Source organism: Erysipelatoclostridium sp. An173 (assembly GCF_002160495.1).
GTDB lineage: Bacteria > Bacillota_I > Bacilli_A > Erysipelotrichales > Coprobacillaceae > Thomasclavelia > Thomasclavelia merdavium.
In genome coordinates this window covers 115343-173013 of record NZ_NFKR01000001.1, presented here as the reverse complement: position 1 = coordinate 173013, position 57671 = coordinate 115343, and the positions used below count along the sequence as shown (strand labels likewise).

57 protein-coding genes and 4 other annotated features (2 of these 61 running past the window's edge) are annotated in these 57671 nt (G+C 29.3%); of the genes, 49 read left to right on the top strand and 8 right to left on the bottom strand.

Going from position 1 to position 57671, the window contains the following annotated elements:
• Both B5F09_RS00885 and B5F09_RS00880 read right to left on the bottom strand, forming a co-directional pair.
• A protein-coding gene (locus tag B5F09_RS00885) for an ABC transporter substrate-binding protein (protein ID WP_087298559.1) crosses the window boundary here: on the bottom strand, positions 1–81 show its 5' portion. 918 nt of this gene lie to the left of the window's left edge; only the first 81 of its 999 coding nucleotides appear in the window; its start codon is at positions 79–81; its stop codon lies beyond the left edge, outside the window.
• A gap of 51 nt (positions 82–132) precedes the next feature.
• Positions 133–360: a binding site (T-box leader), on the bottom strand.
• A 156-nt stretch (positions 361–516) separates the two neighbouring features.
• On the bottom strand, positions 517–1311 hold the full coding sequence (locus B5F09_RS00880; RefSeq protein WP_087370624.1) for a ZIP family metal transporter: 795 nt from the start codon (positions 1309–1311) through the stop codon (positions 517–519).
• A gap of 106 nt (positions 1312–1417) precedes the next feature.
• Here B5F09_RS00880 and B5F09_RS00875 point away from each other — a divergent pair, with 106 nt between their 5' ends.
• The gene (locus B5F09_RS00875; RefSeq protein WP_087298383.1) at positions 1418–1795 is read left to right on the top strand and encodes a metal-dependent transcriptional regulator; all 378 of its coding nucleotides are present in this window, start codon (positions 1418–1420) and stop codon (positions 1793–1795) included.
• Positions 1796–1875: 80 nt separating this feature from the next.
• On the opposite strand, the gene B5F09_RS00870 is transcribed toward B5F09_RS00875, so the two are convergent.
• A complete protein-coding gene (locus B5F09_RS00870) occupies positions 1876–3132 on the bottom strand; it encodes a hypothetical protein (protein WP_087298384.1) in 1257 nt (418 codons plus the stop codon).
• 124 nt (positions 3133–3256) lie between these two features.
• Here B5F09_RS00870 and pnp point away from each other — a divergent pair, with 124 nt between their 5' ends.
• From pnp to B5F09_RS00840, 6 genes are all read left to right on the top strand, one after another.
• Entirely contained in the window at positions 3257–5401 is a 2145-nt protein-coding gene (gene pnp / locus B5F09_RS00865; RefSeq protein ID WP_087370621.1) for a polyribonucleotide nucleotidyltransferase, read from the top strand.
• Positions 5401–5964, top strand: a complete 564-nt coding sequence (locus tag B5F09_RS00860; RefSeq protein WP_087370618.1) for a nucleoside triphosphate pyrophosphatase — start codon at positions 5401–5403, stop codon at positions 5962–5964. Before pnp ends, B5F09_RS00860 begins: the two co-directional genes overlap by 1 nt.
• A 65-nt stretch (positions 5965–6029) precedes the next feature.
• On the top strand, positions 6030–7145 hold the full coding sequence (locus B5F09_RS00855) for a 6-phosphofructokinase (RefSeq protein ID WP_087298387.1): 1116 nt from the start codon (positions 6030–6032) through the stop codon (positions 7143–7145).
• 68 nt (positions 7146–7213) lie between these two features.
• On the top strand, positions 7214–7645 hold the full coding sequence (locus B5F09_RS00850; protein ID WP_087370615.1) for an N-acetyltransferase: 432 nt from the start codon (positions 7214–7216) through the stop codon (positions 7643–7645).
• 330 nt (positions 7646–7975) lie between these two features.
• Positions 7976–9325 (top strand): ABC transporter permease, encoded by a 1350-nt coding sequence (locus B5F09_RS00845; RefSeq protein ID WP_158095792.1) that lies wholly within the window; start codon positions 7976–7978, stop codon positions 9323–9325.
• A gap of 1 nt (position 9326) precedes the next feature.
• The gene (locus B5F09_RS00840; protein ID WP_087370609.1) at positions 9327–9995 is read left to right on the top strand and encodes an ATP-binding cassette domain-containing protein; all 669 of its coding nucleotides are present in this window, start codon (positions 9327–9329) and stop codon (positions 9993–9995) included.
• Positions 9996–10019: 24 nt separating this feature from the next.
• Here B5F09_RS00840 and B5F09_RS00835 read toward each other — a convergent pair whose 3' ends face one another.
• Entirely contained in the window at positions 10020–10895 is an 876-nt protein-coding gene (locus B5F09_RS00835) for a MurR/RpiR family transcriptional regulator (RefSeq protein ID WP_087298391.1), read from the bottom strand.
• A 259-nt stretch (positions 10896–11154) separates the two neighbouring features.
• Here B5F09_RS00835 and B5F09_RS00830 point away from each other — a divergent pair, with 259 nt between their 5' ends.
• From B5F09_RS00830 to B5F09_RS00770, 14 genes are all read left to right on the top strand, one after another.
• The gene (locus B5F09_RS00830; protein ID WP_087298392.1) at positions 11155–12555 is read left to right on the top strand and encodes a glycoside hydrolase family 1 protein; all 1401 of its coding nucleotides are present in this window, start codon (positions 11155–11157) and stop codon (positions 12553–12555) included.
• Between the two features lie 168 nt (positions 12556–12723).
• Positions 12724–14136 carry a glycoside hydrolase family 1 protein gene (locus B5F09_RS00825; RefSeq protein ID WP_087370606.1) on the top strand — a complete coding sequence of 471 codons (1413 nt, stop codon included), beginning with the start codon at positions 12724–12726 and terminating at the stop codon, positions 14134–14136.
• 141 nt (positions 14137–14277) lie between these two features.
• Positions 14278–14490, top strand: a complete 213-nt coding sequence (locus tag B5F09_RS00820) for a FeoA family protein (protein ID WP_204215157.1) — start codon at positions 14278–14280, stop codon at positions 14488–14490.
• Positions 14491–14528: 38 nt separating this feature from the next.
• Positions 14529–14747, top strand: a complete 219-nt coding sequence (locus tag B5F09_RS00815; RefSeq protein WP_087298394.1) for a ferrous iron transport protein A — start codon at positions 14529–14531, stop codon at positions 14745–14747.
• Positions 14748–14762: 15 nt separating this feature from the next.
• On the top strand, positions 14763–16946 hold the full coding sequence (feoB, locus tag B5F09_RS00810) for a ferrous iron transport protein B (RefSeq protein WP_087370602.1): 2184 nt from the start codon (positions 14763–14765) through the stop codon (positions 16944–16946).
• A gap of 56 nt (positions 16947–17002) precedes the next feature.
• Entirely contained in the window at positions 17003–17191 is a 189-nt protein-coding gene (locus B5F09_RS00805; RefSeq protein WP_204215149.1) for a FeoB-associated Cys-rich membrane protein, read from the top strand.
• A 2-nt stretch (positions 17192–17193) separates the two neighbouring features.
• A complete protein-coding gene (locus B5F09_RS14805) occupies positions 17194–17352 on the top strand; it encodes a hypothetical protein (RefSeq protein WP_158095173.1) in 159 nt (52 codons plus the stop codon).
• Positions 17345–17698, top strand: a complete 354-nt coding sequence (locus B5F09_RS00800) for a heavy-metal-associated domain-containing protein (protein WP_087298397.1) — start codon at positions 17345–17347, stop codon at positions 17696–17698. Before B5F09_RS14805 ends, B5F09_RS00800 begins: the two co-directional genes overlap by 8 nt.
• Positions 17699–17774: 76 nt before the next feature.
• The gene (locus B5F09_RS00795; RefSeq protein ID WP_087298398.1) at positions 17775–17975 is read left to right on the top strand and encodes a FeoB-associated Cys-rich membrane protein; all 201 of its coding nucleotides are present in this window, start codon (positions 17775–17777) and stop codon (positions 17973–17975) included.
• Between the two features lie 80 nt (positions 17976–18055).
• Positions 18056–18886 carry a Cof-type HAD-IIB family hydrolase gene (locus tag B5F09_RS00790; RefSeq protein ID WP_087370596.1) on the top strand — a complete coding sequence of 277 codons (831 nt, stop codon included), beginning with the start codon at positions 18056–18058 and terminating at the stop codon, positions 18884–18886.
• Positions 18887–19023: 137 nt separating this feature from the next.
• Positions 19024–20919 (top strand): molecular chaperone HtpG, encoded by a 1896-nt coding sequence (htpG, locus tag B5F09_RS00785; protein ID WP_087298400.1) that lies wholly within the window; start codon positions 19024–19026, stop codon positions 20917–20919.
• Between the two features lie 185 nt (positions 20920–21104).
• Positions 21105–21641 carry a nitroreductase gene (locus B5F09_RS00780; protein ID WP_087370594.1) on the top strand — a complete coding sequence of 179 codons (537 nt, stop codon included), beginning with the start codon at positions 21105–21107 and terminating at the stop codon, positions 21639–21641.
• Positions 21642–21741: 100 nt separating this feature from the next.
• Positions 21742–24180, top strand: a complete 2439-nt coding sequence (locus B5F09_RS00775; protein WP_087370591.1) for a heavy metal translocating P-type ATPase — start codon at positions 21742–21744, stop codon at positions 24178–24180.
• Positions 24173–24424 carry a metal-sensing transcriptional repressor gene (locus B5F09_RS00770; protein ID WP_087370588.1) on the top strand — a complete coding sequence of 84 codons (252 nt, stop codon included), beginning with the start codon at positions 24173–24175 and terminating at the stop codon, positions 24422–24424. The genes B5F09_RS00775 and B5F09_RS00770 overlap by 8 nt, the downstream gene beginning before the upstream one ends.
• Positions 24425–24477: 53 nt before the next feature.
• Here the strand turns inward: B5F09_RS00770 and B5F09_RS00765 are convergent, their stop codons facing one another.
• On the bottom strand, positions 24478–25524 hold the full coding sequence (locus B5F09_RS00765) for a DUF2812 domain-containing protein (protein WP_087370585.1): 1047 nt from the start codon (positions 25522–25524) through the stop codon (positions 24478–24480).
• A gap of 90 nt (positions 25525–25614) precedes the next feature.
• Positions 25615–27249, bottom strand: coding sequence for a Na/Pi cotransporter family protein (locus B5F09_RS00760; RefSeq protein WP_087298405.1), 1635 nt, complete (start codon positions 27247–27249; stop codon positions 25615–25617).
• 156 nt (positions 27250–27405) lie between these two features.
• On the opposite strand from B5F09_RS00760, the gene B5F09_RS00755 reads away from it, so the two are divergent.
• From B5F09_RS00755 to B5F09_RS00720, 9 genes are all read left to right on the top strand, one after another.
• Entirely contained in the window at positions 27406–29139 is a 1734-nt protein-coding gene (locus B5F09_RS00755) for an ABC transporter ATP-binding protein (protein WP_087298406.1), read from the top strand.
• 17 nt (positions 29140–29156) lie between these two features.
• Positions 29157–29285 carry a hypothetical protein gene (locus tag B5F09_RS15260; protein ID WP_255375459.1) on the top strand — a complete coding sequence of 43 codons (129 nt, stop codon included), beginning with the start codon at positions 29157–29159 and terminating at the stop codon, positions 29283–29285.
• A gap of 30 nt (positions 29286–29315) precedes the next feature.
• On the top strand, positions 29316–29927 hold the full coding sequence (locus tag B5F09_RS00750; protein ID WP_204215147.1) for a nucleoside phosphorylase: 612 nt from the start codon (positions 29316–29318) through the stop codon (positions 29925–29927).
• 59 nt (positions 29928–29986) lie between these two features.
• Positions 29987–30751: an HAD hydrolase family protein gene (locus B5F09_RS00745; protein ID WP_087298408.1), complete on the top strand. Its 765-nt coding sequence runs from the start codon at positions 29987–29989 to the stop codon at positions 30749–30751.
• 28 nt (positions 30752–30779) lie between these two features.
• Complete coding sequence (locus B5F09_RS00740) at positions 30780–31034, top strand: hypothetical protein (protein ID WP_087370583.1); 255 nt, start codon at positions 30780–30782, stop codon at positions 31032–31034.
• 46 nt (positions 31035–31080) lie between these two features.
• Positions 31081–31287: a binding site (T-box leader), on the top strand.
• Positions 31288–31333: 46 nt separating this feature from the next.
• Entirely contained in the window at positions 31334–32119 is a 786-nt protein-coding gene (locus B5F09_RS00735) for a transporter substrate-binding domain-containing protein (RefSeq protein ID WP_239404199.1), read from the top strand.
• A gap of 17 nt (positions 32120–32136) precedes the next feature.
• Positions 32137–32820 (top strand): amino acid ABC transporter permease, encoded by a 684-nt coding sequence (locus B5F09_RS00730; RefSeq protein WP_087298410.1) that lies wholly within the window; start codon positions 32137–32139, stop codon positions 32818–32820.
• Positions 32813–33538 (top strand): amino acid ABC transporter ATP-binding protein, encoded by a 726-nt coding sequence (locus B5F09_RS00725; RefSeq protein ID WP_087370580.1) that lies wholly within the window; start codon positions 32813–32815, stop codon positions 33536–33538. The genes B5F09_RS00730 and B5F09_RS00725 overlap by 8 nt, the downstream gene beginning before the upstream one ends.
• The gene (locus B5F09_RS00720) at positions 33538–34650 is read left to right on the top strand and encodes an aminotransferase class I/II-fold pyridoxal phosphate-dependent enzyme (protein ID WP_087298412.1); all 1113 of its coding nucleotides are present in this window, start codon (positions 33538–33540) and stop codon (positions 34648–34650) included. Before B5F09_RS00725 ends, B5F09_RS00720 begins: the two co-directional genes overlap by 1 nt.
• A gap of 22 nt (positions 34651–34672) precedes the next feature.
• Here the strand turns inward: B5F09_RS00720 and B5F09_RS00715 are convergent, their stop codons facing one another.
• Complete coding sequence (locus tag B5F09_RS00715) at positions 34673–35974, bottom strand: oligosaccharide flippase family protein (RefSeq protein ID WP_087370577.1); 1302 nt, start codon at positions 35972–35974, stop codon at positions 34673–34675.
• Positions 35975–36042: 68 nt separating this feature from the next.
• On the opposite strand from B5F09_RS00715, the gene B5F09_RS00710 reads away from it, so the two are divergent.
• The 16 genes from B5F09_RS00710 (at position 36043) to B5F09_RS00635 (ending at position 54116) form a co-directional block, all read left to right on the top strand.
• Positions 36043–36333: a post-transcriptional regulator gene (locus B5F09_RS00710; RefSeq protein ID WP_087298414.1), complete on the top strand. Its 291-nt coding sequence runs from the start codon at positions 36043–36045 to the stop codon at positions 36331–36333.
• 36 nt (positions 36334–36369) lie between these two features.
• Positions 36370–38016, top strand: coding sequence for a single-stranded-DNA-specific exonuclease RecJ (recJ, locus tag B5F09_RS00705; protein WP_087370574.1), 1647 nt, complete (start codon positions 36370–36372; stop codon positions 38014–38016).
• 54 nt (positions 38017–38070) lie between these two features.
• A complete protein-coding gene (locus B5F09_RS00700; RefSeq protein ID WP_087298416.1) occupies positions 38071–38589 on the top strand; it encodes an adenine phosphoribosyltransferase in 519 nt (172 codons plus the stop codon).
• 42 nt (positions 38590–38631) lie between these two features.
• Positions 38632–40857: a bifunctional (p)ppGpp synthetase/guanosine-3',5'-bis(diphosphate) 3'-pyrophosphohydrolase gene (locus tag B5F09_RS00695; RefSeq protein ID WP_087370571.1), complete on the top strand. Its 2226-nt coding sequence runs from the start codon at positions 38632–38634 to the stop codon at positions 40855–40857.
• A 103-nt stretch (positions 40858–40960) separates the two neighbouring features.
• Positions 40961–41163: a binding site (T-box leader), on the top strand.
• A 37-nt stretch (positions 41164–41200) separates the two neighbouring features.
• Positions 41201–42478 (top strand): histidine--tRNA ligase, encoded by a 1278-nt coding sequence (gene hisS / locus B5F09_RS00690; protein ID WP_087298418.1) that lies wholly within the window; start codon positions 41201–41203, stop codon positions 42476–42478.
• Complete coding sequence (aspS, locus tag B5F09_RS00685) at positions 42471–44222, top strand: aspartate--tRNA ligase (RefSeq protein ID WP_087298419.1); 1752 nt, start codon at positions 42471–42473, stop codon at positions 44220–44222. Before hisS ends, aspS begins: the two co-directional genes overlap by 8 nt.
• Positions 44215–45294: a Xaa-Pro peptidase family protein gene (locus B5F09_RS00680; RefSeq protein ID WP_087298420.1), complete on the top strand. Its 1080-nt coding sequence runs from the start codon at positions 44215–44217 to the stop codon at positions 45292–45294. The genes aspS and B5F09_RS00680 overlap by 8 nt, the downstream gene beginning before the upstream one ends.
• A 109-nt stretch (positions 45295–45403) precedes the next feature.
• The gene (gene murC / locus B5F09_RS00675; protein WP_087370567.1) at positions 45404–46714 is read left to right on the top strand and encodes a UDP-N-acetylmuramate--L-alanine ligase; all 1311 of its coding nucleotides are present in this window, start codon (positions 45404–45406) and stop codon (positions 46712–46714) included.
• A gap of 48 nt (positions 46715–46762) precedes the next feature.
• Positions 46763–47053: a DUF948 domain-containing protein gene (locus B5F09_RS00670; protein WP_087298422.1), complete on the top strand. Its 291-nt coding sequence runs from the start codon at positions 46763–46765 to the stop codon at positions 47051–47053.
• Positions 47054–47068: 15 nt separating this feature from the next.
• Positions 47069–47545: a YtxH domain-containing protein gene (locus tag B5F09_RS00665; protein ID WP_087298423.1), complete on the top strand. Its 477-nt coding sequence runs from the start codon at positions 47069–47071 to the stop codon at positions 47543–47545.
• On the top strand, positions 47545–48552 hold the full coding sequence (locus B5F09_RS00660) for a LacI family DNA-binding transcriptional regulator (RefSeq protein WP_087298424.1): 1008 nt from the start codon (positions 47545–47547) through the stop codon (positions 48550–48552). Before B5F09_RS00665 ends, B5F09_RS00660 begins: the two co-directional genes overlap by 1 nt.
• Before the next feature lie 80 nt (positions 48553–48632).
• Entirely contained in the window at positions 48633–49094 is a 462-nt protein-coding gene (locus B5F09_RS00655) for an RNA polymerase sigma factor (protein ID WP_087370561.1), read from the top strand.
• Positions 49091–50086 (top strand): hypothetical protein, encoded by a 996-nt coding sequence (locus B5F09_RS00650; RefSeq protein ID WP_087370558.1) that lies wholly within the window; start codon positions 49091–49093, stop codon positions 50084–50086. Before B5F09_RS00655 ends, B5F09_RS00650 begins: the two co-directional genes overlap by 4 nt.
• A gap of 120 nt (positions 50087–50206) precedes the next feature.
• Positions 50207–50402: a binding site (T-box leader), on the top strand.
• Between the two features lie 40 nt (positions 50403–50442).
• Positions 50443–51669, top strand: coding sequence for a tyrosine--tRNA ligase (gene tyrS / locus B5F09_RS00645; RefSeq protein ID WP_087298427.1), 1227 nt, complete (start codon positions 50443–50445; stop codon positions 51667–51669).
• Between the two features lie 114 nt (positions 51670–51783).
• Positions 51784–53268, top strand: a complete 1485-nt coding sequence (locus B5F09_RS00640) for a glycoside hydrolase family 1 protein (RefSeq protein WP_087370555.1) — start codon at positions 51784–51786, stop codon at positions 53266–53268.
• A 62-nt stretch (positions 53269–53330) separates the two neighbouring features.
• The gene (locus tag B5F09_RS00635) at positions 53331–54116 is read left to right on the top strand and encodes a MurR/RpiR family transcriptional regulator (protein ID WP_087370551.1); all 786 of its coding nucleotides are present in this window, start codon (positions 53331–53333) and stop codon (positions 54114–54116) included.
• A 33-nt stretch (positions 54117–54149) separates the two neighbouring features.
• Here the strand turns inward: B5F09_RS00635 and B5F09_RS00630 are convergent, their stop codons facing one another.
• Positions 54150–54890: an ATP-binding protein gene (locus B5F09_RS00630; RefSeq protein ID WP_204215145.1), complete on the bottom strand. Its 741-nt coding sequence runs from the start codon at positions 54888–54890 to the stop codon at positions 54150–54152.
• A 135-nt stretch (positions 54891–55025) separates the two neighbouring features.
• Here B5F09_RS00630 and truB point away from each other — a divergent pair, with 135 nt between their 5' ends.
• The 3 genes from truB to B5F09_RS00615 form a co-directional block, all read left to right on the top strand.
• Positions 55026–55868 carry a tRNA pseudouridine(55) synthase TruB gene (gene truB / locus B5F09_RS00625; RefSeq protein WP_087370548.1) on the top strand — a complete coding sequence of 281 codons (843 nt, stop codon included), beginning with the start codon at positions 55026–55028 and terminating at the stop codon, positions 55866–55868.
• On the top strand, positions 55868–56782 hold the full coding sequence (locus B5F09_RS00620) for a bifunctional riboflavin kinase/FAD synthetase (protein ID WP_087298431.1): 915 nt from the start codon (positions 55868–55870) through the stop codon (positions 56780–56782). The genes truB and B5F09_RS00620 overlap by 1 nt, the downstream gene beginning before the upstream one ends.
• Before the next feature lie 84 nt (positions 56783–56866).
• A protein-coding gene (locus tag B5F09_RS00615; protein WP_087370545.1) for a DMT family transporter crosses the window boundary here: on the top strand, positions 56867–57671 show its 5' portion. The gene runs 50 nt beyond the window's last position; the window shows 805 of its 855 coding nt (coding positions 1–805); the start codon lies at positions 56867–56869; its stop codon lies beyond the right edge, outside the window.

Sequence of the window (57671 nt, the reverse complement as noted above, 5' to 3'; positions counted from 1 at the left end):
GCCACCACTATCTCCAGTACCGCAGCCAGTAATACTAGCGCACATTGCTATAGCTAACAAACCACTAAATAATTTTTTCATAAAAAACTCTCCCTTCGTTTCTTTCAATTCTTTAAACAAAAAAAGTCCTCCTAAGAGGACGACAAAGTCGTGGTACCACCCCAAATTTGCTATTAATTCGCATTAATAACCTTAGTAAGTATGAAACTTGTTTGTGATAACGGTCAACAACCGGTAACTGCCTACATATCAGCAATCCAACTCCATGATGAATTCAATATGTCTTAACGTATTGTTTTCACCAACCACAATATCTCTGATGTCTAAGCCATATTTACTAGTTCACTTCAATGTCTTTGTCTAAATAATTGTTTAAAAAAATAATACGGTATTGAAACGTTTTTGTCAATATGTAAAAATTTTTTAATCCTTACAGCATTTATTAACTATAAGTAATTATTTAAAAAGAGAAAGAATCGAAATGATAAGACATAACAATTATTTCTCTTTTAAATATTATGATAATAAAATATCTAAAGACATCATAATTACAAAGCCAATCATGAAGCTTATTGTCCCTAAATCAATACCCTCAGTTGCATTTGCTTCAGGAATAAGTTCTTCGATACAAACAAAAAACATAGCTCCAGCAGCAAAAGATAATATAAAAGGTAGTGTAACATTAGTAATGCTAGCAAAAATAAAGCCTATTAAAGCAGCTGGGACTTCAACTAGAGCAGAAAATTGGCCATACATCATGGCTTGAAAACGACTTTTTCCACATTGTAACATCGGCAAAGCAATTGCAGTACCTTCAGGGAAGTTTTGAATACCAATTCCAATTGCTAAAATTATAGCGCTTAAATAATTACCATTAGCAGCTCCAGCAAAAGCTACGCCAACCGCTAACCCTTCAGGTATATTATGCAAAGTCATAGCTAACATCAATAATTTATTTTTAGAAAAACGACTAGGATTGATACCTTCCTGGACATGAGTCATCATATGTTCATGAGGTAATAGTTTATCAAAGGTCATTAAAAGTAAGACCCCACAGATAAAGCCAGCAGGAATCATTAATAACGCGATTTTGCCACTATTTTCTAATTGCTCTTTAGCAGGAAGAAGCAAAGAAAAAAAGGAGGCAGCAATCATTATTCCGGCCGAACTGCCTAAAGCCACACAAATTAATTTTTTATTAGCGTTTTTAACAAAGTAAACCAATGAAGCTCCAAAAAAAGTCATCAACCAATTAAATGTAGCTACTAAAAAAACAATAGTAATTGGATTTAATGATAATAAAAATTTCATTATTTCACCTCAATTATTTTTATGCTTTTCTAATTGCTCTTTATGGGCACAGTATTGAGAAAATAACCGTTTTATGCTATTATAATTCCATTAGGGGTGGTATTGAATGGAAGAAATGACAATTGCGATGCAAAATTATTTAGAGTTAATTTATGAGCTTTCATTAGACGGGAAAAAGGCTCGGGTTAGTGATATCGCTAAAAGATTAGGGGTATCTAAACCAAGTGTTAATAATGCGGTTGTTGTTTTATCTAAAAATGGCTATGTTAACTATGAGAAATATTCTGATATAAAATTGACGCCTAAAGGGATTGAAATGGCTGAATTTTTTTCTAATAAACATCAGACTATTAAAAAGTTATTTATAGAGGTTTTAAATATTGATGAGGAAATTGCTGATAAGGATGCTTGTTTGATTGAACATGTAATTTCAGATGAAAGTATTAAAGCAATGCAGGCATATTTAAAAAATAGGGATGAATAATATTTAAAAGAATCTTTTGTAGCAAAAAAATCGGATAAAACAAAAGGCAGAGAATTGATCTTTGCCTTTTAACTGTTATCTTAATAACCAAAATTAATGTACTCTTCAGTAGTAATAATTAAAATAGCTTTGCTAGTTACAACATTTTTCTTACGATCAAATGTTTCTAATGGAGTGTATTCAACTTTATCACGGCGTTGTACATCTTCATCGTAAACATAATCAGCTTGTCTAAAGAAAATACCATCTTGATCATGACGAGAAATAGTTCCAATACCACGTTCTTTATTGTAATGAACAACAGTACCTTCAACTCTTTCAACATATTTATCAAGATTATTCATAACTTTTTCATATAATTCATCGTATAAATATTCAGAATTTTGATCTTTATATTTATCACCATAATCACCAACAGGTGTATAGTCACGATTATTTTCTTGACAAAGTTTAGTTAAGAAAATATCAACGATTTCTATTAACATAGGATCATTTGTTCTTTGAGTAGCTTCCATTAATCTTTGATAAATTCCTAAATGATTAATAGAATATCCATTTTCAAAGAATTCATAAAGTAAATAAGCATTTGCTTCTTTGATATTACCAGTTTTAGAATATGTTTTATATAAAACTTCATAGAAATTGACACTGCGAATATGATTATGTAAAGATAAGAAAATCTTTTTAGCTTCATCATATTGTTCTAAATCAACTAAAGAACAAGCTCTTTGATAATTGATCCATTGTAAAGTGTTAAAATGCCATTTAATAGGTAATGCTAAAGCATTATTTGCTGTTTCAACACATTCTCTTGCACGTTTTGCTTCATATAAAGCTTTAACTTTTAAACGATAGTAACGTTCTTTTTTAGATTCAAATTCTTTACCTTCATCATTAGTAAAAGGTTTGTCATCTAATAGGTTTGGATCAAGTAAATTAAGAACTTCGATTAATTTATCAGGATCATTTGGTTTTACTCTTTGTAAGTATTTAATTGCTCTGTTAACAGCAGGTTCCATTGGCGAATAACGTTCTTGTTTACATACTGCTAAAATGTCATCTAAAATACTAAAGAATAGATTTTCATTTTCCTGGATTTTTTCATCATCAATATTAATATACTTATTGTAAAGAGCATATCCATATTGATTTAAGTATCCTCTTAAATTTGGACATTGTGACATGAAAGTTTTACCGACTTCAATAGCTTCTTCATTATTATCACTTTTCTTTAACAGCTTAATATAATCATTGGCTTGGAAATCATTAAAAGAAGTAGGATCCTCCTTAAACTTTTCATTGTATACTTCTAAACTTTTTAATTCATTTTCATTCATAAACTCACCTCTGATTACTATTATAACATCTTTTTATTCTCTTTTGCAGTAGTTAAGGTAAGAAATTGTTTTGAAAAGAAATTTTTTATGTTATAATGGCTAAGATAATAGATGAGGTGAAAGAATGAATAAACAAGTGTTTAGTATGGATTTTTATGGTAAAAATCTAAGTGTTGAAGTGGGAGAGTTAGCTAAACAGGCTAATGGTGCTGTATTAGTTAGATATAATGATACAGTTATTTTATCAACTGTTGTTGCTGGAAAAGAACCAAAAGATGTTGATTTTTTTCCATTAACAGTTACATATGAAGAAAAATTATATTCCGTTGGTAAAATTCCAGGCGGATTTTTAAAACGTGAAGGGCGACCAAGTGAACATGGAACATTAACTGCTCGAATGATCGATCGTCCTATCAGACCATTATTTGCTGATGGTTTTAGAAATGAAGTACAAAGTATTAATACTGTTTTATCAGTAGATCAAGATGCTACTCCTGAAATGACAGCAATGTTAGGTGCTTCTTTAGCATTATGTATTTCTGATATTCCTTTTAATGGACCAATTGCTGGGGTTAATGTTGGTTTAGTAGATGGTGAATTTATTGTTAATGGTTCACCAGAACAATTAGAAAGATCATTAATTAATTTGGAAGTAGCTGGAACTAAAGATGCTATTAACATGGTAGAAGCTGATGCTAAAGAAGTCAGTGAAGAAGTAATGCTAGAAGCATTATTATTTGGACATGAAAAAATTAAAGAATTAATCGCTTTCCAAGAAAAAGTTATTGAAGCATGCGGTAAAGAAAAAATCGATGTACCACTATTTGAATTAGATGAAAATTTAGTGGCTGAAGTAAGTGAGCGTGCTAAAGAAGAAATGGTCGCTGCTGTTTCAATTCCAGGTAAATTAGAACGATATGACGCTATTGATAAATTAATAGCACAAGTCAATGAGGAATATGATAATAAAGAATATGAAAGTGATGAAGTAAAAGCTAATGTAATGAAACAAGTAGATATCATCTTACATGATTTAGAAAAAGATGAAGTACGTCGTTTGATTACTGAAGATAAAGTTAGACCAGATGGTCGTAAATTAAATGAAATTAGACCATTAGATTCACAAATTGATTTATTGCCACGTGTTCATGGATCAGCTTTATTTACTCGTGGTGAAACTCAAGTATTGTCAGTTACTACATTAGGGGCAATCGGTGAACATCAAAAAATTGATGGTTTAGGGTTAGAAGATCAAAAACGTTTTATGCATCACTATAATTTCCCACCATATTCAGTTGGGGAAACAGGTAGAATGGGTGCGCCTGGACGTCGTGAAATTGGACATGGAGCTTTAGGTGAAAGAGCTTTAGCTCAAGTAATTCCAAGCGAAGATGAATTCCCATATACTATTCGTGTTGTATCAGAAGTGTTAGAATCTAACGGTTCATCATCACAAGCTTCAATTTGTGCTTCTTCAATGTCATTAATGGCAGCAGGGGTACCAATTAAAGCACCTGTTGCTGGTGTAGCAATGGGACTTGTAAAAAAAGGCGATGATTATACAATTTTAACTGATATTCAAGGAATGGAAGATCACCTTGGAGATATGGATTTTAAAGTTGCTGGAACTGATAAAGGAATCTGTGCGTTACAGATGGATATAAAAATTGATGGTATTACTAAAGAAATTCTTCAAGAAGCTTTAGCACAAGCTAAAGAAGCTAGAAAAGAAATTATGGCTAATATGATGGCAACTATTAGTGAGCCACGCGACGAATTATCACCATATGCACCTAAAGTTAAAATGATTAAAATTGATCCTGATCAAATTAAATCAGTTATTGGTCAAGGTGGAAAAACTATTAATGAAATTATTGATCAATCAGATGGTGTTAAAATTGATATTGAACAAGATGGAACAGTTGTTATTTATCATCATAACCAGGAAGCAATTGATAAAGCAGTATCATTAATTGAAAAGATTGTTAAAAAGGCTCAAGTTGGCGAAGTGTATGATGGAAAAGCAGTTAGAGTTGAAGATAATTATGCGTTTATTAATTTATTCGAAGGAACCGATGCTTTCTTACATATTTCTGATTACGCTTATGAAAGAACCAAAAAAATGGGTGATGTTATCAAAGTTGGGGATATTGTCAAAGTTAAAGTTACTAAAGTTGATGATAAAGGTAAAGTTAATGTTTCTAGAAAGGCGCTTTTACCAAAGCCTTTGAAAAAAGAAACAAAAGCTGATGCACCAAAATCTGAATAATGAGACAGATTGTTTTAGCTAGCAGTTCACCAAGAAGAAAAGAGCTGCTAGAATTACATCATATCGACTTTATAGTTGATTATCAGGAAATAGAGGAAGTGTTAGATATGTCTTTAACACTTCCTTTACGTTTAGAAAAATTAGCTTATCAAAAGGCTTTACCAATCTCATTAAAATATCCTCAAGACGTTATTATTGGCAGTGATACAATGGTTTGTTTAGATGAAAAGATGCTAGGAAAGGCTAAAAATTATCAAGAAGCTTTTGACATGCTCCGTTTTTTATCTGGAAAAATTCAAACTGTTTATTCAGCTGTTGCAATAATCGATCAAAACCAAGTGACAACTTTTCATGACGCTACTAAAGTAAAATTTAAAGACTTAACTGATGAAGAAATTAAACAATATTTATCGTTAAATGAATGGCAGGGAAAAGCAGGGGCTTATGCAATTCAAGGTGAAGGGAAAAGATTAGTTGAAACAATAGACGGTGATTTAGAAACAGTAATCGGTTTGCCGGTCAATAAATTAATTAAATATTTAAAAGATAATGAAATTTTGTAAACGTTAACATTTTTGTTGAGTTTTAATTCGAAAAATCTTATAATAGAACTCATGGAGGGATATATATGGCAGATATAAAAAGAATCGCATTATTATCTGGAGGTGGAGACTGTCCAGGTTTAAATGCTGTTATTAGAGCAGTAACAAAAGCAGCAATTAACGAATATGGTTATGAAGTAATTGGATATGTTTATGGTTACCGTGGTCTTTATAACAATGATTACATAGAATTAACAGTAGACAAGGTTGAAAATATTTACAAAGAAGGAGGAACTATTTTATATAGTTCAAACAAAGATAACTTATTCGACTATTTAGTAGATGATGGTAAAGGTGGAAAAGTTAGAAAAGACGTTTCAGATGTAGGTGTTGAAAACTTAAAAAAAGCTGGAGTAGATGTATTAGTTGTTTTAGGTGGTGACGGTACTTTAACAAGTGCTCGTGATTTTTCAAGAAAAGGTGTTAACGTAATTGGAATTCCAAAAACAATGGACAATGATTTACCAGCAACTGATTTAACTTATGGTTTTATTAGTGCATTATCTGTAGGTACTGAATTTATTGATCGTTTAAATACGACTGCAAAATCTCATCATCGTATAATTTGTTGCGAATTGATGGGACGTGATGCAGGATGGATTGCATTATATGCTGGTATGGCTGGAAATGCTTCTTGTATTTTGATTCCTGAAATACCATTTACAATTGAAAACATTGTAAAACACGTAGAAAAACGTGATAAAGAAGGTTATCCTTATACAGTAATTGCTGTTGCAGAAGGGGCAAAATACGCTGATGGAACAAAAGTAATTGGTAAAATTGTAGAAGATAGTCCTGATCCAGTACGTTATTCAGGATTAGCTGCAAAAGTGGCAGATGACTTAGAAAAAGCAATTAAAAACCATGAAGTACGTTCTGTAAATCCAGGACATATTATTCGTGGTGGTGATATCCAAGCATACGATCGAATTTTATCAATTCGTTTTGGGGTAAAAGCTCTTGAATTAATTAAAGATGGTAAATTTGGTAACGTTGTTACTTTAAAAGGTGAAGAAATGACTTATACTTCATTAGAAGAAGTAATTGGTGATGCTAAATTTGGTAAACAAAAACATGTTGACCCTAATGGTGAATTAGTAAAAGCAGCAAAAGCAATTGGTATTTGTTTTGGAGACGAATAATGAAGATAAATGCGTGATAGGATCTTAGATTCTATCACCTTTTTAATTTACGTATAGGAGAATATATTTTGATTAGAAAGCTACAAGGAAAAGATATTGATATAGTTATGGAAATCTGGTTAACTGCTAATATTGAAGCTCATCAATTTATTTCACCACATTATTGGTATGATAGTTTTAAACTGGTAAAAGAAATGATCGTCCAGGCAGAAGTATATGTTTATGAAATAAATAACAATATTTATGGATTTATTGGGTTAATCAATGATTATATAGCAGGAATTTTTGTTTGTAATCAAAAACAATCTATGGGTATTGGTAAACAGCTATTAGATTATGTAAAAGAAATAAAACAACAATTAAAATTGAATGTGTATCAAAAAAATACTAAAGCTGTAAATTTTTATCAAAGAGAAAATTTTAAAATTCAAAATTCAAGTACAGATACTGATACAGGTGAAAAAGAGTACACGATGATTTGGAAAAATATAATTTTTTAAATAATTAGTATTTTAAAATTAAAATTGACCATAATATAAATGAGGTGATTTTAATGAAACCTAAAAAACAAACTAATAACGATAATGCAAAAGATCAATTAGGTGATGATCAAATAGTTGTATCAGGTAAAAAACAATATTATTAATGTTGATAAATCAGAATGATATTTAATCAAAATGATATCAATAAAGCTAGGATAAAACTATAAATATCCTGGCTTTTATTTTTTTCGATAATATTTATAAAATGGGATGTTTCCTATTTTTTTACATAATTGTATGATTTTATTTTCGATATTAGTCCTTATAGTTATGATAGGAGGATGTAATATGGTTAAAAATGCTTTGTTAAGTTTTAAAAAGAATATTGGCAAAACTGTATTATTACTTTTGGTAATAATTATATTAGTGAATTTATTGATTTGTGCTTTAGCAATCCGACAAACTAGTAATAGTTTGGTTGAACAAATATATGCAAATTCCAATAATGAAGTTACATTGATGCCAAATAATGATAGTCAAACTGCTAGCCAGATTACAATTGATATGGCCAATCAATTAAGTAATTTTCAATATGTAAAGAATTATAATTATAATATTGCAACTGAATCTAATAGTAGTCAAATAAATCCGATTAGAATTGATATAAATGATGACAATCAAAATAATAATCGATTTATCATTAGTGCTAATTCTTCAATGACTAATTTGAATGATTTTACTAATAATATTAATGAATTAATTGAAGGACGTCTGTTAACTAATGATGATGCTGGAACTAATAATTGTGTAATTGAAACGACTTTAGCCAATAATAATAACCTAAATCTTAACGATACATTTACGATATACTCATCTAATAATCAATCAACATCAGTAGAATTAAAAGTAGTAGGTATTTATGAAATAAAAAATTATCGAACTTTAAATCAGGCAAAACAAAGTGATTTGCTTAATACAATTTATACTGATTTATCAATAGGACAAACACTAACAAATAATGATGATTTAACTTTAGCTGTTTATTATTTAGATGATTTAAAAAATGTTGATAAATTTATGAATTTAGCTAATAAACAAAGTAATATTGATTTTAATAACTTTTCGCTAGAAACCAATTTACTTACATATCAACGAGATATCACAAATTTTCAAAAAATGGAGACTACAGCAACTGTATTTATAATAATTATAATAATTATTGGAGCAATTATTTTAGGAGTTATATTGTTATCATTATTAAAAAAGCATTACAATGAAATCGAAATATTTTTATCTTTAGGCCAAAGTAAAATAAAAATTATTTTACAACAATTTTTAAATATTGCCATGATAGCAGTCGTGGCGTTGATTATATGTTTATCAACAGGAAGAATACTAAATAATACAATAATAAATTCTTTAAATACAACTACCAATAATGAGCAAATTATAATTGTAGTACCAAATATTGTTAATGAAAACGATGAAAATAATATTGATACATATGACAAAAATACTATTATTACCAGTTCATTTCAAAGTATAGATGGTCTTGATTTTAATGTTTCACTAGATATAAATTCAATAACTATTTTAATAATAACAACAGGAATAATTTGTTTATTATCAATGATTATATCAGCAATTTATGTTGGTAAGATTTCACCAGGTGATATCTTGATAAAAAGGGAGTATTAATATGGAAAATGTTTTAGAATTTAAAAATGTTACTTATACATATCAAAATTATAAAAATCAATATGTATTTTTAAAAAATACAAGTTATTCATTTGATAAAGGCAAAATATATGGTGTTGTAGGTTCTGATGATAGTGGCAAGATTGCTACGGTAATATTAGCTGCTGGTTTAGATAAACCTGCTAATGGAAAAGTTATTTATAAAGGTAATGATGTAACTAAAATTGGTTTAAGTAAATATCGAAGAAATGACTCAGCAATTATATTTAAATCTAGTAATTTAATATATTATTTAAATGCTTATGAAAATATATTAGCCACTTTAAAGATTGCAAAGATAAAAGTAAGTAATAAAAAGAAATATTGTTTAAATATCTTAGAAAAATTAGGTTTGTCGAAAAAACAATGTTTTGAAAATGTTGATAATTTACCTGTTAATTTACAACAACGAGTGGCCCTTGCAAGAGCAATAGTAAAAAATACCGATTTAATCTTAGCAGATGAACCAACTGGTAATCTCGATGAAAAAGATTCACAGGAATTTTTAGATGATCTAATTACTTTAGCTCATCAAGGTCGTTGTGTAATAGTTTCAACATGTTCACCATCTTTAGCTGCAAAGTGTGATGTTCAACTAAGAATACAAAATGGTCAAATTATCGAAATATAAAAAGAATGAATTTAAAATAACAATTCATTCTTTTTCATTAATAGGACTTTTATAAGGATGACGATGATCACTGTTTTTATCATTATTTAGTTTTTCATTTATATACTGGTCATAATGCAGCTTAAATAAACATGAAAAAATTACATCTAATATATATGAAATTGATGTTTTAGAAGCGTAGGGAGCTATTTTTGAAAAAATTTTTTCTCGAGAACCGGTATTAATTATAAAATCACTATATTTAGATAGACGATTATCACCAACAGAAGTGATTGCAATAACTGGAATATGCTGTCTTTTTAAATTTTTAGCAATACTTACTAACTCGTTAGTTTCACCAGAATACGAAATAATAATGGCTACGTCTTGTTTAGTACATGTATATGATAAAAATCCCTGTTCACCAGCGTTACTACGAATCTCAACCATTTTATTGATGCGCATCATTTTGTGTTGGAAATCTAAACCGGCTAGTAACGAGTTTCCAAAGCCGAAAAGATAAATCCGTTTAGCTTGTTCTATTTTAGCGATTATTTTATCTAAGTTATCAAATTCAATCAGACTTAAAGTATCTTGTAAAGCTTCTTGATGTAAGCGAGCTATATTATTAGCAATCAAGCGACTGTTATCATCTTTTGTAAATGGAAAATTGACATCGATACGACTTTTATTATCATATTGCAACTCAGCTGAATATTTGATTTTGAAATCCTGGAAGCCATCTAAGCCTAATTTTTGACATAAACGAACAATTGTAGCTGGTGAAGTATATGTTTCTTTAGCCAATTCTTTAATAGAAAGATTTAAAACATTTTCACCATTATCGAGAATATATTTTGCAATATTTTTTTCTGAGTTAGAGAAATTAAGTTCAAATTCTAATTGTGTCATTATACTCATTTTAATCACCGATAAAATTATATCATGAAAGAAAGTTTCATAAAAGAATTGTTTTATATTTTAAAAATGAAACTATTGAAAGTTATTTTTTATAATATTTTCATGAAGTTTGTAAGAAGAAAATTTTAAAATGGAAATAAGTTTCTTAAAATATTGCTAATTGGATAAAAAAATGAAAATTAATTAGAAAAGTGTTCCATAATATTGGCAAAATAAAAAAAATTCTTTATAATGGTGGTGAATTTCAAGGAGGAACTATATGACAATAAAATTACCAAAAGATTTTTTCTTTGGTGCAGCAATGTCTGGACCACAAACTGAAGGAAGTTATAACGTTGGCGGAAGACTTCGCTCATATTGGGATATGTATTCTGATCAAGAAATCAATGCCTTTTTTAACAATGTTGGTTCTTATGTAGGAAATGATATGTATCACAAATATGAAGAAGATATCAAATTGTTAAAAAGTATGAATTTCAAATCTTTCCGTACTTCAATGCAATGGACAAGATTATTAGATCAAGATGGAAATATTAATCCAGAAGGTGCTGCCTGGTATCATAAATTAATTGATTGTGCTCATGAAAATGGTATCGAAATCTTCATGAACATGTATCATTTTGATATGCCTGAATATTTAGTTAAACGTGGTGGTTGGCAAAATCGTGAAGTTGTTGAAGCTTATGCAAATTTTGTAAAGAAAGCAATGGAAGAATTTGGTCATAAAATTAAATACTGGTTTACTTTTAATGAACCAATCGTTGAACCAGAACAACAATTTTTACATGGGGTTTGGTATCCATATGTAAAAGATTTTAAACAATCAATCAATGTTCAATATAATATAACTTTAGCTCACTGTTTAGCGGTTATGAATTTTAGACAATTAAAAGAAGAAGGAAAATTAATGGCGGATGCTAAGATTGGTATGATCAACTGTTTTGCTCCACCATATACAAAAGAAAATCCAACTCCAGAAGATTTAGAAGCAGTTAGAATGACTGATGGATTACACAATCGCTGGTGGTTAGATGTTGTTGCTCATGGACATTTACCAGAAGATGTATTAGATACAGTTGAAAATGATTGGAAAATAAAAATTAATCGTCGTGTTGGTGATGAAGCAATTTTAGCACAAGGTAAAGTTGATTGGTTAGGATTTAACTATTATCAACCTACTAGAGTACAAGCTCCTGATTCTAAATTTGATGAAAATGGATTACCTTGTATTGCAAAACCATATATCTGGCCAGAAAGAAAAATGAATGTACACCGTGGATGGGAAATTTATCCAAAAGGAATTTATGATTTTGGTATGAAAATCAAAAAAGAATGTCCTGATTTACCTTTCTTTATTTCTGAAAATGGAATGGGTGTTGAAGGTGAAGAAAAATTCATGGATGAAAATGGTGTTATCCAAGATGATTATCGTATTGAATTTGTAAGAGATCATTTAGAATGGATTGCAAAATCTATTGAAGATGGTGCAAATTGTTTAGGATATCATTATTGGGGAGCTATTGATAACTGGTCTTGGTGTAATGCATTTAAAAACCGTTATGGATTTGTTCGTGTATGCTTAGATGATGGTTATAAACGTAAAGAAAAGAAATCAGCTTCTTGGATTAGAGAAGTAGCAAGAACTAATGAATTTGAATAAGATTTCCATTTTGGAAATCTTTTTATTTTTGTAAAAATGAAAATAAGTTTCATAATATTAAATAAATATAGACTAATTGTGAAACGTTATTATAATTTGTTTTAATCATGTTTACTCTTTTTTTTATTTTTTATAAAATAAATAATAGGTAGTAAGGAGGAAGTAAACGTGGAAAGAAAATTACCAGATAATTTTTATTGGGGTGGTTCAGTTTCAAGTTTTCAAACTGAAGGTGCTCGTAATGAAGGTGGCAAGGGAGTTTGTGTATACGACGTTAGACCAATGAATCCAGAATTTTCAGATTGGTCAGTTGCTATTGACGAATATCATCGTTATGATGAAGATATTGCTTTAATGAAAGATATGGGATTTAATTTTTATCGTTTTTCAATTTGCTGGTCAAGAATAATCCCTAATGGAACATTAGATGAACCAGTTAATGAAGAAGGGGTAAAATTCTATAATGAGTTAATTGACAAATTATTGGCTGCAGGAATTGAACCAATGATTACTTTAGTTCATTTTGATATGCCTTATCATTTAGTTAAAGAATATAATGGTTTTGCTTCAAGATATGTTGTTGATTGTTTTGAAAGATATGCTAAAGTTTGTATTGAAAGATTTGGTGATCGTGTAAAACACTGGATGTCATTTAATGAACAAAATTTACATGCAATGATGTTACGTGTTTCAAATGCTGAAGAAATTCCTGAAAGTGTTGATCCAGCTAAACATTTATATCAAGTAAACCATAATGTATTTATTGCTCATTGTAAAGCAGTTAGAGCATTAAGAAATATGCAACCTGATGCTAAATTCTGTGGTATGAGTGCAGTAACTAATATCTATCCATATTCAAATACACCAAAAAATAATTTATTTGCTTGGCAAGCATATCAATATATGAATGGTTTCCATACTGATGTATTCTCAAAAGGAAAATATCCTGATTATATGGTAGCTTACTTAACAAATCGTGGTTGGATGCCTAAATTTGAAGAAGAAGATGAAGAATTATTAAAATATACTGTTGATTATATCGCATTTAGTTATTATCGTTCAAATACAATTACTGAAGGTGAATTTGATTACAAACGTCCATACCATGAAGTAGTTGGTGAACATGTTGTTAAAAACCCTCATTGTGAAGCAAATGAATGGGGTTGGGAAATTGATCCTCAAGGATTAAGATGGACAATGAACGATTTATATAATCGTAGTGGTTTACCAGTATTCATTCTTGAAAACGGTATTGGTTGGCGTGAAGATATGACTCAAGAAGAAGTAGATGCTATGCTTGCAGCTGGTAAAACAATTGAAGATGATTATCGTATTAATTATCATAGAGATCATATTAAAGAAATGAAAAATGCAATCTTTGAAGAAGGAGTAGAATGCTTAGGTTATATTACATGGGGACCAATTGATATTTTAGCAAGTATGTGTAATATGGATAAACGATATGGTTTTGTTTATGTAAATAGAACTAATAAAGATTTAAGAGATTTAAAACGTATTCCTAAAAAATCATATCAATGGGTTAAAAAAGCATTTGAATCTAATGGTGAAGATTTAGACTAAGAGGATAATCCTCTTAGTTTTTTTTACCTTTATAGTTAGATTTATTTAACTTTTTCGTGGTAAAGTATTGACATTTAAGTTAGGTGAGTATAACATATAGTTTAGTTAGATGGAGCTAACATGAAAAGTGAGGAAGTGAGAATGATGCCTTTAACAATGGTAAATGTCGGTGAAGTTAATAAAATTCGTAAAATTGGTGGAAACGAAGAAACAAGACGATTTTTAGAAAATTTAGGCTTTGTCGCTGGCAGTGAAGTGACGGTTTTATCGACAATTGGTGGCAATGTAATTGTTAATATTAAAGATTCAAGGATTGCAATTAACCAGGATATGGCCCGCCATATTATGGTATAGGTATTATTTGAATTTTTTGATAGGAAGGAGAGGTTGCGATGAATTTAAGTGAAGCAAAAGTTGGAAGTACTGTTACTGTTACTAAAATAGATGGGGATAGTGCATATAAGCGTAGAATCATGGATATGGGAATTACCAAAGGAACTGCACTATACATTAGAAAAGTTGCTCCTTTAGGTGATCCAGTTGAGATTACTGTTAGAGGATATGAATTATCAGTAAGAAAACATGATGCTCAATGTGTGCAAGTAAAATAGGGGAGGTATGTAAATATGAGTATTAAAATTGCTCTTGCTGGTAACCCTAATTGTGGTAAAACAACGATGTTTAATGCTCTTACTGGAGCAAATCAATACGTTGGAAACTGGCCTGGGGTTACTGTAGAGAAAAAAGAAGGAAGATTAAAAGGAAAGAGAAAAAACGAAGACATTATTATTACAGACTTACCAGGGATTTATTCTCTTTCGCCATATACACTAGAAGAAGTTGTTAGTCGTGATTATATTTTAAAGGAAAATCCTGATGTGATCATTGATTTAGTTGATGCAACGAATATTGAAAGAAATCTATATTTAACAACTCAATTAATTGAAACCGGTGTTCCGGTAGTAATTGCGTTAAATATGGCTGATTTATTAGAAAAAAGAAATATCAAAATCGATACTAAAAGACTTTCAATGCTATTGAATTGTCCTATTATTGAAACATCAGCCTTAAAACAAACTGGTTTAGATGCACTAGTTGATGAAGCTGTTAAAGTTGCAAATAAAAAAGAAGTTTCGTTACCAAAAGATATTTTTTCTAATGAATTAGAAAAAGCAATTGGTGAAGTTGAAACAAGATTACCATCTTCTATTAGTGATGATAAAAAAAGATGGTATGCAATTAAGTTATTAGAAAATGATAGCAAAGTTGTTGAAAGTTTATCAATTACTCATAGTGATACAACAGCAATTGATCAGTTACGTGAAAATATTGAAAATAAACAAGATGATGATATGGAAAGTATTGTTACAGATGAACGTTATCAATTTATTCAAAAAATAATTTCTACTACTGTTAAAAAAAGTGGCAATAAATTAACTATTTCTGATAAAATTGATAAAATCGTAACTAACCGTATTTTAGGTATTCCAATCTTTATTGCGGTAATGTTTGTTGTATATTATATTTCAGTTACTACAATTGGAACTTATGTCACAGATTGGACCAATGACGTCTTTGTTGTTGCTATTCAAGATGCAGTTGGGGGATTTTTATCTAGCATTGGAACTGGCGATGTAGTTCAAGGACTGGTTGTAGATGGAATTATTGGTGGTTTAGGAGCAGTTCTTGGTTTTGTACCACAGATGGCAATTTTATTTTTATTCCTATCAATCTTAGAAGATTGTGGTTATATGGTTCGTATCGCATTTGTTATGGACCGTGTGTTTAGACATTTTGGTTTATCGGGAAAAAGTTTTATTCCTCTGTTGATTTCTTCAGGATGCGGAATCCCAGGTATTATGGCTTCTAAAACAATTGAACAAGATAATGATCGTCGTTTAACGATTATGACAGCAACATTTATTCCTTGCGGTGCTAAACTTCCTGTTATTGCTCTAATGGGTGGTGTTATCGCTGGTGAAGTTGCGGGATATACTGAAAGCTCAATTATTGCACCATTGATGTATTTTATGGGAATTGTTGCGGTTTTAGTAGCGGCAATTATTTTAAAGAAAACTAAACCATTCTCTGGTAAGCCAGCTCCATTTGTTATGGAATTACCACAATACCATATTCCTTCTGCCAAAACTGTTTTATTACATGTTTGGGAAAGATTAAAAGGATTCATTATTAAAGCCGGAACAATTTTATTCTTAGCTTGCGTTGTAATGTGGTTTTTAGGTGGATTTGGTTTTGTTGATGGTTCATTTGGCATGGTTGAAGAAAGCAGTGATAGTTTATTAGCTCTTATCGGTGGATTTGTAGCTCCAATTTTTGCTCCACTTGGATTTGGAAATTGGCAAGCAGTAGCTGCAGCACTTTCTGGATTTACGGCAAAAGAAGCAATCGTTTCAACAATGGGAGTTTTAGCTAATGTTGCAGGTGATGTTGAAGATGCCGTTAACGTTGCTCAAGGTGTAGCTGCCTGGTTCCCAACTAGTTTAGCAGCATTTTCATTCTTAGTTTTTAACTTATTAGATTCACCATGTTTGGCAGCTATTGCAACAATGGCTCAACAAATGCAATCAAGAAAATGGTTCTGGTTTGCGATTATTTTCCAAAATGTCTTTGCATATGTCGTATGCTTATGTATTTATCAAATTGGCACATTTATCATTTATGGAACATTTGGATTATGGACAGCAATTGCCTTTGTTTTATTAGCGATTATATTATTCTTGTTATTTAGACCTGATCCATATAAAGATACTAAAGTTTATTCAAGACGTTCAGTACATGTAAATTCATAATTAAAAAACTGGATACTATGTGTCCAGTTTTCCTATATAAAAAGGAGATTTTAAAAATGATAGATCTATTTATTTTATTAATCATAATTGGCTATTGTATATTTGTTATTGTTCAACAACATAAAAAGAAGAAAGCTAATACTAATGGATGTAACGGTATTTGTGCTGGCTGCAGTGGTTGTAACGATCTTAGTAATTTAAAAGATATTTATTTTGCCAATAAGGCTCAAGAAAAGGAGAATTGATAATGGGACATTTGACAGATTCAATGTTTATCATGTTTGCATTAGTCATAGTCGTTTATATTGTTGGTATGAGTATTTATTTGATCTTGCAACAAATTAAAAAGTTATTGAATAAACGGCGTGATTTGAAATTTCAAGAAAGAAGGGATCGTAATGGTTGATATCATTATTATTATAATAGTAGTTATTTTATTAGGTGCAGCTTTAAAAGGATCAATCAAACATTTTAAAGGTGAAGGCTCATGTTGTGGTGGTAGTCATGAAAGTTTAGCACCTGATAAAAAGGTTTTAAGTTCTCCAATCATTGGTAAAATAACTTTAAAAATCACGGGGATGCACTGTCAAAATTGTGTAAATAAAGTTACAAATGCGATTAATTCAATTGAAGGCGCAAGTGCAAAAGTTGATTTAGACTTGCAAGAAGCAGTCATTTCATACGATCGTCCTATAGATAAAAAAGAATTATATCAGGTTATTGAAAAAAGTGGATATCATGTTGAATATTAGTAGTGAAAAATATAAAGATATTGACTGATAAAGAAATGTCATGGTATAGTACAAAATATTAATAGAGGTGATTATCATGACATGGGTTGTTGAAAATTTAGCTACAATAATTGTTGCTTTAATAGTTTTACTAGCTGTTTTGTTAGCGATTCGATCTATTTACCGTAATAAGCGTAATGGTAAATTTAGTTGTGGTGGTAATTGTAATTCTTGCAATATCACCTGTCATGAAGATCCTAATTTAATTGAACAATATTATCAAGATCGTGGAAAGTAGCAGCTTTCCACTTTTTTATTATCTAATGATAGAAAAATAATTAAAAAACAGTTATTATATTAGCTATGGGGGTTAAAGAAATGAATAAAAAAGCAGTATTTTTAGATGTTGATGGAACAATTGTTGCTAATCATCAAACAATTAGTCCTAAAGTTAAAGAAGCTATTAATCAAGCAAGAAAAAATGGTCATAAAATTTTCATTTGTACTGGTAGAAATAAAGCAGGGATCAACCAGGAGTTAAAAGAAGTAAATTTTGATGGGATTATTACTAGTGCTGGTAGTTATGTTGAAATTGATGGTCATGTCGTTCATTGTTGTTTCTTTTCAAATGATTTAGTTAAAAAAGTTACGAAAGTTTTTGATGAAAATAATATTGTTTATAATTATGAATGTACTAATATAACCTATATGTCAAAAAAAATGATTGAATTATTCGCTAAACTTGATCAAGAAGATATCACTAATTCAGAGATGGAACGAATTATTGCTGAACACAATGAAAAATTTAATGCTCACGATATGGATAGCTATGATGGTTTAGGTGTTCATAAGATATCTTTTGTGGCAAGAAATAAAGATGATTTTTTAGCGGCGAAAAAAGAATTAGATGACGATGTTATTTTTATTCTACATGATTTAGGAAATACAAATTTAAATGGTGAAATAATTTCTAAAACTGACAATAAAGGTACAGGAATTAAACATGCTATTGAATACTTACAAATGGATATTAAAGATACGATTGGTTTTGGAGATAGTATGAATGATTATGATATGATCAAAACGGTAGACTGTGGTGTAGTTATGGAAAATGGCAGTTTGGAGTTAAAGAAAATAGCTGATCGGATTTGTTTAAGTGTTGAAAATGATGGTGTTTATGATGAATTTATTAAATTAGGTTTAATCTAGTAATTTTAAATAGGCTTTAAAATATTTGGCCTATTTTTATTTTTGGCACTTTTTACTTGACAGTGCTAAAGCCTTGTATTAGAATATCTTTAGCACAGAAGTTTAGAGAGTGCTAAAGAATGGAGATGTAGATAAATATGGCAGAAAAAAAACAATTTAAAGCAGAATCAAAAAGATTATTAGATTTAATGATTAATTCTATTTATACACATAAAGAAATATTTTTAAGAGAGTTGATTTCTAATGCTAGTGATGCAAGTGATAAACTTTACTATAAAGCTTTAACAGAAAATATTTCTTCAATTAATCGTGAAGATTTAAAAATTGAATTGTCTGTAGATAAAGATAATCGTATTTTAACGATCAAAGATCATGGTATTGGGATGGATAAAGATGAGTTAGAAACTCATTTAGGTACAATTGCTAATAGTGGTTCTTTTGATTTTAAAAACGAAGTTGAACATGATGATATTGATATTATTGGTCAATTCGGGGTTGGATTTTATGCAGCTTTTATGGTAGCTAAAAAAGTGGAAGTAATTTCTAAAAAATACGGAACTGATCAAGGATATACTTGGGTTTCAGAAGTAACAGACGGATATGAAATTTTTGAAACTAATGTTGGTGATCATGGAACAACAATTAAACTATATTTAAAAGATAATACTGATGATGAAAATTATGATGAATATTTAGATCAATATCATTTACAAAGCTTAGTTAAAAAATATTCTGACTATGTACATTATCCTATTGTTATGGATATGACTGTTTCTAAGAAAAAAGAAGATAGTGATGAATATGAAGATGTAGTAGAAAATAAAACATTGAACTCAATGGTTCCTTTATGGAAAAGAAATAAACGAGAAATCACTGATGAAGAATATAATGATTTCTATAAAGATAAATTTAATGATTTTAATGATCCATTAAAAGTAATTCATAGCCGTGTTGAAGGAACGGTATCATATGATGCATTACTATTTATCCCTTCTAAAGCACCAATGAACTATTATTCAAATGATTATGAAAAAGGATTACAACTATATTCTAAAGGTGTCTTTATCATGGATAAAGCCAGTGAATTAGTACCTGAACATTTTAGATTTGTTAAAGGGTTAGTTGATTCTGAAGATTTATCATTAAACATTTCAAGAGAAATGTTACAACATGATCGTCAATTAAAAGTTATTGCTGATAAGATTGAAAAGAAAATTCAATCTGAATTAGAAAATATGTTGAAAAACGATCGTGATAAATATTTAGAATTCTTTGATAACTTTGGTTTACAATTAAAATTTGGTATTTACAACAGTTATGGAATGTTAAAAGAAAAATTACAAGATTTATTACTATATTATTCTAGTAAAGAAGAAAAATATATTACTTTAGCTGAATATGTTGAAAAGATGCCAGAAAATCAAAAAGAAATTTATTTTGCCAGCGGTGAAACATTAGACAAGATTGCTACATTACCACAAGTTGAAGTAGTAAAAGATAAAGGATTCGACGTTTTATACTTAATAGATAATGTTGATGAATTCTGTTTCCAAATGATGCGTGATTATAAAGAAAAACCATTCAAGAGTGTTGCCCAAGGTGATTTAGACATTGAAAGTGAAGAAGAAAAGAAAGAATTAGAAAAAACTAATGAAGAAAACAAAGATTTATTAACAGCTATTAAAGATTCTTTAGGTGATAAAGTTGTTGATGTTAAAGTTTCAGCACGTTTAAAAACTCACCCAGTATGCTTAGTATCTAGTGAAGGTGTTTCTTTTGAAATGGAAAAAGTATTAAGTCAAATGCCTGATGGACAAGCACAAGGAATTAAAGCGGGAAGAATCTTAGAAATTAATCCAAATCATGATATCTTTAATGCTATGAAAAAGGTTTATGAAAATAATCCGGAAAAAATTAATGATTATGCAAGCATTTTATATGATCAAGCTTTATTAATCGAAGGTTTCTCAATTGATAATCCGGTTGAGTTTTCAAATAAGATTTGTGATTTAATGATTCAATTAAATAAATAATAAATAAGTAAATTATAATTAATGATAAACAGCACAGAGATTGATATAAATTTTTAAATAGACAAAGTCTATTAATTTGAAAAATATCAGTATTTGTGCTGTTTTTAGGTTGTAGATTAGTTTTTAGATAAATTTATCTGTTATAATATAATTAAAGGAATTATAAAGATAGGAGGCAAATTACAATGACATTAGATCAAGTGATTAATAAGCGTCGTAGTATTCGTAAATACAAAAATACTAGTATCGATAAAAAAACTATTGAAACAATTATTCAAGCCGGAATAGAAGCACCCTCATGGAAAAATAGTCAGACTGCTAGATATCATGTTATCACATCACCTGAATTATTAGCTAAAATCAAAAAAGAATGTTTACCACCATTTAATCAAGAAAATTGCCAAGATGCACCAGTAGTGATTGTAACAACTTTTATAAAAAATCGGGCTGGATTTGGACGTGATGGCAGCAGCACTAATGAATTAGAAAATGGCTGGGGTATTTATGATTTAGGTTTACATAATCAAAATCTAATATTAAAAGCAACAGATTTAGGATTAGGAACTTTGATCATGGGAATTCGTGATGCTAAAAAAATAAGAGATATATTGGAGATATCTGATAATGAAATAATCGTATCAGTAATTGCTTTAGGACTGCCAGATATTGAACCGGCTCGGCCTAAACGAAAGACAGTAGCTGAAATCTGTAAATTTTATTAACTATTACTTTGGTAATAGTTTTTTCATATTGCTTGAAAAAAGCAAATTAATGTTATATACTATAACCGTACCCCCTATGGAGGGGGGGTTAGGAGGAAGTATGAAACAGAAATATAGTGTTAAAGGTATGACATGTTCTGCATGTGAAAATCATGTTCATAATAGTGTTGCTAAAATTCCAGGTGTTGATAATGTAGAAGTTAATCTGCTTACAAATTCTATGACCGTGGAATTTGATGAAACTAAAGTTAATGATGCAATGATTTTTAAAGCGGTAAGTGATGGTGGGTATCAGGCAAGTAATTTTGATGATACATTAATTGATAATGATGATCTTAAGGACTTAAAAAAGCAATTGATTTATTGTTTTATTGCTCTTGGATTATTGATGTATGTATCGATGTCTTCGATGTTCAATTATCCAATTCCTAGTATTGTTAGAGAAAATCCCTATGTAAATATTGCTTTGCAAATAATTTTTTTAATACCAATTGTTATTATTAAGCGAAATTATTATATTAATGGATTTAAAAATTTATTTCATTTAGATCCAACTATGGATTCTTTAATTGCTTTAGGAGCTGGGGCTTCGATTGTTTATAGTTTTTATTCATTGTTTTTAGCTTTAACTGGTGCAATGGATACAGCTCATCTAGTTCATAATGTTTATTTTGAATCAGCAGGGATGATTGTTACTTTAATTAGTTTTGGAAAATATCTAGAAGCTAAGTCAAAGAAAAAGACAACTGATGCAATTAGTAAATTATTAGAATTAGCACCGGAAGTAGCACGACGAATAGTTGATGGTAAAGAAGAAATTGTTAAGATTTCTGAGTTAAAAATTAATGATCAGGTTTTAGTAAAAGCAAATGAAACAATACCTGTTGATGGTAAGATAGTTCAAGGCTTTAGTTCTGTTGATGAATCGATGATTACAGGTGAAAGTTTACCAGTAGAAAAAGAAGTAGATAGTTTAGTTATTGGCGGAACTAATAACTTACAAGGTTCCTTTATTTATCAAGTTACTAAGACCGTTGAAGATAGTACATTAGCAAAAATTATTGAACTTGTTGAAGAAGCATCAAGTTCTAAAGCACCGATGACTAGAACAATTGATAAGGTGGTAAAATATTTTGTACCAGGAGTTATTTTAATTTCTTTAATAACTTTTGTTGGCTGGTTAATAGCAGGGATGGGATTAAACTTTGCCATTACTAGTGCGATTGCCGTTCTGGTAATTTCTTGTCCATGTGCATTAGGTTTAGCCACTCCAGTTGCTATTATGGTAGCTACCGGAGTTGGGGCAAGTAATGGTATTTTAATAAAAAGTGCAGAAGTACTTGAAAATGAAAATACTGTTGATGTCGTTGTCTTTGATAAAACTGGAACATTGACAAAAGGAATGGCTCAAGTAAGCGATATTTATAGTGATTGTTTAAGCAATAGTGAAGTAATTAAAATAATTGCTTCTTTAGAAAAAGGATCAAGCCATGTTTTAGCTAATGCGTTTATTGAAAAAGCTAACTTGATGCAATTGGAATTAAAAGAAACAACTGAATTTAAATCATTAAGCGGTTTAGGTATTCAAGGAAAAATTGATGATCAGGAATATTTGGTTGGTAATTTAAGAATGATCAAAGAAGCTAACTTGGATTTATCTAATTATCAAGAAAAAGTAGATGATTATTTAAATCAAGGAAAAACACTAGTATTCTTAGCTCAAAAAGATAGGGTTATTGGTTTAGTAAGTATTTTTGATGATATCAAAGAAACTAGTCGTCAGGCAATTGAAAGATTAAAAGAAATGAATATTAAAACAGTTATGTTAACTGGTGATTTAAAAGGTACTGCTCAAGCAATAAATAAAAAATTAGGATTAGATGAAGTTATTGCTGAAGTGTTACCACAAGATAAAGAAAATGTAATTAAAAAATTGCAAGAAGATGGAAATCATGTTTTAATGGTAGGAGATGGAATCAATGATGCTCCCGCTTTAGTTCGTAGTGATGTTGGAGTTGCTATTGGAAAAGGAAATGATATTGCTATTGATGCAGCTGATGTAATTTTAATGAAAGATGATATTCGTGATATTGTATCTTCATTAGAGCTTTCTAAACGAACTATTAAAAATATTAAAGAAAATTTATTCTGGGCATTTATCTATAACGTAATTGGAATTCCGATTGCAGCAGGGGTTTTCTATTTATCATTTGGAATTCGTTTAGATGCTATGATTGGATCTCTATGTATGTCACTTTCATCAGTTTGTGTTGTAAGTAATGCATTAAGATTAAAAAGATTTAAACCATATTATTTAAAGGAGAATAAGAAAATGAAAAAAGAAATTAAAATTGAAGGAATGATGTGTCAACATTGTCAAAAACATGTATCAGATGCTTTAAATGGTTTACCAGAAACAAGTGCTATTGTTGATTTAGAAAACAATATGGCTACTGTTGAAACTATTCAAGATGATCAAACTTTGACAAGTGCTGTTGAAAAAGCAGGGTATAAGGTAGTAGGAATTAAAAATGTCTAATGAAAAAGTGCTATTAAGGTTAAAAACAGCTCGTGGGCAAATTGATGCAGTAATCAAAATGATTGAAGAGGATCGTTATTGCATTGATATCGCTAATCAATTACTAGCAATTCAATCACTAATTAAAAATGCTAATAATGAAGTGTTGACTAATCATTTAAATCATTGTGTAAAAAACGCAATTAATGAACACGACGCTGATCAAAAAATCGATGAGATTGTAAAATTGTTGACAAAACTATAAAAACAAGGCTGATTCGGCCTTGTTTTTTTATAAGTATAGAATTAACAAAACTATTATGCTTTTTCGATAACAGTTTCATAAAGATTATTAGAAAGTAAATCCAAATTACTTTGTAAAACAATTAACTGGTTATCTTTTACAAATGCAATAACATTATAGATTTCTTCTTCGCCTTCACCTAAAAGATATCCGTTAGATATTTCTTTTTTAAAACTATAATTGATGCTTGATTGATAGTTTTCTAATCCTTGGGTAGCTTTAGACTTATCGCTATATTGATAATAATTAACTTTAATAACTTCTTTACCATTAGTTTCACTATAACTTACTGAATTATCGATTAAAAAACTGCTGCTAGTGATGCAAGTATCATAAGTTTTTTGATCACCAGGATAACCTAAATCAGCTAAAGAGATAATTTCGTCGTTAACAGGTTCATTTTTTCTTTCAAAATAATCTAAACCTAGACCAACAACAATTAAAACAATAGAAATAATAAAAAGCCAGTTATTAAAAACAAAAGTTTTATTATTGATAATATTTATTTTTCGTTTAAACTTACCTTTTAATACCTCTGTTGCTAAATAGTGAAACATAAAACGACATAATAAACTAATACATAGTAATAATGGTACATAATGTAAAATTATTGATCCATTACTTACAAATTCACTAGGATTAAGATTAGTAAAAACATTAGGAATAAATAAATATGAAAATAAAACAGCTAAAAATATGAATACAAAGTTCATAAAAGTTCTGTTTCTTTTAAAGTAATTAGTCAACAATTCTTTTTCAGTACCAGTATAATCATTTTTCTTTTTAGATCTAAAAACATATATTTTTCTTGTTCGACCAACATATTCATAACCATTATCAATATAATCATTTAACCATTGTTCTTTTAAACGGCGTAGACTAATGTTTTTATTACTTGGTACAAAAAGATCAGTTTTGTAATAGTATTGTTGATTATCTTTTTTAAAAAATGTGAAAATATCAACATTTTTACAATTGTAACCTTTTTTTGAAAGATTGTTTAAGAAATCCTGGAAAATCAAATATTCACTAGGATCATAATTTGTTAAATGTAGTTTCATTGTATACTCCTTTAAAAATAATCTAATAATAGGATAACATTTCTTGACAAAATAATAAAGATAAACCGTGTCAGGTTTATCTTTATAGAACTAAAAACCTTCATCTAATAAGTATGATTGTGCAATATTTTGACAATGATCACCAATTCTTTCAATATTTGCAAGAATATCAACGTAAGTAGAATTTACTAATGCTGATTTTTCGATTTTATTAGTAACACGCATAATATGGCGCTGTTTAGCTTTTTTATTGAAATAGTCTAAGTCAGATTCTTTATCGTTGATATATTTGATATCATCAAATTCATGATTTTCAAAAGATTTAATACTATGTTCAAGCATATCAATAACTAGATTCATCATTGTTTCTAAATCAATTCGTGCTTCAAGAGAAAAATCTTCTTTTTCATCATAAATGGCTTCATAATAATTAGTCATATTAATACATAAATCGCCAATTCGTTCTAAATCCTTGATTGTTTTCATATTGGCAATATATTCGATCGTTTGATGATCGTTTAGTGTTTCTTGATTAATTAGTATAAGATAATCAGTTATTTTCTTGTCTAAAGTATTAATAGTATCTTCGATTTCAAAGATCTTGTTTTTAATATCCGGATTTTTGGTTTGAAAATAATTTTTGGTTTCCTTAACGCCAAGAGCTGTAATTTTAGCCATTTCAATAGTTTTATTTTTAGATATTGCTAAAGCATGACTTGGAAAAATTCCTATTACATTAGGGTCTAATTCACTTAAATCTGGTTCAATCTCTTTATTTCGTGATTTTATAATTTTTTTAATGTATTTATAAATTATTGGAATAAATGGATAAAAAATCAAAGTTGTTATGATATTAAAAATTGCATGAGCTAACGATAATTGTAATTTAGCTGATATATTAAATGCTGCTGTAATAGTTTCAATTAAACTTGTAAATGGATTTAAAAAGAGCATAAAAATTATTGCACCAACGATGTTGAAAAAAACGTGGAAAAAGGCTGCTCTTTTAGCGGAAATATTACCACCAATTGAAGCGATTACTGCAGTAATTGTTGTACCAATATTACTTCCAAATAAAAATGGTAAAGCAATAGTTAGATTAATAGCTTTAATAGCATACATTTGCTGGATAATGGCAATAATAGCAGCGGATGATTGTACAATTGCTGTAAGAATAATACCACCAAGTAATCCTAGTAAAGGATTTTTAACTAAATAGCTAGTAATCTGGGAAAATTCTGATATTTCTGAGATATTCGCTAGATTATTACCCATTAGTTCTAATCCATAAAATAAACATCCAAATCCAAAAATAACTTGTCCTAAATAAGCTGGTTTTTTACTTTTAGAAAATAATAAAAAGATAGCGCCAAAAATAATAAAATAAACTGAGTATTGTGATAACCTAGAACCAACAAAAACAGAAGTAATAATTGTACCAATGTTAGCTCCCATAATAATACCGATTGATTGTTTGAAACTCATCAACCCCGAGCGAATTAATCCAATTGTAAGAGCAGTAGTTCCCGAACTTGACTGAATTAAACAAGTGACAAAAGCACCAATAATAATACTTTTAAATTGATTAGAAGTGTATTTATCAATTATATTTTTTAATTTATCACCAGAATATTTTTTTAATCCTTCTCCCATATACTGGATTCCAAAAAGGAATAAGCCTAAACCAGCTATAATATAAGGCCAGTTAATATTTGCTAAAGTCATATGATCACACCCCTATATAATGTCATAATATATAAACATTAAGAAGATGTAAATTAGCTTAACGTAATCTTAACAATTAGTTATTGGAGAATTACTTATTGTTAAAAAATAATTTTATTTATGGTATTATAGATAAAGTATTAGGGGGGATAGGTAATGTCTGCAAGGACAAAGAAGTTTTTATCGTATTATCGACCATATTGGAAACTGTTTTTGGCTGATATGTTTTGTGCAATCGTTGGTGCTGGAGTAACCTTAGTTTTTCCAATGATTACTAGATATATTACAGGGACGGTTTTAATAGATGCTAATTTTGATATTATGATTATCTATAAATTAGGATTAATAATGGTTGTTCTAGTTGTTATTGAGTATTTATGTAATTATTTTATTGCTTATCAAGGCCATGTAATGGGTGTATTGATGGAACGTGACTTACGAAATGAGCTTTTTTTACATTATCAAAAATTGTCTTTTAGTTTTTATGATGAACAAAAAACCGGACAATTGATGTCTCGACTTACAAATGATTTATTTTCATTAACTGAATTATATCATCATGGTCCTGAAGATATTGTAATATCGCTAATTAAGTTTTTTGGGGCTTTTATCATTTTAGCAACAATTAATTTAAAATTAACACTGATTATTTTTGCTTTTATACCAGTCATGGGAGCTTTTATTATTTATTATAATAAAAAGATGAAAAAAGCTTATAAAAAAAATAAGCAACGTGTTGGTGATATTAATGCGCGTTTAGAAGATAATTTATCGGGAATCAGGGTTGTAAAAAGTTTTAGTAATGAAGATTATGAAATTGATCGATTTCATCACGAAAACAATCGTTATGTAAAAAGCAAACGTAATAGTTACTATTATATGGGAAGATTCCATTCAGGTCTTGGTGCTTTTACTAGTATGATTACAGTTGTAGCAGTATTCTTTGGAGCTATTTTTATTTCTAAAGAAACTTTAACGACACCTGATTTAATTGCTTTTTTACTTTATGTAAATAATCTTATCGATCCAGTAAAGAAATTTATTAACTTTACTGAACAGTTCCAAGATGGAATTACTGGTTTTGAACGTTTTATGGAAATTTTAGAAATCGAACCAGATATAACAGATTCTAAAGATGCTAAAGATTTAACAAATGTCAAAGGGAAGATTGAATATCAGCATGTTGATTTTCGATATAATGAAAATAGTGATTATATTTTAAAGGATATAAATCTAAAAATCGAGCCTGGTGAATATGTGGCTTTAGTAGGAATGTCGGGAGCTGGTAAAACGACTATTTGTTCTTTATTACCGCGTTTTTATGAAGTTAGTGCTGGAAATATTTTAATCGATGATCAAAATATAAAAGATATCAAACTAAATTCATTGCGACAAAATATTGGTATTGTCCAACAAGATGTTTATTTATTTGCTGGTACAATTTTAGATAATATTCGTTATGGACGTAATGATGCTAGTGATGAAGAAGTTATTGCAGCAGCTAAAAAAGCTAATGCTCATGATTTTATCATGGAATTACCTGATGGTTATTATACAGATTGCGGTCAACGTGGCGTTAAGTTATCTGGTGGTCAAAAACAGCGTTTAAGTATAGCTCGAGTATTTTTAAAAAATCCACCTATTTTAATTTTTGACGAAGCTACTAGTGCTCTTGATAATGAAAGTGAATATATTGTTCAAAAATCTTTAGAGTCATTAGCTAAAAATCGAACTACTTTAGTTATTGCTCATCGTCTATCAACAATCAAAAATGCTAAACGAATTTGTGTACTTTCACCTGAAGGAATTGTAGAACAAGGAACACATGAAGAATTGATGGCTAAAAATGGGCAATATGCAACATTGTATAAAATGAATTTTAATAAATAATATTTAGGAGTAAAAAAATGGATAAATATACTTTTGATGACAATCCTCAAGCTATTTTCAATCCTGCTGATATTGTTGAAAAAATTAATTACTGTCCTAAAATTGCAGTTAGTGTTTTTGCTAATAATTTAATTGAAAATGCTTAAAAAAAATATCCGCATCATGTTGTTGCTTATTTGAAAAGTGCTAATGGCAAATTACCATTTTACTGCCTTAAAATTGATACTTATGAAATTGGTTTAATTATGGCCCAGGTAGGAGCACCTACGTTAGTTTGTGAATATGAAGAATTATTTGCTTTAGGGGTTGAAAAACTTGTTGTTTTTGGAACTTGTGGAGTATTAGATGCTAATATTAAAGATTGTTCAATTATTGTACCAGACAAGGCAATTCGAGATGAAGGGACTAGTTATCATTATGTAAAAGCTGGTCATGAAATAGCTGTTAATGTTAAGCGATTCGATGACTTACTTGCATTTTTAAAGATGAAAAAGATTAATTATACTGTTGGAAAGGTTTGGAGCAATGATGCTATTTATCGAGAAACAGTAAATAAAGTTAAGATCCGCAAAGAGCAAGGATGTATATGTGTTGATATGGAATGTTCAGCTATAGCAGCTTTAGCCAAATTTAGAGATTATGAAATAACACAGTTTTTTTATAGTGCAGATAATCTTGGTAGTGAAAATTATGAACTGCGCAGTTTGGATAACGAAGAAAAAATTGATCAAAAAAATACTATTGTTGATTTAGCGATTGAATTTGCAATATATTTACTGGATAAATAATTTTCTTAGTTGTCATTTTTAATTAATACATTATAATAACTTTATAAGGTGGTGAGTTTATGAAAAAGTTTTTCTTTTTTGATATTGATGGAACATTAACGAATGATAATCCTGGTGGAATTGTTTTACCATCAACTTTTAAAACATTAGATAAATTAAGGGCTAATGGTCATTTTGTCGCTATTGCAACAGGTCGAGCTCATTGGATGGCAATGGAATTTAGTAAAACTTCTAAGATTGATAATTTAGTTTGTGATGGTGGCAATGGGTTAGTAATTAATGGTAAATTATTGGGAATTGAACCATTAAACCGTGAAATTTGTTTAGAGATAATCGATGAATGTTTAGAAAATCATTTTCCATTTGCTGTTTCTTTAGGTGATAATCCTCAATTATATAGCTGTAATGACTGGATAAATGGGTATCATTTACCAGGTGATTTAATAATCGATGAAACATTGGATTTTCATCAAGTTGATCAAATTTTTAAAATTTTTATCATGGCAACACCTAAACAAGAATCTTTATTAAAATCAATTCATAAATTAGGCTATATGCGTTATCATGGCGATCAACTGATAGTTGAGCCGATTGAAAAATATCAAGGTATTTTAAAAATGGTTGATATATTAAAAGGAAATCCACAAGATATTGTTGTTTTTGGCGATGGGATTAATGATATTTCTATGATGAAACAAGCTCCTTGTTCAATTGCCATGGGTAATGCTATCGATGAAGTAAAAAAGGCAGCTACCTTTGTTACTAAATCAAATAAAGAAGATGGTATTGAATTTGCCTGTAAATATTTTGGCTGGATTGATTAAATGTGGTATACTATAAATAGGTGATAGTATGGAATTTTTAAAATGGTTAATGATGATTGTAGCAATTTTTGTGTTATTGATTTTAGGATGTTATTTCTTATTGAAAAGTGAAGAAAGGAAACGTCAGAATACAAAATTGTATCATAATAACGTAAAAAAGATTCAACAAACTAATGAAATGCTTGATGAAGTAATTGAAGAATTAGAGACTTATAATGAGCCATTAAGGATGTTTAGTGATCAAATTACGGCGATTAAAGATAATTTTCTTAATCATAAATAGTAAAAACTATTGACATCTAAAAAAATATTTTTATAATGTTTAAGTGTTAAACCTGATGAAAAAGAGAGTAATTTAATTGAGTTTGATAGCGAGCTAACGATGGTGGAAGGTTAGTAAATAGATTGAATGAACCGCACTTTTGAGGGGACTATTTGAACTAATAGTAGGGTAGTCAGTAAGTCTGCTTTAAAGACAAGAGTGGATATATTATTATATCAATAAGAGTGGTACCGCGGAATTATTCGTCTCTTAGCATGTTGCTAAGAGACTTTTTATTTTATCAAGAGAGGAGAAGGAAAATGAAAAAATTATTCAAAGGTTTATTAATTGGTGCTTTAGTATTTACAATGGTTGGCTGTGGAGGAAATTCAGATAATGAAAGTTCTAATAACAGCTCTGATGACTCTGTTACATTAACAATTGGTGTTTCACCAGATTATCCACCATATGAATCATTAGATACTAATAATAATATTGTTGGTTTCGATGCTGAAATGGTAAAATTATTTGAACAATATTTGACTGAAGATGAAGGTGTAACATACAATTTAGAATTCAAACAAATGGATTTTGATAACATTATTACTCAACTTCAAGGAGATCAAATTGATTTAGGTATTTCTGGTTTTACTTATGATGAAAGTCGTCGTGTTGAATGGTCTGATCCATATACTGCTACTGCTCAAGTAGCTGTTATGCCAAGTGATACTGATATTAAAGAAGTTAGTGATTTAAATGGTAAAAGAATTGCTGCTCAAACAGGATCTACTGGAGAAGATGCTGCTAATGAAGTTGAAGGGGCTGAAGTTGTAAGTATGACTGATGTTCAAGATATGTTTACAGGTTTATCATCTCATCAATATGATGCAGTAATCGTTGACTTAGCAGTAGCTAAAAACTATGTAAATAATGGTCAATTCGTTTATCTTGATGAATCATTAATGGATGAAGAAAACTATGTTATTGCTAAAGAAGGAAATACTGAATTAATTGAAAAAATTAATAAATGTATTGAAAAATTCTTAGCATCTGATGAATATACTCAATTATGTGATGAATATGGTTTATTAAAATTAGAAGATTAGTAAAGAGGTAATTATTGATGTTTGTTGCATTTAATGAAATTTTTACCCCTGAAAATATTTTATACTTAGTAAAAGGAGCTGTGGTGTCGCTAATTATTGCGGCTCTCTCTCTTTTTATCGGTTTAATATTCGGGATTTTGGGTGCTACGGCTAAACGTTCTAAATATCGTATTTTTAGAATTATTGGAAATGTTTATGTAGAAATTATTCGTGGTACACCGATGTTATTACAAATATTATTACTGTTTTCAGTTGTTCCATCAATCTATACAGCAATTACTGGTGGTGTTTTAAGAATTAATACCTATGTAATTGGGGTAATTGCTATGAGTATTAATAGTGGTGCTTATTCAACTGAATTAATTAGAAGTGGAATTAATGGTGTTGATAAAGGGCAATGGGAAGCTTGTAAAACATTAGGATTAACACATCGTCAAACAATGCAGTTAGTTATCTTGCCACAAGCCTTTAAAAGAATTGTCCCACCAATGATTAGTGAATTCATAACTTTAATAAAAGACTCATCATTAATTAGTTGTATTGGTGCTGTTGAATTATTAAGATCAGCTCAAGTAATTGGAACTCAATATTTTGATGTAATGTCTCCATATTGTATGGCGGCTGTATTATATTTAATTATGACCATTAGTATTTCATATGTCGGAAGATATGTAGAAAGGAAGTTAGCTGTAAGTGATTAAGGTAGAACATATAACTAAAAAATTTAATGATTTAGTTGCTGTTAATGATGTTTCATTAGAAATAAAAAAAGGTGAAATTGTTTCACTTATTGGACCTTCAGGATCTGGTAAAAGTACTGTTTTAAGATGTATCATTGGTTTAGAAAAGCCTGAAGAAGGAAAGATATTTATTGATGGTCAGGAATTTAATGAAGATAGTGAAAATTATAGTCAACTATTGAAGAAAATGGGATTTGTTTTCCAACATTTTAATTTATTCCCACACAAGACGGTTTTAGAAAATTTAACTTTAGCACAGATTAAAGTTTTAAATCGCAGTGAAGATGAAGCAATTGCTGTTGCTCAAAAATATTTAGACCGCGTTGGATTATTAGATAAACAAGATGAATATCCAAATAAGCTTTCAGGGGGACAAAAACAAAGGGTAGCGATTGCTCGTTCTCTATGTATGAATCCTGAAGTTATGCTTTTTGATGAACCAACTAGTGCCCTAGATCCAGAAATGGTTATTGAAGTTCTTGAAGTAATGCAAGAACTAGCTAAAGAAGGAATGACGATGGTAGTCGTTACTCATGAAATGGGTTTTGCTAGAAACGTTGGTGATCGTGTAATTTTCTTAGAAGAAGGTCGGATTATTGAAGAGGCACCTGCTGAAGAGTTCTTTACTAACCCAAAATCTAAACGGGCTATTGACTTTTTAAGCAAGGTGATGCACTAATGAAAATTGATTTATTTGATGTTGAATTATGGATGACAGAACATGAAGTTGATTATCGCTATAATTTAGCGGAAACTTGTGTTGCTTCAATGAGCATAAATGATTTATTAGAATTAAGTGGTAATCGTGATAAAATTCTTAATGATATTTTAACAACAAAACTAGATTATGGTCCAATTGTTGGTAGTGAAAGATTAAGAAGTCAGATTTGTAAATTGTATAAAACAGGAGATATTGATAATATAACAATCACGCAAGGGTGTATAAATGCAAACGAGTTAGTATTAATTAGTTTATTAAATCCAGGTGATCATATTATAACAGTTACTCCTACTTATCAGCAGTTCTACTCATTTCCTAAATCATTGCAAGTAGCAACTTCATTGATTGAATTAAAAGAAGAAAATAATTGGATTCCTGATATCGATGAATTTAAAGAGGCAATTAATGAGCAGACAAAAATGATTTGTTTAGTCAATCCTAATAATCCTACTAGTACTAAATATACTAAAGAATTTTTGATGCAATTAATAGAAATTGCTAAAGAAAAAAATATTTATATTTTCTGTGATGAAGTTTATCAAGGATTAAAGGATGATGAAGTTTCTATTAGTGATCTTTATGATTTAGGAATTTCTACATCTTCATTATCGAAAATCACTTCATTTGCAGGACTTAGATTAGGGTGGATCAAGGCCAATCATGAAATCATTAAATTAATTAATGATCGTCGTGATTATCACATTATTTCAACTGGTTATTTATCAGATTATTTAGGATCAATTGTTCTAGAAAACTATAATACAATATTAAAAAGAAGTCGTAATATTATTGAAAAAAATCGAAAAATCTTAATTGACTGGTTAGAAAAAGAACCATTGGTAGATTGTGTTGTACCAACTGTAGGAACGATAGCTTTTTTAAAGTATCATTTACCAATACCATCAAGAGAGTTATGTGAAAAGTTACAAAAAGATACTGGAGTATTTTTTGTTCCTGGAGCCTGCTTTGGTAATGAATATCATCTTCGTTTTGGCTTTGCTAATAAAAGCGAAGATATTGAAGCTGGATTAGCTCTTTTTTCTAAATGGTTACATAGTCAAAATAAATAAGTCCAAAATGATTGGACTTTTTTTATTTGTTTTCAATAAACAGATATTTGTAACAAATGATCATTGAAGCAATTGTTGAAAAAATAATCCCTATTAAAGTACTAATGGCAATACTAAATGCTTTTAAATACGGACTAAGAATAAATATTAATATTATTTGTAAGGTGGATTGAATAATACTGATAATAAACATTGCTTTATTTTTATTTAGAGCCTGTAAAAGAGCACTTAGTGGTGTACCTAAATAGTAGATCGTAAATGGAATTGCCATATATTTAAGATAATTGGCACCACTTGTGGTATTGTATAGAAGTTGTAAACAATTTTTCGGAAAAAAATAAAAAATCAAGGTAAATGGAATACTGATCATGACACTTCCTATTAAGGCAACTAAAAGGTGATAGCGAGCTGCTTTGATTTGATGATAGGCAACATCATTAGTAATAATAGGTAAAATTAAACGATAAATCACCCCGTTAAAAAATGTTGGTGTTACAAGTAAGGAAATAACATAACCACTAATTATGGCATATTGATTATGAATTGTGGTTTTATCTAAACCGATTTTACTTAAAACATAAACTAAGACAATTGGTTCTAAAAAACTGATTAAACATTGATAAAGTCTAGAGCCGGTTAAAGGCATCGCAATATTAAGCATATCCTTAATTTGTAAATTAGCTACTAATTTTTGTTTGTTTAAAATAACTAAATGTTTTTTGTTTAATCTTGTAAGTAAATAGATAATAGAAGCCAGTTCGCCAACAGACATAGCAAGCATTGCAAAAGTTACTAAATAATTGTTAGCTAAATAAGAAAATGATTTGATCATGATATAACTAAAACTTAAACGTGCTGCTTCTTCGATAAAACCCGCTTTAGCAACTAAAAATACATTTTGTTTAGCGAGAAAATAATTTTTAATAATGCCACTTATTCCAACTAGTGGGATAAATAAAATTAATGATAATAATGGATAAAAAGCATCATCGTTTTTTAATAAATTATGACTTATAAATTGACTAGAAAATAACAGGGCACTCATTACTATGATACCCGCAAATAGACTAATAGTTATTGCTGAAATGATTATTTTTTTATTATTGTATTTAGGATTGGCAATAAGACGAAAAACAGCAGAAGGAATGCCTAGCTGTCCTAAAGTTATGCATAAAGAAACAGTAGGCATAACTAGAAAATATAAAGCCATTGCTTCTTGTGATAATTGTCGTGCTAAAATCATCCGATTAAGGATACTAAATAGTTTAGTGATCGCAGAACTTGCGGAAAGAATGATGAAAGAATTTATTAGTTTTCTTTTCATAAAGCACTTCCTTTCTGATGAAATTTGTCATATAATATGTAAGTGACTTTTGAAACGGAGGGCTAATAGTGAAAACTGGTAATGATTTTAAATTTAATAAAAGAGACCTAAATTTTTTAATTAAATTAAAAGCCCGTGATTTTAGACAACATGATATTCATAATATTACTGAACAACAAATAAAAGATTATTTATTTGAATGCAAATGGAAACAACGTGATTCAATTCCAATGTGCGAGATTGTTGATGATATTATGAACTTAAACTTTTCTGAGCTTTTTGACTATTTAAGTTTACAAGTAGTTAAAGAAGCATCGCATTTGAGTATAAATGATTTTTCGGATTTTATTTCAAAATAGTTGCATTGCAACTATTTTTATTTGAAAGGAGTTTCTATGAACTGGCGAATTATAAATGATTTGGACTATAAAGATTATATGCAGGAATATCAGATTAATTCATTGCTTGCAAAAATATTTGCTTATAAACAATATTCAAAACAAGATATTGAATTAATGTTATCTAATCGTTTGATGTATCATGATTTTTCTTTGTTTTCTGAAGCCGAAATAACTTTAGAGAGAATTCAAGAAGCAATTGAAAATCAAGAAAAAATTTGTATATATGGTGATTATGATTGTGATGGGATTTTAGCGACTGCTATTTTAGTTGACGCTTTTAGACAACTAGGTATTGAAGTAGGATATCATATTCCTAATCGTCAAGAAGATGGGTACGGTTTAAATGTAAATAGGGTAGAACAGATTGCAAGTAAAAATTATAGTTTGATAATTACTGTAGATAATGGTATTAAAGCTTACGATGCAATAGAACGAGCTAATGAGTTAGGTGTTGATGTCATTGTTACTGACCATCATAATTATGATGATGAATTGCCTGATGCTTTTTCAATTATTCATACTAAAATATCACCAGATTATCCTTTTAAAGAAATTTCCGGTGGATTTGTTGCTTATAAACTAGCCAGTGCTTTATTAAACAAACATGATCAATATTTATTTTGTTTGGCGGCCATAACAACAATTTCAGATATGATGCCTTTATTAGATGAAAATCGAGCTTTAGTAAAACGAGCATTATTATTTATGAAAAATAATAAATATCCCCAATTAGAATTATTGTTAGGTAATAGTTCTGGTTATGATGTCACTAAAATAGGTTATACAATTGCCCCTAAAATTAATTCTTTTGGACGGTTAAGTGAAATCGTTAGTCCTAATCATTTAGTTAAATATTTTCGTCAGGATGCTTCAATTGGTATTTTGAAAGCTGTAAGTCAAAAAGCTGTTGAAATTAATTCAAAAAGACAAAACATGACTAATCAGCAATATAAGCAGGTTCTTTCAACACTTAAACCAGATGACCAGTATTTATATTGTTATCAAAGTGAATTACATGAAGGTTTAATAGGATTAGTTGCTGGAAAGTATACTCATCAATTTAATCGACCTAGTTTTGTCATGACTTTTGATAGTGATAAAAATATGTATAAAGGTAGTGCTCGAGGAATTGAAGGAATTCCTTTGAATCAGATTTTTGAACAAGTTCAAGATGTTTTAGACAGTTATGGTGGTCATGCTTTAGCTGGTGGTTTTAGTGTAAGTATAGATAATGTTGAAAAATTAAAAGAGCGTTTAGATATATATCTTGATCAATTACTTGCAAACTATCAAACTCCCCCTGTTGATGTTATTGCTGTAGAGATTAATGAAATTAAAATAAATAATGTAAAACAGTTACAGCTATTAGAACCTTTAGGTAAGGGAAATGAGGAAATGAGTTTTTTTGTAGCTAATTTGCCAGTAAGTAAAGTAACGGCTCTTTCAAATGGTAAACATATAAGATTTGATTTAGATTTACCTAAAACTAGAGGTCAAGCATTGTTTTTTAATCACGGAGATTTATATGATAAATATAAAAATGTAAAAAGTATTGATATTATCGGGAAATTTAGTATTAATGTTTTTAATAATATCGAATCAGTTAATTTAATTATCGAAGATATAAATGGTTTTAATTAGACTATAAAAATGTTATAATTGTTAATCATAGGATATGATTGTGGAGGAATAGAGATGGATTTATCAAAATATGTTGCGGATATCCAGGATTTTCCTGAAGAAGGAGTTTTATTTAGAGATGTTACACCATTATTAAAAGATAAAGATGCTTATAAAGAAGCAATTGATCGTTTCGTTGCTTGGGCTAATGATCTTGGTGTAAAAACTGATATTGTAGCTGGACCAGAAGCAAGAGGGTTTTTATTTGGATGCCCAGTTGCTTACCAGTTAAATGCAGGGTTTGTACCTGTAAGAAAACCAGGTAAATTACCACGGGAAACTATAAGTGAAAAATATGATTTAGAATATGGTACTAATGAAGTATTTATGCATGCTGATAGTATTTTACCTGGACAAAATGTTATTATTGTTGATGACTTACTAGCTACTGGAGGAACTGTTGAAGCAACAGTTAAATTAGTTGAACGATTAGGCGGAAAAGTAGCTGGAATTGCATTTTTTATTGAATTAGAAGCTTTAGAAGGACGTAAACGTCTTCAAGGTTATAATGTTTATTCAATGTTGAAGTATTAAAAAAGAGAGTTACTCTCTTTTTTAATAATAGGGGGTGAAAATATGGCAGAGTTTAAAGGAGCTGGCGATACCGTAACAATTGATGATGTTTTAGAAGTATGTGGTAAATATATTACAAATCAAGACAGCATTGCTCTAATCAATCGTGCTTATGATTATATTATGGAAAAACATGCTGGACAAAAAAGAAAAAGCGGGGAACCATATACTAATCATTTAATTTGGGTTGCTTATATTTTGGCTACTTTACAAACCGGTCCGGCAACAATAACTGCTGGTTTATTACATGATGTCATGGAAGATTGTGGCGTTTCCCATGAAGAAATGGTTGATCAATTTGGTGAAGAGATTACTAGTCTAGTAGAGGGAGTTACTAAAATTGGTAAAATGCCATTTAAAGATGAAGCTGATGTCTATGCAGAAAATCATCGTAAAATATACATTGCGATGGCTAAAGATATTCGAGTTATTTTAATTAAATTTGCAGACCGGTTGCATAATATGCGAACTTTGCAGTATATGCCACCTAAAAAACAAAAAAAGATTTCGCGAGAAACCTTAGAGGTTTATACACCGATTGCTCATCGTTTAGGGATTAATGATATTAAAACGGAATTAGAAGATTTAAGTTTGTATTATTTAGATCCGATTGCTTATAATGAAATATCTAAATTATTAGCAACTAAACAAGAAGAACGTAAAGAATCTGTTGCTAAGATGATGGCTTCAGTTGAAAAAATGCTGAAAGAAAATAACTATCAATATCGAATCTTAGGACGAGCTAAGTCGATTTATAGTATTTATAAAAAAATGTTTGTAAAAAAGAAACGTTTTGATGAACTATATGACTTATATGCTTTAAGAATAATTACTAAAGATAAGATGGACTGTTATAGTATTTTAGGGTTGATTCATGATCAATATCGTCCAATTCCAGGTCGTTTTAAAGATTATATTGCAATGCCTAAACCTAATATGTATCAATCATTGCATACATCTGTAATTGGTGAAGATGGTAATACTTTTGAAATCCAAATTAGAACTGAAGAAATGGATGAGTTAGCAGAACTTGGGGTAGCTGCTCATTGGCGCTATAAAGAAAACCGTGGGTATTCATCTAAAAGAGAACAACAGGAAATTGGTGAAAAGCTGCAATGGTTACGTGAATTTATTTCTTTAAGTGATGATATTAAAGATGGTGATGCTAAAGAATATTATGATTCATTAAAACATGATATTTTTGAAGCAAATGTTTATGTATTAACACCACAAGGAAAAATCGTTGAATTGCCAAATGGGGCTACACCGATTGATTTTGCTTATCGTATTCATACTGAAGTTGGTCATAAAGCAGTTGGTGCTTTAGTAAACAATGTTATGGTGCCAATTGATACAAAATTAAAAACTGGTGATGTTGTAGAAATTAAAACAAATAAACAATCACCAGGTCCAAGTGAAGACTGGTTAAAATTTGTACGAACAGCTGGTGCTCGAAATAAGATCCGTCAATTTATCGCTAAACGTGAAGCCGAAACTAAAAAAGATGTTATTGAAGATGGTCGTAAAATTCTTCGCGATGAGATTCGTAAACGTGGTTTAGATGAAAAGAAATATATGGATAGTGATACTTATAAGACTTTTTTAGGATCTTTTGGAGCTCGTAGCTTTGATGATATTTTATATTTCATTGGTAAGAAAAGTTTACCTGTTATGAATGTTCTTGATCGTGTTGCTCCTAAAAAATCTGGCTTTTTTGATAGTATTTCTAAAATGCTACAACGTAATAATCAAGCTAATGAAAGGATGCAATCAGCTAGAAATAGTTCTGGGGTAGTTGTAAAAGGAATCGATGGTCTTAAAATTCAATTATCTAAGTGCTGTAATCCAATCCCTGGTGACGACATTATCGGCTTTGTTTCTCAAGGACAAGGAATTAAAGTTCATCGAAAAGATTGTCCTAATATCCAGCAGCCGGATATTCAAGCTCGGTTAATTGATGTTTATTGGGATTTTGCATCAATTACTACTATGAGATTTCAAGCTGATTTAGAAATTGTTGGGTTGGATCGTCCTAACTTGTTAAATGATGTTGTAACGGCTCTTGGACAAATGAAAATCAATATTTTAAAAATTAATGCTGATATTGTAGATATGAAAGCAATCATAAAATTGAAAATATCTGTTGAGGATGCTTCAAGATTACAACAAGCAATTGATAATATTGATCGTATCCAGGGAATCTATGAAATAAAAAGAATTATTCATTAGTTGATAAATGAGAGATTTTTATTTATTTACTGATAATTTTGAATAAAAAAGTAACTCAAAATTAATATGGGTTGCTTTTTTTTAAAATTTTATATATAATCATTTTAATCCGATGAACAAGATTAAATAATTAATTCTTTTATGTAGAGAAAATACGGCTGGTGAAAGTATTTAAAAGAAGATTATGGGACACTTGGGAGGAGTTACTTTGAAAGACAGTAGGAGTAAACGTTTGTTGCGTTAAGACAAGAGTGCGTGTCAAAAAACACGAATTAAGGTGGTACCGCGTTAGTTAACGTCCTTATTTTTAAGGACGTTTTTATATTATTAAGGAGGGAAAAAGATGAATTATAAAGCGCCACGTGGAACTGTAGATATTTTGCCAGAACAAAGTAATAAATGGCAAACATTAGAACAGCTAATTAGAACAATTTGTGCTAATTATAATGTTAAAGAAGTTAGAACCCCTATCTTTGAACATACTGATTTATTTTGCCGTTCAGTAGGTGATACAACAGATATTGTTAGTAAAGAAATGTATACTTTTGCTGATAAAAAAGGGCGTTCTATTACTTTACGTCCTGAAGGAACAGCTGGAGTAGCTAGAGCATATGTTGAACATAAGATGTATGCTAATCCTGATAAAATTAGTAAGTTATATTATATTGGTCCAATGTTTCGTTATGAAAGACCTCAAAATGGTCGTCAAAGACAATTCCATCAATTTGGGGTAGAAATGATTGGTTATGAATCACCATATTTAGATGTTGAATGTATGACAATGGCTGTAACTTTAGTTAAAGCTTTAGGATTAAAAGGTGTCAAACTACATATTAATACATTAGGTGATAATGAAAGTCGTGATACTTATCGTGAAGCGTTAAAAGCTCACTTTGCGCCATATTTAGATGAATTATGTAGTGATTGTAAAAATCGTTATGAAGCTAATCCGCTTAGAATTCTCGACTGTAAAGTCGATCGTAATCATCCAGCGATGGCTACAGCACCAAAAACATTAGATTATTTAAATGAACATAGTAAAGCTCATTTTGAAAAAGTATGTCAATTATTAGACGAATTAGAAATTGAATATGTAGTTGATCCTAATTTAGTTAGAGGTTTAGATTATTATTGTCATACAGTATTTGAAGTTATTTCTGATGATCCGCGTTTAGGAGCTGGTTCAACTGTTGGCGGTGGTGGTCGTTATAACGGTTTAGTTCAAGAATTAGGTGGACCAGAAGCTCCAGGTGTTGGTTTTGCTTTTGGTATGGAAAGATTATTAATTGCTATGGATGATCAGTTACAAGAAGAAGATGGTTTAGATGTTTATGTTATGCCATTAGGTAAAGCTGCTAAAGATTTAGCAATGCAAATTACAACTATGTTAAGAGCTAATGGATTTACTGTTGATATGGATTATCAAGATCGCTCATTGAAGGCTCAATTTAAAACTGTTGATCGTTTAAATAGTCATTTTGCAATGATCATTGGTGATAAAGAAGTTGAACAAGAAGTTGTAAATATTAAATGTACTCATTCAAAAACACAAGATGTAGTACCAATTGAAAATATTGTAGCGTATATTGAAGATCATATGGAGGGACATAGTCATGAATAGAACTCACAATAATGGTGAATTAAGAATTAGTGATGTTGGTAAAACAGTTGAATTAAAAGGCTGGGTTGCTAAAAAGAGAAATTTAGGAGCTTTAGTTTTTATTGATTTACGTGATCGTTATGGGATTACCCAAATTGTATTAAATGAATCAATGGAAGAAATTTCTCGTGAAATAAAAAATGAATATGTTTTACACGTTGTTGGAAAAGTAATTGAAAGAAGTTCTAAGAATCCTAATTTACCAACAGGTGATATTGAAATTGAAGTAACTAGTATTGATATTATCAATACAGCAAAAGTTACCCCAATTTATACAACTGATGAAACTGATGCTAGTGACGATGCTAGAATGCAATATCGTTATTTAGATTTAAGAAGACCAGTAATGCAAGAAAAATTAATTACTCGTCATAAAATTACACGCAGTATTCGTAATTTTTTAGATGAACATGATTTTATCGATATTGAAACACCATATTTAAATCGTTCAACACCAGAGGGAGCAAGAGACTTTTTAGTTCCTTCAAGGGTTCATAATGGTTCATTTTATGCTTTGCCACAATCACCACAATTATTTAAACAATTATTGATGGTTGCTGGATTTGAAAGATATTATCAAATTGCTCGTTGTTTTAGAGATGAGGATTTACGTATTGACCGTCAACCTGAATTTACTCAAATTGATGTTGAAATGAGTTTTATGACAACTGATGAAATCATTACTTTAGGAGAACAAATGATTGCTCAAGTAATGAAAGATGTCAAAGGAATTGAAATTTCATTGCCATTACCTCGTATGACTTGGCATGAAGCTATGGAAAAATATGGGATCGACAAACCTGATATTCGTTTTGGTTTAGAATTAGTAAATCTTAATGAAACAGTTAAAGATGTTGATTTTATGGTCTTTAAATCAGCGTTAGAAGCTAATGGTTATGTAAAAGGTATTAATGTTAAAGGTCAAGCTAATAATTTTTCTCGTAAAGCTATTGATAAATTAACAGATATTGTAAAAACATATAAAGCTAAAGGATTAGCTTGGTTAAAAGTTAAAAATGGTAAAGGGGAAGGTCCTATTGCTAAATTCTTTAATGATGAACAAATGGAACGTTTATTAACAGCAATGGCTGCTAATGATGATGATTTATTGTTATTTGTAAGTGATGTAAAATATGATGTTGTTTGTAGTTCTCTTGCAGCATTACGTAATCATTTAGGTAAGGAATTAAAATTATATGATCCAAATGAATTTGCATATTTATGGGTAGTTGATTTCCCAATGTTTGAATTTGATGATGAAACTAATCGTTATTATGCAGTACATCATCCATTTACAAGACCTAAAGAAGAAGATATTGATAAAATTGAAAATGATCCAGCTCATTGTTTAGCTGATGCTTATGACATTGTTTTAAATGGTTTTGAATTAGGTGGTGGATCTCAAAGAATTTATGAACAAGATTTACAAGAACGTGCTTTTAAAGCATTAGGATTTACTCAAGAACGAATTGAAAGTCAATTCGGATGGTTTGTAGAAGCCTTCCAATATGGAACACCTCCTCATGGTGGTTTTGCTTTAGGATTAGACCGTTTAGCAATGATTTTAACTGGTAGTGAAAATATTCGTGAAGTAATTGCTTTCCCTAAAAATGCTAGTGCAGTTTGTCCAATGTCTAAGGCTCCAAGTGTTGTTGATCAAGAACAATTAGATGAATTAAAGATTGCGGTGATTGAAGATGAATAAGCAAAGAATTAATGAAGTTGTAAAAAACATGCAAGAAAATAATCTGGATTATTTATTAATTAGTGAACCATCATCAATTGATTATTTAATTAATTATGTTAATAATCCTGGAGAAAGAATGTATGTTTTAATGCTAGGGGCTAATGGTGATCATTGTTTATTTTTCAATAAACTATTCTTTGTGGAAAATGATTTAGGAATTGAAATTGCATGGCATAGTGATACCGATGATCCAACAGCTAGTATCGCAAGTAAAATAGCTGGAGCTAAAACTGTTGGTGTCGATAAACATTGGAGTGCTCACTTTTTACTTAGTTTAATGGAAAAGATGCCAGATACAAAATTTGTCAATGGTTCTAAATGTGTTGATTATGTTCGAATGGTCAAAGATAAAGAAGAACAAGAATTAATGATTGAAGCAAGTAAAATCAATGATAAAGCAGTTGACAAAATTATCAAATTAGTTGGTACTGGTTTATCAGAAAAACAAATTGCTGATCAGTTAGAAGATATTTATAAAGAACTTGGCGCTTCTGGAAATAGTTTTGAGCCAATTGTAGCTTTTGGGGCTAACGGTGCTAATCCTCATCATGAAAATGATGATAGTCAATTAAAACCAGGAGATAGTGTAATAATTGACATGGGTTGTAAATACCATGGTTATTGTTCAGATATGACAAGAACAGTATTTTACAAAGAAGTTAGTGAAGAAGCTAAAAAGGTTTATCAGTTAGTTCGTAAGGCTAATGAAGCAGCTGAAGCAATGATCAAACCTGGCGTAAAACTTTGCGACATTGATAAAACAGCACGTGATATTATTAGTGAAGCTGGATATGGAAAAGAATTTAATCATCGTTTAGGACATTTCATTGGTAGAGATGTTCATGAATATGGTGATGTTTCAGTTAATTTTGATTTAGAAGTTAAAGAAGGAATGACTTTTTCTATTGAACCTGGTGTTTATTTACCTGGTAAATTTGGTGTTCGAGTTGAAGATTTAGTCTTAGTTACTAAAGATGGATGCCAAGTATTAAATAGTTATTCTAAGGATTTAATAGTTGTAAATGATTAAAAGTTTAATACTTTTAATCATTTTCTATCATTAAAAAGTAATAATTTTTTCTTGACTATTAAATACATTTATCATAAATTGTGCTAAAATGAGATGGTGAGGTGACAATATGTATTATTTTATAGGTATAAAAGGTTCAGGGATGGCGCCATTAGCCGAAATCCTTCATGAACTAGGAAATGATGTTTGTGGTAGTGATATTGATAAATATATTTTTATTGAAGATGAATTAAGAAAGAGAAATATCCCTATTTATTCTTTTGATCCAAATAACATTAAAGATGGCTATACAGTTATAATTGGAAATGCTTTTGGTGATGACCATGAAGAAGTAAAAGCAGCACTAGCAAATCCAAATGTTAAATGTTATCGTTATTTTGAATTTTTAGGAAAATTCATGGAAAACTTTATTTCTATCAGTATTGCTGGTACTCATGGGAAAACAACTACTACGGGTATGGCTTATCATTTATTTAAAGATTTTGCGAAAACTACCGTTTTAATTGGTGATGGTACTGGTTATGCAACTAAAGATAGTAAATATTTTATTGCCGAATCTTGTGAATTCCAAGATCATTTTTTACATTATTATCCACAATATGCAATTATCAATAATATTGAATTAGATCATGTTGATTACTTTGGTAATCTAGAAAGATATATTGAATCTTTTGAAAAATTTGCTAATCAAGTTAAAGATACAGTAATTGTGTGGGGTGATGATCCAAATATTAAAAAAATCAATTTCAAAAAAAGAGTTATGAGATTTGGTTTAAATGACAATAATGATGTTAGAGCAGTCAATGTAATTGAAAACCATGATGGATTGTCATTTGATGTATATATTCATAATGAATTATTTGGACATTTTAATTTGCCATATTATGGAATGCATATGTTATATAATTCATTAGCAATTATTACTCTTGGATATTTAGAAAATATGAGCTGTGAATATATGCAAGAAAAAATGGCTACATTTGAAGGTACTAAAAGACGGTATACAGTTACTGAAGTTGGTAACAATATATATGTTGATGATTATGCTCATCATCCAACAGCAATTAAATATGTAATTGAAGCTACTCGGGTTAGATATCCTGGTAAAAAAATCGTAGCTGTGTTTAAGCCAGATCGTTATTCAAGAGGAGCTCGATTTGCTGTTGAGTTTGCTCAGGCGATGGATTTAGCGGATTATCCATATTTTTGTCCATTCCCTGAAAATGCGGTTAAAGAGGAAGGCATCGATATTGATATTTACGATATTGCTAAAAACTTACCTCGTTCTAAAGTAATCGGTGAAGACGACGAAGCAGCTAAAGAATTAGCTAAATATGATAATGTTGTGTTCTTATTTATGTCTAGTAAAGATATTTATAAACTAGAAGAAAAAGTTATTGCCGCAAAAAAATCTATGTAAGAATTTAGAAATATGTTATAATGATTTTTAGAAAGTTGAGGTAATGCTATGACTGCAATCGATATATGTTATTGTGTCTTAATTTTGGCTGGTGCATTTGCTCTAGTAACATTAGGTATTTTGTTATTGCGTTCAGCTACTACAGTTAAACAAGTTGGTGAAACTGTTGAAATGGCGCAAAGTACGATAAATAAAGCAGAAAAAGTAATGGATGATATTACATACAAGCTAGATTTATTGAATGTACCAGTTGAAACTATTGCAAGTATCTTTGATCCTGAACGTCCAAAATTTAGCCCATTTGGTATGATTATTAGATTTATTAGAAAATTGTTTTAGAAAGGTGAATAAAAAATGAAATTAGGTAAATTAATTGCTGGAATTGGAATTGGAACCGTAATTGGAATGTTATGTGCTCCAAAAAAAGGTAGTGAATTAAGAAAAGATATTAAGGATAAATCAAAAGATTTATATGATAAAGCGCAAAATATCTCAAAAGAAGATATTCAAGAATTAATCAATAATACAATTGATGAAATTAAATTAGCTATTGATGAATTTGATGCTGATGAGTTTAAAGAAAACGCTGGAAAAAAAATTAATGAAGTAAAATCAAAATTAGAAGAATTAGCTGTTTCAGTTAAATCTAGTGAAGAATATGCTAATTTTAAAGAATCAGTTACTAAAGTAAGTAATGAAGTAACTACTAAATTAAAAGAAATCAAGACAAAAATTCAAGACCAGGATTTTAATGAAGTAGATGAATTTGATGGTGTAATTGATGACATCGAAGATGAATTAGATGTTATCATTGAAGATCTAAAAGACTAATGAAAAAAGTTACTATTTATGATGTTGCAAGAGAAGCAGGAGTTTCTCTTGCGACTGTTTCTCGGGTAATTAACGGGTCTAATGTTGTCCGAGAAAAGACAAAGCAAAAAGTCTTGGATGTAATTGAACGTCTAGATTTTAAACCAAATGATATAGCAAGAGGCTTAGCGACGAGTAAAACAACAACAATTGCAATTGTTTTTCCGCAATCATTGTTTGCCCATGTTAAAGATATGATTGGTGGAATTGGTGATACCGGAAGACATTTAGATTACAATATTAACATGTATACTACAGATGATATTGGTGATGAAAATACTGTTGCTGATGTTACTGAACGATTAGTAAAATCACGTGTTGATGGTGTAATACTTTTTAACAACGATAATCTTGATGAAACTATTGATTCAATTGTTAAATACAATTTACCAATTGTAGTTATTGGTAAAAAGATTTCTGGTGAAAATATTGGATCAATCTATATTGATGTTAAAAAGGCAGCTGAGGAAATTGTTGATCGCTATTTAAATCGTGGTAAAGATGATATTATTTATATTTTACCAAAACAAAATTTAATTAAAAGTGATGAAATTATTGAAGGAATTAAAGAAACATATAAAAAGCATAACAAGGAATTTACAACAAACCAGATTCTAACAAGTTCAAGTCATTATGAAAACACATATCCAAACTTTATCGAATATTTTAAAACTCATAAACATGATTTAGTATTTTGTGGTTATGACAAAGATGGTGTTGCTGTAATTAATGCAGCTCAAGAAAATGGAATTAAAATTCCAGATGAAATGGAAGTAGTTGGTATGTTGAATACTAGTTATTCGATTATGTGTAAACCAACTCTATCTTCAATGAATGTTCCAGTTTATGATATGGGAGCATTAGCAGTTAGACTTTTAACTAAGTTTTTACAAGATGAAGAAATTGAATCAAAAGAAATTGCAGTACAGCACATGTTTATTAAACGTGATTCAACAAAAGATGATTAGGCTTTCGTAAAGAAAGTCTTTTTTATTATTTGTCACTAATTAAGGATTTGAATTGTTTATTAGGTGAAGGGAGGATATTCATGGATAATGAAGCGCTTGAATCAATTTTTTATCGGTATCGGGAAATGGTATATAAAACAGCTTTTTTGTACTTGAAAAATGAAGCAGATGCCTTGGATGTAGTTCAAAACACTTTTTTAAAATTATCGAAACAAAAGAAATTTAATGATGAAGAGCATCTTAAACGCTGGCTATTAAGAGTAAGTATTAATTTATGCAAGAATAATTTAAAAAGTTATTGGAAAAGAAATGTAACTTCTTTTAATGAAGAATATTATTGTAATGAAAATGTCGACATTCAACTTAAAGAACTAGTATTTAAATTAGCACCAAAATATAAGGGTGTTATATATCTGTATTATTATCAAGGATATAAAATTAAGGAAATAGCTAAAATATTACATATTAAAGAAGCTGCGGTTAAACAAAGATTAAAAAGAGGACGAGAAAAATTAAAAATAGAATGGGAAGATATAAAATGAAACAAGATGATTTAAAGAAAGTTATAGATGGTATTATAATTCCTGAACAAAAATTGGATATGTGTTTAAAAAGCAAAAAAAATCCTAAAAGGTATTATAAATTTTTGGCTGTACCGGTAGTGATTTGTTTAACAATTGGTATTTTTAGTTTAAGAAAAGATAAAAATGTAAAAGAAACAACTAATATTGATCCAGATTATTTTATAACCAATGTTTATGCAAATGAACAAAATTATAATATAGAAAAACCAGTACAAATTGATATGACTGAAGATATGTTTGGAATATCGTGGAGAGTTAGTAATAAAATAAACAGTGATGAAAGTGGATTTAATGGTAAATCATATTTACCATTTGATATAGTTATTACTGGTGATAATATTAAAGAGATAACATATTCTGTTGTAAATGGTGATAGTTTGAATTTTTATCTTTTAGAGTCGTTTGATGAGTTTCAAGGAGATTATAATAAATATTGTGAAGACGGTAATGAGTATCGAGTTTTAAAACATTTTAACGAATTACGTAGTAAAGACATTGATCATTTAAAAGAAAATAATGAACATACTGATAATTTAGAACAATTTTATACTGAAAACTTTTTTAAAAAATCAGTTGAGTTTAATAAAAAATTGGCTGAAGCAAACTATAGCCAAGAATCAATAAAAGAGTATGGCTGGATTTACTGGATTGGGATCAACCACAAAAAAGAATTAATGATACCATATGATAAACAATTTGATAATCAAGCAAAAATGCAAATAGTAACTAGTTTTTCATATGGAAAAGATGAATTGTCATATTATAAAAATGAAAAAAATATGACAAGATTTATTAAAGATGAACTTTTAAATTATCAAATTAAAATGGAAATTAAATACACTAATGGTATTACTAAAGAAAAAAAGATTACTTTTACAGAAGTACCAATAACCGAGGAAGATATGCGACCAGGTGATTATGGATCTAGAATTTATATGCAAATCTCATAAATATAAAAGCAGTTAAATTAATAAGTATATTGTTGACCTCACAGATAAAACTATGACAAAGATATTAAAACTTAATTTTATAATCGGGTTGACTTAATATTTTTTTTAGCATATAATTCTATTACGACGTTGAAGGAAAATAGTAGTCAAAATAGGCATTTAAGAGACCTTGTGGTTGGTGGAAACAAGGATGTACTACTGATGAATACACTCTGGAGTCTCTAGATGAAAAGTCTAGACGGGTAATTCCGTTATCAATATCAAGAGCATACTAGATGTATGAATAAAGGTGGTACCGCGAGATTTCGTCCTTTAGGATGGAATCTCTTTTATTTTATATAGGGAGGATTTTATTAATGAAAATTTATGATGAATTAGTTTGGCGTGGACTAATTAAAGATGTTAGTTCACCAGATTTAGAAGAAAAGTTAAATAATGGTGGTATGACTTTTTATATTGGAACAGATCCTACTGGTGATAGTTTACATATTGGTCATTTTTCATCATTTTTGATTTCTAAAAGATTAAAAGAAGCTGGGCATAATCCAATTTTATTAGTTGGAGGAGCAACTGGTTTGATTGGTGATCCTAAACCAGATACAGAAAGACCAATGATTACTAAAGAAACAGTTGAACATAATTTCAAATGTTTAAAGAAACAAGCACAAGATATTTTTGGTTTTGAAGTAGTAAATAATTATGACTGGTCTAAAGATATCAACTTTATTGATTTTTTAAGAGATTATGGTAAATATTTCAATGTAAATTATATGTTGAATAAAGATATCGTAAAACGTCGTTTAGATGCCGGAATCACATATACAGAATTTTCATATATGATTATGCAAGCTTTAGATTTTGAATGGTTATATAATAATAAAAATTGTGTTATGCAAGTAGCTGGTCAAGATCAATGGGGAAATATTACTGCTGGTATTGAATTGATTAGAAAAAAAGATGGTAAAGAAGCTTATGGATTTACAATGCCATTGTTAACTAAAAGTGATGGAACTAAGTTTGGTAAAACTAATGGTAAAGCTATCTGGTTAGATCGTAAAAAGACATCACCATATGAAATGTACCAATTCTTTATTAATTCAGAAGATGATAAAGTAATTGATTACTTAAAATTCTTAACTTTCTTAACTCCAGAAGAAATAATGGAATTAGAAGAAAAGAACAAAAAACAACCACATTTAAGAGAAGCACACCAAGCTTTAGCACGTGAAGTAATTACTTTCTTGCATGGTAAAGAAGCATATGAAGAAGCTGTAAATATTTCTAAAATGCTATTTTCTGGACAAATTCAATCATTAACTTTAGAGCAAGTAAAAGAATGTTTTGCAGGTGTACCTAGTGTTGAAGTGAATGAAGATTTAAATATTTTAGATGCTTTAATTACTTGCGGTGGTGCTAAAAGTAAACGTGAAGCTCGCGAATTTGTTAATGGTGGATCTATTTTAGTTAATGGTGAAAGAATTAAAGATGTTGACTTTGTAGTAAGTAAAGCTAATGCTTTTGGCAATGAAGCAACTGTAATTCGTCGTGGTAAAAAGAATTATTTTGTAATTAAACATTTATAAAATCATGGGAAACCATGATTTTTTCATTTTGTGAAACAAGTGAACAAAATATGAAAAAAATAACTTTCTTATATATAATTCTGATATCTTATTAGTATATAGGAGGCAAAAATAATGAAACAATTTTCAAAAGATTTTTTATGGGGTGGAGCAGTTGCTGCCAACCAATGTGAGGGAGCCTGGTTAGAAGATGGCAAAGAACCAAATGTAACTGATATTATGGTAGGGATTGGTTCTAAGGATCCAGGGTTAAAATGGAATGATACTACAAATAAATGGGAAATGGCATTAGATCCTAATAAAGTCTATTTATCTCATGAAGCGATTGATTTTTATCATCGATATAATGAAGATTTAGAACTTATGGCAGGAATGGGATTTAATTGTTTTAGAACTTCAATTGCTTGGGGAAGAATATTTCCTAATGGTGATGAAGAAACACCTAATGAAGCGGGATTAGAATTTTATGATCGATTAATTGATAAAATGATTGAACTAAAAATGGAACCAGTAATAACTTTAAGTCATTATGAAACACCACTACATTTATTAACAGAATATGGTGGTTGGAGCAATCATAAATTAATTGATTTTTGGAATCGTTATGTAACAACAGTTTTTAAACGTTATCAAGGTAAAGTTAAGTACTGGTTGACATTTAACGAAGTAAATAATATGATGAACAATCCATTGGTAGCTGGTGGTGTTTTAAATATTAATCCAAGTGATAAAAACGATCCAATTGGTTCAATTACTGAAAAAGAAAAATGGCAAGCATATTATAATATTTGTGTTGCTAACGCATGGACTGTTAAGATTTGTCGTGAAATTGATCCTGACGCTAAAGTTGGCTGCATGCTTACAAGTTCATCTGTAGCAACATATCCATATAATTGTGATCCAGATAATGTTTTTGGTGCTTACGATGCAGTTAGAAAAGCAAACTTTTACTTTGGCGATACCTTTTGTTTAGGAATTATTCCAGGTTATGTAAAACGAATCTGGCAAGAACATGATTGTACACCGGTCACTGATGAAAAAGAATTACAATTGATAAAAGATTATACTGTTGATTTCTTCTCATTTAGTTATTATCGTTCAGCAACATATGATCATGAAGTTTCATTAAGTGGTAATACTGGTGGTTTAGTGGGTAAAGAAAATCCATATCTTACTGGATGTTCACCTGAACCATGGTGCTGGCCAATTGATCCAAAAGGGATTCGATATGTTTTAAATGTTTTATATGATCGTTATCATTTACCATTATTTATTGTTGAAAATGGTATTGGTTTAGATGAAAAAGTTGATGAAAATGGTCAAATAAATGATATAGAACGCCAAAAATATATTGAAGATCATTTAAAATATGTTTATGAAGCTGTTTTAGATGGTGTTGAAGTAATGGGATATTTATATTGGGGTCCAATTGATATTGTTTCTGCCGGAACTGGTGAAATGAGAAAGCGTTACGGTTTTGTTCATGTTGATCGTAATAATGACGGTACCGGAACTTTAAAAAGAACTAAAAAGGATAGCTATGACTGGTATAAAGAAGTTATTGAAACTAGTGGTGCTAGTATTTTAAATAAATCTTAGGGTAACCTAAGATTTTTCTTTTTTTTGCAATTATGCTATGATTAAAACAAGAGGTGAAAATTATGGATTTATCTAGTATACTTTTTGCTGTAATAGAAAAAGAAGAACCCGGATCGACAAATTATATTATTGCCGATTATATAATAAAAAATAGTCAAGATCTAGATAATATTTCAACTGTTGAACTTGCTAAGGCTTGTAATGTTTCTAAGGCGTCAATTAGTCGTTTTTGTCGAAAGATTGGATTGGAAGATTTTTTAGCATTAAAAATCTTGATCCGTAGTTATAAACCAGGGAAAACTGTATCACAAAAATATTCTTTTAAACAAACTACTGATGATGATGTTATTAATTTTATTGATGAATCGATTGATAAAATGAGTTTATTAAAAAAACATTTAGATCGAACTTTATTAAACGAAATTACGCAGGATATAAATAAATATCAACGTGTCTATTTAATGGGATTACAACAGTCAGCAGGAATTATGATTTCTTTGGCTAATGATTTAATGACGTTTAAAAAATATGCTTTTGCAATAATGGAACCAAAGAAAATAAATCAAATTTTAAAAAATGCTACTGATCAAGATTTAATAATAGTTTTTTCAGCGACGGGTTCATTTTTTGAAAAAATATTACCAAGAAAAAATATTATCAATAAAAATAATCCACCACGGATTTATTTGATTACTACCATTAAAACTGATATCTATTCTTTTGTCTATAAAAATATTTTTTTAGATGATGAATATAATTTTTCATCTAATTTATTATTAAACATCTACGCTTCATTAATCGCTATTAATTTTAAAAATCTATATCAAAAATCTTTAACTAATATCTAACAAAAAAAGGGGATATACCCCTTGGATATTAGTTTATTTTTTTCTTGGTGTTTTATGCCATAACATGGTATTTTCTTCGTTTGATAGACTGGTTAATAGATTGTTTTTTGCTTGTGGATATTTTTTATATAAATCATTTAAAAGCTGTTTGAATTCTTCTCTTTTGGTATGTTTATCAGCTGGACATGTAGATACAACAACTGGAACATTTGCTTCTTTTACAGCACTGACTATATCAGATTCATAGGCATAAACAAGAGGGCGAATAAAATTCATATCAGTTCTAGATAAATACATTTTAGGAGTAAAGGTCGCAATTTTACCACCATAAAACATATTCATAAATAATGTTTCTACTGCATCATCACCATGATGAGCAAAAGCGACTTTATTACAATTGTATTTTTTGGCCCCATCAATAACTAAAGCTTTTTTAAATTTTGAACATAATGAACATTGTAATCGTCCATCAGGTGTTTTATTAAGTTTTAAAATTTCATAGACATCACTTGGTTCATGATATAATTCAATATTATTTTTTTTACAAAAAGCATCAACTTCACTAAAATCCATATTAGGAAAACCCATTTCGATGTGAACGCCAATTACATCAAATTTTACAGTTGAAAATTTCTTATATAAAGATAAACAATATAAAAGTAATGTCGAATCTTTACCACCAGAAACGCCCACACATATTTTATCGCCATCTTGAATTAAATTAAATTCTTCATCAGCTTTACGGATACATCCTAAAACTTTTTTCATTGTCATTTTTTATCACCTTGTTTATTCTATAAAAAAAATTTAATTTAGTAAAGATATTTTAGTTAAATCTGACGTATAATACTTTTGTATAAATAATTTGCAATTTAGATAAAAGATAGGTAAAATGATGAAGGTGATAAAATGGATGGAGTAATTATAGTAAATAAACCAGCAGGAATGACAAGCCACGATGTGGTAAATCGTATTAGAAAAATTTTTAAAACAAAAAAAGTTGGTCATTGTGGAACTCTTGACCCTGATGCAACAGGAGTCTTAGTTGTTGCTGTTAATAAAGCAACTAAGCTATTACAGTTTTTAACAGCAGATAATAAAGAATACATAGCGACGTTAAGTTTAGGAACCGCTACTGATACTTATGATGCTAGTGGACAAGTTACAGCAACTAAAGAATATGTACCAATTAGTGATAAAAAAATACTAGCTTGCTTAAATAGCTTTGTCGGAAAACAAGAACAAATTCCGCCAATGCATTCAGCAATTAAAGTAAAAGGAAAAAAACTATATGAATATGCTCGTAATAATGAAACGGTTGAAATTCCTAGACGAGTTATAACTATTGATTATATTGAATTAATATCGATAGTCGATAATTTAGTTAAGTTTAAAGTTGGCTGTTCAAAAGGAACATATATTCGTTCATTATGTTTTGATATTGCTAAAAAACTTGATTATCCAGGGCATATGTATAGTTTAATTAGAAGTAAATCAGGTAATTTTTCATTGAGCGATAGTTATAGTTTAGAAGAAATTGAAAATGGCGAGTTTGAAATGCTTTCAATGGAAGAAGCATTAAGCAATTATCCTAAGTTAGTTGTTGATGATGAAAATATAATATATCATGGTAAAAAGATTAAATCTAAGATTAATCATCAAGTAGCTATTTATAATCAAAATAATAAAGTTTTAGCTATTTATGGACCAGACGGTAATGGTTATCTAAAAAATATTAGAGGTTTGTGGTAATGGAAGTTATTTATTTAAATAAACAATCAAAATTTGATTTAGAAGATAGTTGTGTAGCTTTAGGCTTTTTTGATGGAATGCATTTAGGGCATTTAAAACTGGTTGAAAAAGTGATTTCTATCTGCAATAAAACTGGTTTAAAAAAAGGATTATTAACTTTTGATGTCCAACCTAAAGCTTATTTATCTAATCAGCATTTTAAACAGTTGATGAGTTTAGAAGATAAAATTGATTTTATGAAAAAGTATGATTTTGATTATTTATTTGTTTTATCTTTTAGTAATAAACTTGCTAGTATGGAACCCGATAAGTTTATTGATGAATATCTAATTAAAACTAAAATAAAACATGTTGTATGTGGTTTTGATTTTCATTTTGGTAATCAAGGTAAAGGGGATTGTAATTTTTTAATTAAATATAAAGAAAATAATTATGAAGTCAGTGTTATTGACAAGTTAGAATATGAACATCATAAAATATCTTCATCTTTTTTGCGAGAAATTTTATCGCAAGGTGAAGTAGAGTTAGCGACCAAATTATTAAATCGCCCTTATCAGGTTTCAGGATTAATAATCCATGGTCGAAAAAATGGTCATAAAATTGGCTTTCCTACTATTAATGTTGATGCTAATAATTATGTCTTACCTAAAGGTGGGGTATATGCTTCAAAAGTAATTATTGATGGCAAAGAATATTTAGGTATGGCTAATCTTGGCTATAATCCAACCTTTACAGCATTAAAACAAATATCATTAGAAGTTAATATTTTTGATTTTGATCAGGATGTTTATGGTAAAATGGCAAAAGTAATCTTTTTAAAACGGATCCGTAAGGAACAAAAGTTTCCTTCTATCGATGATTTGATAGAACAGCTTAAAACAGATAAACAAAAAATTATAGATGAATTTAGTTAAGCATTAGATATTTGACTATTGTTGATAGTTAAATATCTTTTTTAAATAGAAAATAACTGGTAATAATACATAATGGTGATAGATATGTTATATGGATGGTTAATATTTGCCAGTTTTTTATGGGGAAGTAATGTATTAGTAATGAGATATATGCTTGAGCATACTTCTTCGCTTTTTTTAGCTGATTTGAAAGTATTGCTTTCATTAATAGCGGTATATTTAATTATGAGATATAAAAAAATAGCATTAAACAACTATCCCTTTAAAATAGGAATAGTTGTTTCGCTATTTTCAATTACATTAAATTTTATTTTAACTTTTGCAGGAATTAATTTAATATCTGGCAGTTCTAATGCGATTATTAATTCATTAGCACCACTAGTAACAGTTTTGTTGGCATGGCTTTTTTATCATCAGCACATTTCTAAAAATCAAATCATTGCGGTTATAATTGCTTGTGTTGCTTTTTTTATGTCGATTAATTTTGATCTTTCAAAATTGTCGCTAGGTCATCTTTTGATGATTGGTGGAATAATTTTTTATAGTATTGGTAATTTAATAATGCAACATCATTTACAAAAGGATGATAACTTACCGTTTACTTTTCAATATTTATTATATGCATTTATTGAATTGACAATTTTAAATATTTTTATAGACAATAATAGCCAATTAAATATGATTCCATTATCTTTATGGTTATTGTTTATTTTATTTTCAGGAATTGGTTTTGCTATTATACAAATTATTTATTTTCAGGCTGTTTTAAAAATTGGCAGTGTTAAAACAAGTTTTTTGTTAGGACTAAATCCAGTTTTTACATATATAGGATCTTTATTATTACAAGAATCATTCGATTTAAACCGTTTTTTAGCGATGGTATTAATGG

Bases quoted from the DNA above. Each gene is read 5' to 3' on its own strand.
- B5F09_RS14805 (WP_158095173.1), top strand. From the start codon at position 17,194: ATGGGACATTTGACAGATTCAATGTTTATCATGTTTGCATTAGTCATA.
- B5F09_RS00840 (WP_087370609.1), top strand. From the start codon at position 9,327: ATGGAAAATGTTTTAGAATTTAAAAATGTTACTTATACATATCAAAAT.
- truB (WP_087370548.1), top strand. From the start codon at position 55,026: ATGGATGGAGTAATTATAGTAAATAAACCAGCAGGAATGACAAGCCAC.
- tyrS (WP_087298427.1), top strand. From the start codon at position 50,443: ATGAAAATTTATGATGAATTAGTTTGGCGTGGACTAATTAAAGATGTT.
- B5F09_RS00665 (WP_087298423.1), top strand. From the start codon at position 47,069: ATGAAATTAGGTAAATTAATTGCTGGAATTGGAATTGGAACCGTAATT.
- B5F09_RS00765 (WP_087370585.1), bottom strand. From the start codon at position 25,524: ATGAAACTACATTTAACAAATTATGATCCTAGTGAATATTTGATTTTC.
- B5F09_RS00780 (WP_087370594.1), top strand. From the start codon at position 21,105: ATGACATTAGATCAAGTGATTAATAAGCGTCGTAGTATTCGTAAATAC.
- B5F09_RS00630 (WP_204215145.1), bottom strand. From the start codon at position 54,890: ATGACAATGAAAAAAGTTTTAGGATGTATCCGTAAAGCTGATGAAGAA.
- B5F09_RS00860 (WP_087370618.1), top strand. From the start codon at position 5,401: ATGAGACAGATTGTTTTAGCTAGCAGTTCACCAAGAAGAAAAGAGCTG.
- B5F09_RS00715 (WP_087370577.1), bottom strand. From the start codon at position 35,974: ATGAAAAGAAAACTAATAAATTCTTTCATCATTCTTTCCGCAAGTTCT.
- B5F09_RS00740 (WP_087370583.1), top strand. From the start codon at position 30,780: ATGGAATTTTTAAAATGGTTAATGATGATTGTAGCAATTTTTGTGTTA.
- B5F09_RS00680 (WP_087298420.1), top strand. From the start codon at position 44,215: ATGAATAAGCAAAGAATTAATGAAGTTGTAAAAAACATGCAAGAAAAT.
- B5F09_RS00735 (WP_239404199.1), top strand. From the start codon at position 31,334: ATGAAAAAATTATTCAAAGGTTTATTAATTGGTGCTTTAGTATTTACA.
- B5F09_RS00875 (WP_087298383.1), top strand. From the start codon at position 1,418: ATGGAAGAAATGACAATTGCGATGCAAAATTATTTAGAGTTAATTTAT.
- B5F09_RS00795 (WP_087298398.1), top strand. From the start codon at position 17,775: ATGACATGGGTTGTTGAAAATTTAGCTACAATAATTGTTGCTTTAATA.
- B5F09_RS00760 (WP_087298405.1), bottom strand. From the start codon at position 27,249: ATGACTTTAGCAAATATTAACTGGCCTTATATTATAGCTGGTTTAGGC.
- B5F09_RS00790 (WP_087370596.1), top strand. From the start codon at position 18,056: ATGAATAAAAAAGCAGTATTTTTAGATGTTGATGGAACAATTGTTGCT.
- htpG (WP_087298400.1), top strand. From the start codon at position 19,024: ATGGCAGAAAAAAAACAATTTAAAGCAGAATCAAAAAGATTATTAGAT.
- B5F09_RS00820 (WP_204215157.1), top strand. From the start codon at position 14,278: ATGATGCCTTTAACAATGGTAAATGTCGGTGAAGTTAATAAAATTCGT.
- B5F09_RS00835 (WP_087298391.1), bottom strand. From the start codon at position 10,895: ATGAGTATAATGACACAATTAGAATTTGAACTTAATTTCTCTAACTCA.
- B5F09_RS00845 (WP_158095792.1), top strand. From the start codon at position 7,976: ATGGTTAAAAATGCTTTGTTAAGTTTTAAAAAGAATATTGGCAAAACT.
- B5F09_RS00755 (WP_087298406.1), top strand. From the start codon at position 27,406: ATGTCTGCAAGGACAAAGAAGTTTTTATCGTATTATCGACCATATTGG.
- B5F09_RS00880 (WP_087370624.1), bottom strand. From the start codon at position 1,311: ATGAAATTTTTATTATCATTAAATCCAATTACTATTGTTTTTTTAGTA.
- aspS (WP_087298419.1), top strand. From the start codon at position 42,471: ATGAATAGAACTCACAATAATGGTGAATTAAGAATTAGTGATGTTGGT.
- B5F09_RS15260 (WP_255375459.1), top strand. From the start codon at position 29,157: ATGGATAAATATACTTTTGATGACAATCCTCAAGCTATTTTCAATCCT.
- B5F09_RS00660 (WP_087298424.1), top strand. From the start codon at position 47,545: ATGAAAAAAGTTACTATTTATGATGTTGCAAGAGAAGCAGGAGTTTCT.
- B5F09_RS00800 (WP_087298397.1), top strand. From the start codon at position 17,345: ATGGTTGATATCATTATTATTATAATAGTAGTTATTTTATTAGGTGCA.
- B5F09_RS00620 (WP_087298431.1), top strand. From the start codon at position 55,868: ATGGAAGTTATTTATTTAAATAAACAATCAAAATTTGATTTAGAAGAT.
- B5F09_RS00655 (WP_087370561.1), top strand. From the start codon at position 48,633: ATGGATAATGAAGCGCTTGAATCAATTTTTTATCGGTATCGGGAAATG.
- B5F09_RS00815 (WP_087298394.1), top strand. From the start codon at position 14,529: ATGAATTTAAGTGAAGCAAAAGTTGGAAGTACTGTTACTGTTACTAAA.
- B5F09_RS00670 (WP_087298422.1), top strand. From the start codon at position 46,763: ATGACTGCAATCGATATATGTTATTGTGTCTTAATTTTGGCTGGTGCA.
- B5F09_RS00805 (WP_204215149.1), top strand. From the start codon at position 17,003: ATGATAGATCTATTTATTTTATTAATCATAATTGGCTATTGTATATTT.
- B5F09_RS00720 (WP_087298412.1), top strand. From the start codon at position 33,538: ATGAAAATTGATTTATTTGATGTTGAATTATGGATGACAGAACATGAA.
- B5F09_RS00640 (WP_087370555.1), top strand. From the start codon at position 51,784: ATGAAACAATTTTCAAAAGATTTTTTATGGGGTGGAGCAGTTGCTGCC.
- B5F09_RS00635 (WP_087370551.1), top strand. From the start codon at position 53,331: ATGGATTTATCTAGTATACTTTTTGCTGTAATAGAAAAAGAAGAACCC.
- pnp (WP_087370621.1), top strand. From the start codon at position 3,257: ATGAATAAACAAGTGTTTAGTATGGATTTTTATGGTAAAAATCTAAGT.
- B5F09_RS00650 (WP_087370558.1), top strand. From the start codon at position 49,091: ATGAAACAAGATGATTTAAAGAAAGTTATAGATGGTATTATAATTCCT.
- B5F09_RS00745 (WP_087298408.1), top strand. From the start codon at position 29,987: ATGAAAAAGTTTTTCTTTTTTGATATTGATGGAACATTAACGAATGAT.
- feoB (WP_087370602.1), top strand. From the start codon at position 14,763: ATGAGTATTAAAATTGCTCTTGCTGGTAACCCTAATTGTGGTAAAACA.
- hisS (WP_087298418.1), top strand. From the start codon at position 41,201: ATGAATTATAAAGCGCCACGTGGAACTGTAGATATTTTGCCAGAACAA.
- B5F09_RS00870 (WP_087298384.1), bottom strand. From the start codon at position 3,132: ATGAATGAAAATGAATTAAAAAGTTTAGAAGTATACAATGAAAAGTTT.
- B5F09_RS00775 (WP_087370591.1), top strand. From the start codon at position 21,742: ATGAAACAGAAATATAGTGTTAAAGGTATGACATGTTCTGCATGTGAA.
- B5F09_RS00830 (WP_087298392.1), top strand. From the start codon at position 11,155: ATGACAATAAAATTACCAAAAGATTTTTTCTTTGGTGCAGCAATGTCT.
- murC (WP_087370567.1), top strand. From the start codon at position 45,404: ATGTATTATTTTATAGGTATAAAAGGTTCAGGGATGGCGCCATTAGCC.
- B5F09_RS00700 (WP_087298416.1), top strand. From the start codon at position 38,071: ATGGATTTATCAAAATATGTTGCGGATATCCAGGATTTTCCTGAAGAA.
- B5F09_RS00695 (WP_087370571.1), top strand. From the start codon at position 38,632: ATGGCAGAGTTTAAAGGAGCTGGCGATACCGTAACAATTGATGATGTT.
- B5F09_RS00730 (WP_087298410.1), top strand. From the start codon at position 32,137: ATGTTTGTTGCATTTAATGAAATTTTTACCCCTGAAAATATTTTATAC.
- recJ (WP_087370574.1), top strand. From the start codon at position 36,370: ATGAACTGGCGAATTATAAATGATTTGGACTATAAAGATTATATGCAG.
- B5F09_RS00855 (WP_087298387.1), top strand. From the start codon at position 6,030: ATGGCAGATATAAAAAGAATCGCATTATTATCTGGAGGTGGAGACTGT.
- B5F09_RS00770 (WP_087370588.1), top strand. From the start codon at position 24,173: ATGTCTAATGAAAAAGTGCTATTAAGGTTAAAAACAGCTCGTGGGCAA.